The organism is Bacteroides zhangwenhongii, assembly GCF_009193325.2.
GTDB lineage: Bacteria > Bacteroidota > Bacteroidia > Bacteroidales > Bacteroidaceae > Bacteroides > Bacteroides zhangwenhongii.
The window spans coordinates 57,672-114,761 of record NZ_CP059856.1 but is presented as its reverse complement, the minus strand read 5'-3'; the positions used below and the strand labels follow the sequence as shown (position 1 = coordinate 114,761).

60 protein-coding genes and 1 tRNA gene (2 of these 61 running past the window's edge) are annotated in these 57,090 nt (G+C 45.8%); 45 read left to right on the top strand and 16 right to left on the bottom strand.

The window, feature by feature from the left end:
- The 7 genes from GD630_RS00510 to GD630_RS00480 form a co-directional block, all read left to right on the top strand.
- A protein-coding gene (locus GD630_RS00510) for a TonB-dependent receptor (protein WP_143865218.1) crosses the window boundary here: on the top strand, positions 1-2,739 show its 3' portion. The gene continues 657 nt to the left of window position 1, outside the view; 2,739 of the gene's 3,396 nt are visible here — the last part of the coding sequence; the start codon falls outside the window, past its left edge; its stop codon occupies positions 2,737-2,739.
- A 31-nt stretch (positions 2,740-2,770) separates the two neighbouring features.
- Complete coding sequence (locus GD630_RS00505; protein WP_143865217.1) at positions 2,771-4,702, top strand: RagB/SusD family nutrient uptake outer membrane protein; 1,932 nt, start codon at positions 2,771-2,773, stop codon at positions 4,700-4,702.
- Between the two features lie 18 nt (positions 4,703-4,720).
- Entirely contained in the window at positions 4,721-6,238 is a 1,518-nt protein-coding gene (locus tag GD630_RS00500; protein ID WP_143865216.1) for a DUF1735 domain-containing protein, read from the top strand.
- 91 nt (positions 6,239-6,329) lie between these two features.
- Positions 6,330-8,369, top strand: a complete 2,040-nt coding sequence (locus GD630_RS00495; protein WP_394368244.1) for a glucosidase family protein — start codon at positions 6,330-6,332, stop codon at positions 8,367-8,369.
- A 27-nt stretch (positions 8,370-8,396) separates the two neighbouring features.
- On the top strand, positions 8,397-9,866 hold the full coding sequence (locus GD630_RS00490; RefSeq protein WP_143865215.1) for an endo-alpha-N-acetylgalactosaminidase family protein: 1,470 nt from the start codon (positions 8,397-8,399) through the stop codon (positions 9,864-9,866).
- A gap of 31 nt (positions 9,867-9,897) precedes the next feature.
- Positions 9,898-12,006, top strand: coding sequence for a glutaminase family protein (locus tag GD630_RS00485; RefSeq protein WP_143865214.1), 2,109 nt, complete (start codon positions 9,898-9,900; stop codon positions 12,004-12,006).
- A gap of 22 nt (positions 12,007-12,028) precedes the next feature.
- Positions 12,029-14,035 carry a glycoside hydrolase family 97 protein gene (locus tag GD630_RS00480; protein WP_143865213.1) on the top strand — a complete coding sequence of 669 codons (2,007 nt, stop codon included), beginning with the start codon at positions 12,029-12,031 and terminating at the stop codon, positions 14,033-14,035.
- 77 nt (positions 14,036-14,112) lie between these two features.
- Here the strand turns inward: GD630_RS00480 and GD630_RS00475 are convergent, their stop codons facing one another.
- The 4 genes from GD630_RS00475 to hemW all read right to left on the bottom strand — a co-directional run bounded on the left by GD630_RS00475 (position 14,113) and on the right by hemW (position 16,824).
- Positions 14,113-14,469, bottom strand: coding sequence for a hypothetical protein (locus tag GD630_RS00475; RefSeq protein WP_004299310.1), 357 nt, complete (start codon positions 14,467-14,469; stop codon positions 14,113-14,115).
- Between the two features lie 292 nt (positions 14,470-14,761).
- On the bottom strand, positions 14,762-15,370 hold the full coding sequence (locus GD630_RS00470) for a lysine exporter LysO family protein (RefSeq protein WP_004299314.1): 609 nt from the start codon (positions 15,368-15,370) through the stop codon (positions 14,762-14,764).
- Complete coding sequence (locus GD630_RS00465; protein WP_007767081.1) at positions 15,367-15,654, bottom strand: LysO family transporter; 288 nt, start codon at positions 15,652-15,654, stop codon at positions 15,367-15,369. Before GD630_RS00465 ends, GD630_RS00470 begins: the two co-directional genes overlap by 4 nt.
- A gap of 36 nt (positions 15,655-15,690) precedes the next feature.
- Entirely contained in the window at positions 15,691-16,824 is a 1,134-nt protein-coding gene (gene hemW / locus GD630_RS00460) for a radical SAM family heme chaperone HemW (RefSeq protein ID WP_143865211.1), read from the bottom strand.
- 260 nt (positions 16,825-17,084) lie between these two features.
- Between hemW and GD630_RS00455 the strand changes: the two genes are divergently transcribed.
- The 3 genes from GD630_RS00455 to rprY all read left to right on the top strand — a co-directional run bounded on the left by GD630_RS00455 (position 17,085) and on the right by rprY (position 21,766).
- Positions 17,085-19,241 (top strand): elongation factor G, encoded by a 2,157-nt coding sequence (locus GD630_RS00455; protein WP_143865210.1) that lies wholly within the window; start codon positions 17,085-17,087, stop codon positions 19,239-19,241.
- A 265-nt stretch (positions 19,242-19,506) separates the two neighbouring features.
- Positions 19,507-21,063: a sensor histidine kinase gene (locus tag GD630_RS00450; protein WP_007757830.1), complete on the top strand. Its 1,557-nt coding sequence runs from the start codon at positions 19,507-19,509 to the stop codon at positions 21,061-21,063.
- Position 21,064: 1 nt separating this feature from the next.
- Entirely contained in the window at positions 21,065-21,766 is a 702-nt protein-coding gene (rprY, locus tag GD630_RS00445) for a response regulator transcription factor RprY (protein WP_007757824.1), read from the top strand.
- 79 nt (positions 21,767-21,845) lie between these two features.
- Here rprY and GD630_RS00440 read toward each other — a convergent pair whose 3' ends face one another.
- Positions 21,846-22,022, bottom strand: coding sequence for a hypothetical protein (locus GD630_RS00440; protein ID WP_007767078.1), 177 nt, complete (start codon positions 22,020-22,022; stop codon positions 21,846-21,848).
- Between the two features lie 140 nt (positions 22,023-22,162).
- Positions 22,163-22,609, bottom strand: a complete 447-nt coding sequence (locus GD630_RS00435) for a MarR family winged helix-turn-helix transcriptional regulator (RefSeq protein ID WP_007751940.1) — start codon at positions 22,607-22,609, stop codon at positions 22,163-22,165.
- Between the two features lie 161 nt (positions 22,610-22,770).
- Between GD630_RS00435 and rpsF the strand changes: the two genes are divergently transcribed.
- Genes rpsF through rplI form a run of 3 tightly spaced genes read left to right on the top strand, consistent with a single transcriptional unit; the run spans position 22,771 to position 23,848 of the window.
- Positions 22,771-23,115: a 30S ribosomal protein S6 gene (gene rpsF / locus GD630_RS00430; protein ID WP_005678718.1), complete on the top strand. Its 345-nt coding sequence runs from the start codon at positions 22,771-22,773 to the stop codon at positions 23,113-23,115.
- A gap of 2 nt (positions 23,116-23,117) precedes the next feature.
- Positions 23,118-23,390 carry a 30S ribosomal protein S18 gene (gene rpsR, locus GD630_RS00425; RefSeq protein WP_004307964.1) on the top strand — a complete coding sequence of 91 codons (273 nt, stop codon included), beginning with the start codon at positions 23,118-23,120 and terminating at the stop codon, positions 23,388-23,390.
- Between the two features lie 14 nt (positions 23,391-23,404).
- Entirely contained in the window at positions 23,405-23,848 is a 444-nt protein-coding gene (gene rplI / locus GD630_RS00420; protein ID WP_143865209.1) for a 50S ribosomal protein L9, read from the top strand.
- 163 nt (positions 23,849-24,011) lie between these two features.
- Here rplI and GD630_RS00415 read toward each other — a convergent pair whose 3' ends face one another.
- Both GD630_RS00415 and GD630_RS00410 read right to left on the bottom strand, forming a co-directional pair.
- Positions 24,012-24,233: a hypothetical protein gene (locus GD630_RS00415; protein ID WP_007767056.1), complete on the bottom strand. Its 222-nt coding sequence runs from the start codon at positions 24,231-24,233 to the stop codon at positions 24,012-24,014.
- Between the two features lie 159 nt (positions 24,234-24,392).
- The gene (locus GD630_RS00410; protein ID WP_143865208.1) at positions 24,393-26,066 is read right to left on the bottom strand and encodes a long-chain fatty acid--CoA ligase; all 1,674 of its coding nucleotides are present in this window, start codon (positions 26,064-26,066) and stop codon (positions 24,393-24,395) included.
- A 552-nt stretch (positions 26,067-26,618) separates the two neighbouring features.
- On the opposite strand from GD630_RS00410, the gene GD630_RS00405 reads away from it, so the two are divergent.
- Entirely contained in the window at positions 26,619-26,837 is a 219-nt protein-coding gene (locus GD630_RS00405) for a hypothetical protein (protein WP_238482950.1), read from the top strand.
- A gap of 344 nt (positions 26,838-27,181) precedes the next feature.
- A complete protein-coding gene (locus GD630_RS00400; protein ID WP_004327294.1) occupies positions 27,182-27,394 on the top strand; it encodes a hypothetical protein in 213 nt (70 codons plus the stop codon).
- A gap of 399 nt (positions 27,395-27,793) precedes the next feature.
- Here the strand turns inward: GD630_RS00400 and GD630_RS00395 are convergent, their stop codons facing one another.
- Entirely contained in the window at positions 27,794-28,213 is a 420-nt protein-coding gene (locus GD630_RS00395) for a helix-turn-helix domain-containing protein (protein WP_007750751.1), read from the bottom strand.
- A gap of 135 nt (positions 28,214-28,348) precedes the next feature.
- On the opposite strand from GD630_RS00395, the gene GD630_RS00390 reads away from it, so the two are divergent.
- From GD630_RS00390 to GD630_RS00310, 17 genes are all read left to right on the top strand, one after another.
- Positions 28,349-28,540 carry a hypothetical protein gene (locus GD630_RS00390; protein ID WP_007750749.1) on the top strand — a complete coding sequence of 64 codons (192 nt, stop codon included), beginning with the start codon at positions 28,349-28,351 and terminating at the stop codon, positions 28,538-28,540.
- 10 nt (positions 28,541-28,550) lie between these two features.
- Positions 28,551-28,633: transfer RNA gene (locus tag GD630_RS00385), tRNA-OTHER, on the top strand.
- A 26-nt stretch (positions 28,634-28,659) separates the two neighbouring features.
- Positions 28,660-28,860, top strand: coding sequence for a hypothetical protein (locus tag GD630_RS00380; protein WP_004327297.1), 201 nt, complete (start codon positions 28,660-28,662; stop codon positions 28,858-28,860).
- Positions 28,850-29,071 carry a hypothetical protein gene (locus GD630_RS00375; RefSeq protein ID WP_005932418.1) on the top strand — a complete coding sequence of 74 codons (222 nt, stop codon included), beginning with the start codon at positions 28,850-28,852 and terminating at the stop codon, positions 29,069-29,071. The genes GD630_RS00380 and GD630_RS00375 overlap by 11 nt, the downstream gene beginning before the upstream one ends.
- Before the next feature lie 15 nt (positions 29,072-29,086).
- On the top strand, positions 29,087-31,126 hold the full coding sequence (locus GD630_RS00370) for a hypothetical protein (protein WP_007750743.1): 2,040 nt from the start codon (positions 29,087-29,089) through the stop codon (positions 31,124-31,126).
- A gap of 35 nt (positions 31,127-31,161) precedes the next feature.
- A complete protein-coding gene (locus GD630_RS00365; protein ID WP_004325643.1) occupies positions 31,162-32,031 on the top strand; it encodes an AAA family ATPase in 870 nt (289 codons plus the stop codon).
- Positions 32,028-32,426 carry a hypothetical protein gene (locus GD630_RS00360; protein ID WP_007750741.1) on the top strand — a complete coding sequence of 133 codons (399 nt, stop codon included), beginning with the start codon at positions 32,028-32,030 and terminating at the stop codon, positions 32,424-32,426. The genes GD630_RS00365 and GD630_RS00360 overlap by 4 nt, the downstream gene beginning before the upstream one ends.
- Positions 32,427-32,428: 2 nt before the next feature.
- Positions 32,429-33,106, top strand: a complete 678-nt coding sequence (locus tag GD630_RS00355; protein WP_007750739.1) for a hypothetical protein — start codon at positions 32,429-32,431, stop codon at positions 33,104-33,106.
- Positions 33,103-33,339, top strand: coding sequence for a hypothetical protein (locus tag GD630_RS00350; protein ID WP_007750737.1), 237 nt, complete (start codon positions 33,103-33,105; stop codon positions 33,337-33,339). Before GD630_RS00355 ends, GD630_RS00350 begins: the two co-directional genes overlap by 4 nt.
- A 3-nt stretch (positions 33,340-33,342) precedes the next feature.
- On the top strand, positions 33,343-34,248 hold the full coding sequence (locus tag GD630_RS00345; RefSeq protein ID WP_117596980.1) for a hypothetical protein: 906 nt from the start codon (positions 33,343-33,345) through the stop codon (positions 34,246-34,248).
- Between the two features lie 19 nt (positions 34,249-34,267).
- Entirely contained in the window at positions 34,268-34,573 is a 306-nt protein-coding gene (locus tag GD630_RS00340; protein ID WP_007750730.1) for a hypothetical protein, read from the top strand.
- A gap of 20 nt (positions 34,574-34,593) precedes the next feature.
- On the top strand, positions 34,594-35,106 hold the full coding sequence (locus GD630_RS00335; protein WP_004325654.1) for a hypothetical protein: 513 nt from the start codon (positions 34,594-34,596) through the stop codon (positions 35,104-35,106).
- A 20-nt stretch (positions 35,107-35,126) separates the two neighbouring features.
- On the top strand, positions 35,127-35,336 hold the full coding sequence (locus GD630_RS00330) for a hypothetical protein (protein ID WP_227238811.1): 210 nt from the start codon (positions 35,127-35,129) through the stop codon (positions 35,334-35,336).
- Between the two features lie 185 nt (positions 35,337-35,521).
- On the top strand, positions 35,522-35,965 hold the full coding sequence (locus GD630_RS00325) for a hypothetical protein (RefSeq protein ID WP_007750725.1): 444 nt from the start codon (positions 35,522-35,524) through the stop codon (positions 35,963-35,965).
- 21 nt (positions 35,966-35,986) lie between these two features.
- Positions 35,987-36,637 carry a DUF3164 family protein gene (locus tag GD630_RS00320; protein ID WP_007750724.1) on the top strand — a complete coding sequence of 217 codons (651 nt, stop codon included), beginning with the start codon at positions 35,987-35,989 and terminating at the stop codon, positions 36,635-36,637.
- 2 nt (positions 36,638-36,639) lie between these two features.
- Positions 36,640-36,855, top strand: coding sequence for a hypothetical protein (locus tag GD630_RS00315; RefSeq protein ID WP_007750723.1), 216 nt, complete (start codon positions 36,640-36,642; stop codon positions 36,853-36,855).
- A 109-nt stretch (positions 36,856-36,964) separates the two neighbouring features.
- Positions 36,965-37,234, top strand: coding sequence for a hypothetical protein (locus GD630_RS00310; protein WP_007750722.1), 270 nt, complete (start codon positions 36,965-36,967; stop codon positions 37,232-37,234).
- Here GD630_RS00310 and GD630_RS00305 read toward each other — a convergent pair.
- Both GD630_RS00305 and GD630_RS00300 read right to left on the bottom strand, forming a co-directional pair.
- Positions 37,221-37,694, bottom strand: a complete 474-nt coding sequence (locus GD630_RS00305) for a hypothetical protein (RefSeq protein WP_005943954.1) — start codon at positions 37,692-37,694, stop codon at positions 37,221-37,223. The two genes, GD630_RS00310 and GD630_RS00305, sit on opposite strands and share 14 nt — an antisense overlap.
- A 4-nt stretch (positions 37,695-37,698) precedes the next feature.
- Positions 37,699-38,331 (bottom strand): hypothetical protein, encoded by a 633-nt coding sequence (locus GD630_RS00300; protein ID WP_007750721.1) that lies wholly within the window; start codon positions 38,329-38,331, stop codon positions 37,699-37,701.
- Positions 38,332-38,418: 87 nt separating this feature from the next.
- On the opposite strand from GD630_RS00300, the gene GD630_RS00295 reads away from it, so the two are divergent.
- A complete protein-coding gene (locus GD630_RS00295; RefSeq protein ID WP_225683884.1) occupies positions 38,419-38,634 on the top strand; it encodes a hypothetical protein in 216 nt (71 codons plus the stop codon).
- Here GD630_RS00295 and GD630_RS00290 read toward each other — a convergent pair.
- The 5 genes from GD630_RS00290 to GD630_RS00270 are packed head-to-tail and all read right to left on the bottom strand — an operon-like array spanning position 38,617 to position 43,900.
- Positions 38,617-40,032, bottom strand: a complete 1,416-nt coding sequence (locus GD630_RS00290; RefSeq protein ID WP_032839411.1) for a toxin glutamine deamidase domain-containing protein — start codon at positions 40,030-40,032, stop codon at positions 38,617-38,619. The two genes, GD630_RS00295 and GD630_RS00290, sit on opposite strands and share 18 nt — an antisense overlap.
- A 17-nt stretch (positions 40,033-40,049) precedes the next feature.
- Positions 40,050-41,438: a phage portal protein family protein gene (locus GD630_RS00285; RefSeq protein ID WP_005943942.1), complete on the bottom strand. Its 1,389-nt coding sequence runs from the start codon at positions 41,436-41,438 to the stop codon at positions 40,050-40,052.
- Between the two features lies 1 nt (position 41,439).
- Positions 41,440-41,865, bottom strand: coding sequence for a phage protein Gp36 family protein (locus GD630_RS00280; protein ID WP_005943940.1), 426 nt, complete (start codon positions 41,863-41,865; stop codon positions 41,440-41,442).
- 18 nt (positions 41,866-41,883) lie between these two features.
- Positions 41,884-43,452 (bottom strand): hypothetical protein, encoded by a 1,569-nt coding sequence (locus GD630_RS00275; RefSeq protein ID WP_005943938.1) that lies wholly within the window; start codon positions 43,450-43,452, stop codon positions 41,884-41,886.
- 1 nt (position 43,453) lies between these two features.
- Complete coding sequence (locus tag GD630_RS00270; RefSeq protein WP_118410099.1) at positions 43,454-43,900, bottom strand: DDE transposase family protein; 447 nt, start codon at positions 43,898-43,900, stop codon at positions 43,454-43,456.
- A 198-nt stretch (positions 43,901-44,098) separates the two neighbouring features.
- Here GD630_RS00270 and GD630_RS00265 point away from each other — a divergent pair, with 198 nt between their 5' ends.
- The 12 genes in view from GD630_RS00265 to GD630_RS00210 are tightly spaced (at most 46 nt apart) and all read left to right on the top strand, a layout consistent with a single transcriptional unit that may run on beyond the window.
- Positions 44,099-45,136, top strand: a complete 1,038-nt coding sequence (locus GD630_RS00265; RefSeq protein ID WP_005943936.1) for a head maturation protease, ClpP-related — start codon at positions 44,099-44,101, stop codon at positions 45,134-45,136.
- Between the two features lie 10 nt (positions 45,137-45,146).
- Positions 45,147-46,370, top strand: a complete 1,224-nt coding sequence (locus GD630_RS00260; protein ID WP_143865207.1) for a BACON domain-containing protein — start codon at positions 45,147-45,149, stop codon at positions 46,368-46,370.
- Positions 46,370-46,834: an N-acetylmuramoyl-L-alanine amidase gene (locus GD630_RS00255; RefSeq protein WP_004327421.1), complete on the top strand. Its 465-nt coding sequence runs from the start codon at positions 46,370-46,372 to the stop codon at positions 46,832-46,834. Before GD630_RS00260 ends, GD630_RS00255 begins: the two co-directional genes overlap by 1 nt.
- Positions 46,835-46,846: 12 nt before the next feature.
- Complete coding sequence (locus tag GD630_RS00250; RefSeq protein ID WP_004327422.1) at positions 46,847-47,233, top strand: hypothetical protein; 387 nt, start codon at positions 46,847-46,849, stop codon at positions 47,231-47,233.
- A gap of 27 nt (positions 47,234-47,260) precedes the next feature.
- Positions 47,261-47,740 (top strand): hypothetical protein, encoded by a 480-nt coding sequence (locus GD630_RS00245; RefSeq protein WP_005846354.1) that lies wholly within the window; start codon positions 47,261-47,263, stop codon positions 47,738-47,740.
- Positions 47,706-48,029, top strand: coding sequence for a hypothetical protein (locus GD630_RS00240; protein ID WP_025066778.1), 324 nt, complete (start codon positions 47,706-47,708; stop codon positions 48,027-48,029). The genes GD630_RS00245 and GD630_RS00240 overlap by 35 nt, the downstream gene beginning before the upstream one ends.
- 11 nt (positions 48,030-48,040) lie before the next feature.
- A complete protein-coding gene (locus GD630_RS00235; RefSeq protein WP_005943929.1) occupies positions 48,041-48,601 on the top strand; it encodes a hypothetical protein in 561 nt (186 codons plus the stop codon).
- Between the two features lie 3 nt (positions 48,602-48,604).
- Positions 48,605-49,096, top strand: a complete 492-nt coding sequence (locus GD630_RS00230; protein WP_004327425.1) for a hypothetical protein — start codon at positions 48,605-48,607, stop codon at positions 49,094-49,096.
- Positions 49,097-49,134: 38 nt separating this feature from the next.
- A complete protein-coding gene (locus GD630_RS00225) occupies positions 49,135-49,335 on the top strand; it encodes a hypothetical protein (RefSeq protein WP_007750682.1) in 201 nt (66 codons plus the stop codon).
- A complete protein-coding gene (locus tag GD630_RS00220) occupies positions 49,336-53,727 on the top strand; it encodes a tape measure protein (RefSeq protein ID WP_118410100.1) in 4,392 nt (1,463 codons plus the stop codon). It begins immediately after the preceding gene.
- A gap of 1 nt (position 53,728) precedes the next feature.
- The gene (locus tag GD630_RS00215) at positions 53,729-54,193 is read left to right on the top strand and encodes a hypothetical protein (RefSeq protein WP_004326780.1); all 465 of its coding nucleotides are present in this window, start codon (positions 53,729-53,731) and stop codon (positions 54,191-54,193) included.
- A gap of 46 nt (positions 54,194-54,239) precedes the next feature.
- Positions 54,240-57,090, top strand: the 5' portion of a protein-coding gene (locus tag GD630_RS00210) for a hypothetical protein (protein ID WP_143865206.1). Its footprint extends 884 nt past the window's final position; only the first 2,851 of its 3,735 coding nucleotides appear in the window; its start codon is at positions 54,240-54,242; its stop codon lies beyond the right edge, outside the window.

The window sequence follows — 57,090 nt, the reverse complement described above, 5'->3', positions numbered from 1 at the left end:
ACTCAAAAAAAAGTGTCTGTGACAGGCTCTATCGCTACTGTAAAAGGATTGGAACTACGAGCTCCCAGCTCTTCTTTAACGAGTAATTTTGCAGGAAAATTGGCAGGAGTTATTTCGTCCACTACTAGTGGAGAACCAGGTTCTGTATCTGAATTTTATATTCGCGGAGTTGGAACTTTTGGTGGACGGGCTACTCCGTTAATTCTTATGGATGATGTGGAAATATCGGCAGGTGATTTGGATCGTATTCCTGCTGAATCAATCGAAAGTTTCTCAATTTTAAAGGATGCTTCTGCCACTGCTATTTATGGTGCACGTGGTGCAAATGGAGTGATGCTGATTACTACTAAAAAGGGGATGGAGAATACTCGTACAAGAATTAATGTAACAGTAGAGAATTCTTTTGTAAAGCCGATGAATCGGGTGGAGTATGTAGATGGTCCTACGTGGATGAATTTGTATAATGAAGCTTTGACTACACGTACTCCATCAGCTACTCCAAAATATTCTGATGAAGTTATAGAGTATACCCGGAATGGGATAAATCCCTATGTTTATCCGAATGTAGATTGGTATGGTCTGATGTTTAAGGATTTTAATATGAATCAACGTGCGAATATCAATATGCAGGGTGGTGGTTCTAAAGTAACTTATTACATGGGAATTCAGGCAAATCATGATACAGGTTTACTGGATGTACCGAGTACTTATTCTTTTGATAGTAATATCAACGATTGGAATTATATTTTTCAGAATAACATATCTTATAAACCTACTTCTACCACAAAAGTAGATTTGCACCTGAATGCACAGTTTGGAAACCAAAAAGGTCCTGGTATTTCTACCACTGATATTTTTAATGCTGTTTATAATGCCAATCCGGTGGCTTTTCCTGCCACCTATCCGACAGAAGAAGGCGATAACCACATTCGGTTTGGTAATTCGATACTTACTGGGTCAACTGTGAATATAAATCCTTATGCTACTATGATGAGTTCATTTAGCGAGAGTAATTATTCGACTATAAATGCTTCTTTGCGCATCAGTCAGGAGTTTGATTTCATAACTAAAGGGTTGAGTGCAACGGTGCTTGTGAATATGAAGAGCCACAGCAGTTCTTCATACACGAATACACTTGATCCTTATTTTTATAAAGTGATGGATTATACTTGGGATCCTTCTGATCCGGAGTTTTTTTATCTTGAGTTATTACAGAAAGGAACAGATTATATTAAGCAAGGGACAATAAATCGTTATTCTGATAGAACTTTCTATTTTGATGCGCGTGTTAACTATAATCGGCGTTTTGGTGAAGATCACACAGTTTCCGGTATGTTAATGTATATGCAGCGTGAGTATCGTAGTGATGTATTGCCACAGAGAAATCAAGGGTTATCCGGACGTTTTACTTATGACTATCAGAATAAATATTTTGCTGAATTTAATTTTGGCTATAACGGGACGGAACGTTTGGCCAGTGGACACCGATTTGAGTTTTTTCCTGCAATGTCGTTAGGTTGGGTAGTGAGCAATGAGAGCTTCTGGGAACCCCTTTCAACAGCTGTTACTCACTTGAAAATTCGCGGTTCTTATGGGCTTGTAGGAAGTGATGAAACAGGACTTTCGGCTGGTGCCGCTCATTTTTTGTATATTAATAATGTTAATATCGATGGAAGCGGAATATTCTCTACCGGTCCTTATGATGGAGTTTATATATCTAAAAGAGGTCCGGGGATAGAAGGATATGCAGTGGAGAATGCTTCGTGGGAACGTGCTAAAAAATTTGATATTGGAGTTGATTTGAATCTTTTTGATCAGGTGAGCATCACTTTCGATTATTTCCATGATCGGCGTGACCGTATTTTGCAGAAGCGTGGCTCATGGCCGGTTATTATGGGATATGCTCATGCTACTCCATGGAGTAATATCGGGAAAGTTGATAATAAAGGCTTTGAATTAAGTGTGAACTGGAAGAAAGAAATAATAAAGGATATGTTTGTGGATTTACGTGGTAATTTTACATATACACAAAATAAATATGTGTATAATGATGAACCGGATTATCCTTATGTATGGCAAACGAAAACAGGTAAGCCTCTATCTTGCACATATGGTTATATTGCAGATGGGTTGTTTAAGGATGAGGATGATATACGTAATAGTCCTTCACAAAAGAATTTGGGGAGTACAGTAATGCCTGGTGATATAAAATACAGGGACGTGAATGGAGATGGTACTATTACAACCGAAGATCAGATTATGTTATCACGCTACGGGGGAATACCCCGCATCCAATATGGGTTTGGTCTGAACTGGACATATAAGAACATTGATTTCGGTGTTTTCTTCAATGGTTCCGCCAAACGTACACTGATGATAGACAACATTGCTCCGTTCTGTTCGGATGTAGGGAACCAGGACAGGAATCTGATGAAATTTATAGCTGATAATTATTGGTCGGAAGCTAATCCTAATCAAGAAGCTGCTTATCCCAGATTGGGGGTCAATAATTCTCAAATAGCTAATAATATGAAGCCTAGTAGTTTTTGGATGCGTAATGGTAATTTTTTACGTTTCAAAACGTTGGAGTTAGGATATTCTTTTCCGTTCTGTCGTATCTATCTTAGTGGAGATAATTTGGCAGTATGGAGTCCATTTAAACTTTGGGATCCAGAATTATCTTATAGTGCTTATCCACTACAGCGTGCTATTAATATTGGTGCTCAGTTTACTTTTTAATCAGTTAGAAATACTTAAAAAAATATAGACTATGAAGATCATTCAACACATGTTATATTGGGCAAAAATAATATTGCCGGTCTGTTGCTTTACAGCTTGTAATTATTTGGATGTGGTACCTCCTGAAACAGCTGATTTTGATGATACGATGCGTGATAAGGATGATGCTATCGGTTTTCTTTATTCATGCTATTCTGGCACAAATTATAGTGCACCCTGTAATAATTTAGGGGCATTGGAGAGTTCTACGGATGAATTTGTGAGTCCATTGTTGTGGGGGTATCTGGGGCAACAAGTTAGTTGGGACCAACTTTCGTCTACTTATGTTTCAAACTGGGGACCGGCGGCCTTACCTTGGAGTTCTTGTTATGATTATCTAGGGCATTGTCATTTGTTTTTAAAGACATTGGATGAACTGAATCCGGTTGGTGTTTCTCAAAATGACAGGCAGCGTTGGAAAGCTGAAATTTTATTTTTACAGGCATATTATCATTTCCGTTTGTTGGAAGCGTATGGACCTATTCCTATAATTGAACATTATTATTCGCAGAATACACCTAAGTCAGAGTTTCCCGGACGTTCTCATTTTGATTATTGTGTCGATAAAATAGTTGGTTGGTTAGATGAAGCTGCTAAGGTTTTGCCTGCAACAGTAGATGTTAATGACTTAGGCCGTGCCACTTCTGTTGCTAGTAAAGCTTTGAAGGCTAGGGTACTTTTATATGCCGCTTCTCCTTTATGGAATGGTGGTTTCCCTTTTACGGGATGGAAAAATACAAACTATGAAACACCGGGGTATGGAAAGGAGCTAGTGAGTTTGATGTATAGTCGTGATAAATGGGTACGCGCCAAGACAGCATGTCAGGAGGCATTAGATCTGGCATTGGGTGAAGGGGGGAGATCTTTGTTTGATCTTCTTACTTCAGAGAGTCTTCGGAACATGCATCAATTGAATTTGCCTAATATTCCGGGGGTAAGTGATGATTTTAAGAAAAGAGTTATGCAAATGCGTTATATGATGTGTTCTGCAGAAACAGAAGGAAATCGGGAAGTGATTTGGGGAATAGTAACAGATAGATTAAGTACTAATGCGATAGAAGCTGTTCCTCATTGGGTGGTAACAAAGAATGACGGTTCTGCTTGGGGAGGTGTGTGTGCAATGTCTCCATTACTTTATGCTGTGGAGCACTTTTATACAGCTGATGGAAAACTTCCGGAAAATGATTCGCAGTTGCCGAAAGATAGTTGGTTCGAGTCTGCCGGATATACAGGTAGAGAGGATATTATAAAATTGAATACCAAACGTGAACCTCGTTTTTATGCATGGCTATCGTTTGATGGTGATGAATTTGGACAAAAGATATGTGATGGTTCGCCTCTGATTGTACAAGTGAGAAATTCGTTAAAGCAGGGATATAATCCAAGCAAGTTTAATCGCGATAATTGTACTACCGGATATTTCCTTAAGAAATGGGCAGCTCCTAATTTGACATTTCGGAAGGATGGTGGATATAATTATCGTTCAGTACCTACTCCTTTCATTCGGTTGTCAGAGTTATATTTAAGTTTGGCTGAATGCCATGCTGCTTTAGGTGAGCAACAGTCTGCGTTGGATAATTTGAATGAGGTCCGGGAACGTGCAGGTGTTTCTGCAATAGGAGCAAAAGATTTAAATGAAATGTCGTTGATGGATTGGATACGCAATGAACGTTTTGTTGAATTGTTTGCCGAAGGTCACCGTTATTACGATGCACGTCGCTGGATGATTGCTCCACAACTATTTAAGGCTGGAGTACGCGAAGGATTGAATGCAATAGAAAAGGAGAATCCTACTTTTGAAGAGTTTAACCGACGGACAAAAGTGGATCAGCCATTTCAATGGGATGATCGTATGTATTTGCTTCCTGTCAATGCTAGTGAAATTTATAATAACCCGCATTTGATACAAGCTCCTAAATATTAATTTGAAAAATGCTGAAATATGAAAAAATATATTCTGAATATCTGTCTGCTAGGATGCCTGGGGCTACTTATATCTTGTAATGATCTGGATGGAAAGTATGACGAACTGGTTCCGGATGAATATCATAAGATCTTATCAATAAAGGAAACAGGCTCACAAGAGGTTATAATGTCTGTGGAAGAAGAGGTATACGAGTATCAGTTGACAGTAATAAAAGGTGGTTTACGCAAGGATCTGGAGGCAAATGCTTCCTTGGAAGTGCTTACACAGAATGAAGTAGATGTAGAGTATAATGATAAACAGGGGACTAATTATCAGGTCTTGTCTAAGGACATGTATATGATAGTAGATGAGTCTGTATCTATTTCTGGAGATGAAACAGGAAAAACCATTAATGTTACTTTTAAGCCCAAGAAAATCTATGGTGCTGTTAAAGAGGGAGGAGATGGTATGGAATATGTGTTACCGGTTCGTTTAGTTAGTGCCAGCGATTCAGTTAATGCTGATAAGAATAGGGTACTACTTCGATGCAATGTATCTCCTGTAGTTGTATCGTTTGGGGAGAGTAGGGAACAATTGATATTAAACAGTGCTGAAATATCTCATATAGTGCCGGTTAGTATTGTGAAAAAGGGTGCTTTGGCTACTGATGTACAGTTGGAGTTGATTTCTCAATCTGATTTGGATGAAAAATATAGTATTCCTGAAGGAATAGCATATAAAGTTTTGGAATCTGATATGTATGAATTGCCGAATAAACTTATTTCAATGGGTGCATCTGCAACAAATGTGGTTGCTAATATAACTTTTTATCCGGATAAAATTTATGAAGCTAAAAAGAATAATAGTGGAGTGATTTATGTATTGCCTGTCAGATTACTAGCTCTTTCTGAAACAGCTAATACAGATAAAGATGAAATGCTGTTGATTTGTGGTTTCCACACTTATACAAATACGGAAGTGACAGACAAATCGAAGTGGAAGGTTGCTTATGGAACATTAACTTATGAACCGTGGGGACATGCTTATTCTTATCTGTTCGATAGTAATACTTCTAATAATTTCGGTTGGATGGGATATGTAAATGATAGTCATGGCGGGAATTATGGAAATCCGTATATTGTAATTGATCTTGGGGATCCTTATTTCATTGCGCAATTAGGTGTGTTCTCTAAATGGGATGTAAGAGCAGGTGGTGTTAATTTCTATATTACTACTGATGATATAAATGTTTCCTTATCTGATAATGACTGGAATATACTTTCAGGGTATCAAGGAGAAGGGGATGAATATCGAGGACTACATAATCGTCTGAAAGAGTATGACGCTACTGTCAACTGGATAAAGGTTGCTTCTATAAATATTCCGGAGGATGGTCTGTATTGGGGAGAAATACCGAATGATATGCTTGATAATCAGTTGCGAACTCAATATGTGAAGATGGAGGTTATTCCAAGTGGTAATGCTGACCGTACGGCAATTTGGGAGTTTTCTATGAAGAAAGTGACTTCTGTTGACGGACAACCAATTGACTAAGACAATTTCCCATCATCGTATGAAATGATGATTACGATGATGGGATTTATAAATATTACATTTTATGTTCTTGCATTTAAATATACAAAGGATGAAAATTGCTAAACTGGTTATTTTATTTGTGGGGTTATTACCATTCTGTGAAATGGATGGGCAGTCTCGTTGGCAGATTCAATCGGATCAATCGATAAAATGGAGTATAGGACAAAATATTCCCCATTATGATCATATAGAAATGGGGGGGGGAAAGGTCGCTACCGTGCTTCGTTATGGTGTGAATACTGATGGTGCTTTTTCTTTGGAACGTTCGGTGATATGGCCTATGTTGCGTACAGTTCCTAATGATACTCATGCTAGCTTGACTCGTCGTTTTTCTGTTGACTTTTTAGCTATGTTACAGGTAAATGGATTAACCTTGAATAATGAGCAGGTAAAGTCAATACAATTGGATGGAAAGTTGACGGTAGTCAGTGAGTTTACAATCGGACATACAAGAGGGACCAAGGCAGGTGGAGAACTTGTTCCTGCAATAGAATTAACTCGTGTTTTCTTTCCTTCTGTTGACAAGCCGATGTTGTGCGAACGATACACTGTTAAGAATATAGGAAATGAAAAGGTGGAAGTATTGCTTCCTCATTCTCGTGTTGTGTATCAGACAAGGCCGGATCAGGGAGTGGATGGAAGTTATACATTAGTAGCTTCTACTGTTGTAGGTAAAGAGGAGGCTTTTCTACTTGGAAGTGGTGAATCCATCACTTTTGGGGCGTCGGTTCAGGCTTATAAAAGAGGTCAGACAGAACTATTGCCGGATGTAGAGGCAGAGCTTCGTTCACGAGATAGCTTTATAGAGCAGGTATGGAATAGCCTGGAATTTTGTTCTCCTGACACAATTTTGAATACAGCTTTTGCTTTTGCTAAAATCCGTGCATCGGAAAGCATTTATCGTACAAGTGGTGGATTAATGCATGGACCGGGTGGTGAAGCTTATTATGCAGCAATTTGGGCAAACGATCAGGCGGAATATGTTAATCCTTTTTTCCCTTTTCTTGGGTATAAAATAGGTAATGAGGCAGCTATCAATTCTTATCGGCATTTCGCTCGTTTTATGAATCCAGAATACAATCCGATTCCGAGTTCAATAATAGCAGAAGGAAAGGATATCTGGCATGGTGCCGGTGACCGTGGAGATGCGGCGATGATTGCTTATGGTGCAGCACGTTTTGCTTTGGAATTAGGAGATACTGATGTTGCAAATGAATTGTGGCCTCTGATAGAATGGTGTCTGATGTATTGTAAACGAAAACTTAATGCTGAAGGTGTGGTAATTTCAGATACTGATGAGATGGAGAATCGCTTTCCGGCAGGAAATGCAAATCTTAATACATCTACTTTATACTATGACGCTCTTCTTTCTGCCAGCTATTTAAGTAAAGAACTAGGAAAATCTGTATCACTATCTAATGGCTATCGGAAAGAGGCAGAGATATTAAGAAAGAATATAGCTCATTATTTTGAAGCGAATATAGAAGGGTATGAAACATATTGTTATTATAAAGGTAACGATGTGCTTCGTTCTTGGATATGTGTGCCATTAGTAGCTGGTATTTTCGATCGTAAAGAGGGGACTATTAATGCATTACTTTCTCCAAATTTATGGACAGAGAATGGTTTATTATCACAAACGGGAACCTCTACTTATTGGGATCGTCCTGCTTTGTATGCTTTAAGAGGTATTTATGCTGCTGGTGAGCGTGAGAAAGCCACCCGGTATTTGCAACGTTATTCCGTGCAACGATTATTAGGCGATCATGTACCTTATCCGATCGAAGCCTGGCCGGAAGGTAATCAGCGTCATTTGTCAGCAGAAAGCGGTCTTTATTGCCGAATAATTACGGAAGGTATATTTGGTATCCGGCCAATGGGGCTACATGCATTTATGTTGACTCCCCAACTTCCGGCCGAATGGAATTTTATGGAACTCAAAAATGTGTATGCTTTTGGTACAAAGCCTTTTAATATTCGTGTTATTCGGAATGGTGACAGGATCAAGACAGTAATAGAGAGGGAAGGAAAGGTCTGGAAATCATATTCTTCAATGGTTGGAAAATCCATCCAGGTGCGATTAAAATAATATAATAACCATCTAATAAATAATATCATGAGAAATTTTAGTTATCGTCTATGTCTTATATATTTCTTGCTGTTTGTAATGGTATCAACAGTTAGTAGTGCTTGTAGTAATGAAGAGCGAACTTCAGTAATAAAGAATGAGGAAGATGAAGAATTTATTGATAATATTTCGGGAGAGAAATATGACTATACAAAGACTGGAAAACCGGAACGTCCCTATATGCTTTCTTATCATACTTCTATGTTGATGAAAATGTTTCTTGCACAACCTGATCCTCAAGGAGGTACTATCAAGAAATTGGACTATAATGATGTCTTAGAAAATGTGAAGAAAATAGATAATTTAACGCGTGGCATTACGAAAGTAGTATATTTGGTAGGCTGGCAGTTTAATGGACATGATGACAAATACCCTGCCTTTAATGTGTTTAATGAAGCATTAAAAAGACCGGAGGATAAGACTGCTCGTGATAGCTATCTTTGGTTGAAAAAGGAAGCTGCCAAGTATAATACGATAATTTCTGTTCATATCAATTTGACAGATGCTTATACGAATAGTCCTTTGTGGCATACGTATGTGAAAAAGGATTTACTTTGTAGGAATGCGGATGGTACTTTCTTACAATGGGGATCTTATAATAATATGCCAAACTTTCAAGTATGCCTGATTAATGAATGGAAGAAAGGATATACTAAGAAACGTATAGATGAAGTGATAGAGCTGTTGGACTTAACTTCTTCAAAGACGGTACATATTGATGCATTTGAGCCTCGCGAAAGTCCTTTTCATGGATATTCGAAAGAAATGACGACCGAGATTATGAGGAAGGTTTTTCGTTATTGGAGGGATAAAGGGATAGATGTAACAAGTGAGTTTTATAAGGGTTATCAACGCACTGATGCTTTTTATGGTTTACAACCGGCAGCATGGTATAGCGATCTGACTCCTGAAGAACGTTGTACAATTAGTCCGGCATTGGCTTGCGGCGGACGTAGTGGTTTGTATGGGACCATATGGGATACAGCTTTTTTATTTGGTGATAATATGCATGGTGAAGAAATAATAAGTACAAATACGAATTTTACGGAATTTAAAAAGCAATTTTGTATAACTACTTTGCAATGGGCTTACTTGAACCAACATAAAGTAGAAAGTTATAATGCTGATACTAAAACTGTAATCTATTCCGATGGATTAGTTGTAAACGGACAAAATAAAACGCTTATAAAAGACGGAAACCTAGTACGTCGGGATAATAATTTGTTTATCCCTGTAACATGGATAAAAGACCACAAGCAGATTATCGCTTTTTCAGAGAAAGGATACTCTTCTATGAAATGGACGTTGCCTTCTAGTTGGAATGGAATAAAACAGGTGACAATATATCCTGTAACGGAAAATGGATTAGGGGAAGCTCAAGTTCTAGCGGTTAGCAATGGACAGATTACTTTAGCACTGAATGCAAACGAAATGTATTCAATACAACCTGTGGAATAAATAGAATTATCATTTAATATTTGAACTCTATATGAAAATTATAAAATCTCGGATTCTTTCGGGAATAGTAATGATTTTGTTATTGTTAGGTTGCAATAATAAAGAAGTACACTGTGTTGATAAGAATGAGTTGCGCGCTCCTGCTTATCCTTTAGTAACGATAGACCCTTACACTAATGCTTGGTCCTTCGGGGATAATTTGTATGATTCTTCTTTGAAACATTGGACAGGACAAGATTTTCCTTTGATAGGTGTTGTCAAAGTGGATGGAGTACCGTATCGTTTTATGGGGATAGAGGATTATGATTCGATGATGAGTACGAATGGTGATGCTCCGGGTTTGTCCACTGAAGGAGATAGTATATCTTATTTTACACAGACAGCTCGCCAACTCTCTGTTGATGTACAGCCGACAAGGACAATTTATCAGTTTGTTTGTGGCCCGGTTCAATTAGATTTGACCTTTATTGCCCCTCTTTTGATGGATGATCTTGAACTTGTGGCCCGTCCGGTAAATTATCTTTCTTATGAAATGAAAACTGATGATGGTCAAATGCACAATGTAGAACTTTATATAGAAGTGTCTCCACATTGGGCTATGAATCTGCCAAACCAGTCGTCTGTTTCAGAGACTTTTACTAAAGATGGTTTTGTTTTTCTTAAAAGTGGTACGAAACAACAGAATATACTTGGGACGAAGGGAGATGATGTTCGTATTGACTGGGGATATTTCTATTTAGGCACCGATAGGCATAATACTTTTGCTGCTGTTGGAAACCGTAATACACTCCGTGAAAATTTTTTAAAGGGAAATACTGACTTTTATGCTAGTGCGGCTAATACTAAAGGAGAAAATCAACGAATGGCTTTAGTTTGTTCTTTGGGAACTATTAGAAAGTCAGAGGGGCGTTTTTTAATTGGATATGATGATATATTTTCAATTCAGTATTTTGGGGAGAACTTGCGCCCTTACTGGAATCGGAAGGGAACAGAAACAATTCTATCTCAATTCCATAAGGCGAATTCGGATTATGAGAAATTAATAAAGAAATGCATAGCTTTCGATTATCAATTAATGAAAGAGGCAACTGAAGCAGGAGGACGTAGATATGCAGAGCTTTGTGCCTTGGCATATCGTCAGGCAATTTCGGCACATAAATTGGTAGAGGCTCCTAATGGAGATTTACTGTTCCTTTCAAAAGAAAATTCCAGTAATGGATCTATTGGCACAGTGGATATTACTTATCCTTCAGCTCCTTTGTTTCTGCTTTATAATCCGGAACTAGTTAAGGGTATGTTGAATCCTATCTTCTATTATAGCGAGAGTGGTAGATGGACTAAACCGTTTGCTGCTCATGATGTCGGAACTTATCCACTTGCTAATGGTGAGACATATGTTGGAGAAATGCCCATAGAAGAATCTGGTAATATCTTAATTTTAACTGCGTCGATTGCCGCTGTAGAGGGAAATACTGATTATGCCCGAAGACATTGGAAAACATTAACAGCGTGGGCAGATTATTTACTTCATAACGGCCTTGATCCTGCGAACCAACTCTGTACAGATGATTTTGCCGGGCATTTGGCTCATAATGCAAATCTTTCTATAAAAGCAATTTTAGGGGTAGCTTCTTATGGTTATCTGGCTGGTAAGCTAGGCTATAAGGAACAAAGTGAAAGCTATATACAAAAAGCAAAAGAAATGGCTCTGGAATGGGTAAAGATGGCTGATGATGGTGATCATTATAAATTGGCATTTGACAAACCGGGAACATGGAGTCAAAAGTATAATTTGGTGTGGGATAAACTGATGGATTGGCATATATTTCCAGATAAAGTAATACAGACAGAAATACCTTATTATCTTTCAGTACAGAATAAATACGGTCTACCATTGGATAACCGTGAAACTTATACCAAAACTGACTGGATTATGTGGACGGCTACTTTGGCTTCGGATATGGAAACATTCGAAAAATTTGTTGATCCTGTTTATTTGTTTATGACTACAACTCCAGATCGTGTACCGATGACTGACTGGATGTATACGGATCGACCCGAAGTGAAAGTATTCCGTGCACGTTCGGTAGTTGGTGGCTATTATATGAAAATGCTGGAGAGACGTTTAAAAGGTGAATAAAATAAATAATTCGATTGATAAAATGAAAATCAAGTATCAACTGTTGTTATATATTTTGTTGTTACCTGTAGTAAGCTGGGGACAAAAAGTGTTATATGTGCAGTCGCCAGATAGGAAAATTGAACTTCAGGTTATGATAGGTCAAGAATTGGAGATCGCTATTATTCGGAATGGGACAACAGTACTTCAACCGTCTGCGATTGGTATGGATGTCCGTTTTATAGGAATATTAGGAGAAAATCCAAAACTAAAAAGTGTAAGCCGACGTTCAGTGACGGAAAAATTATCATCTCCTATATATATAAAAGATGAGGTTGATAATATTTATAATGAATTGACTGCTAGTTTTAGAGGTAATTATTCGGTTGTTTTCCGTTGTTATAATCAGGGAGTTGCTTATCGTTTTGTAACTGATTTCAAGGAGAGGGAGATTGTTATTAATAATGAGAAGGCTGTTTTTCATTTCCCATCAGGAACTAAAGGGTATGCTGCTTACAGTAATTATGGAGATGATAACGACTTGTCTAGTCAGTATTTAAATTCTTTTGAGAATACTTATGATAATCAATTGTTGTCTCAACTGAATAGTAGACGGTTGATTTTCTATCCTTTTTTAGTGGAACTACCGGATAAATTTGAAAAGATATGTATTACGGAAAGTGACCTGCGCGATTATCCTGGTATGTTTCTGCAAAGTAGTCCTGATAGCTTTTCAATGAAAGGTGTTTGGGCACCTTTACCAGAGAAAACAGTGCAGGGAGGGCATAATCAACTACAGCAAATAGTGGTGAAACGTTATGATTATATTGCCCACACTAATGGAAAGCGTACATTTCCTTGGAGAATATTTACGATAGCTGAACAGGATAGGGAATTGTTGGATAATGATTTGGTTTACTTGTTGGCTACACCTTCCGTACTAAAAGATATTTCATGGATTAAGCCTGGTAAGGTCGCTTGGGATTGGTGGAACGATTGGAATATCTCCAAAGTGGATTTTCGAGCAGGAATTAATAATGAGACATACAAATATTATATTGATTTTGCTGCTATAAATCAGATTAAGTATGTAATTTTGGATGAAGGTTGGGCAGTAAACCAGCAAGCGGATATGTTGCAGGTTATTCCTGAAATTGATTTGACAGAGTTAGTCTCTTATGCTAAAAGTAAGAATGTAGATATTATTTTATGGGCTGGTTATTGGGCATTTCACCGGGATATGGAAAAAGTGGTGAAGCACTATGCAGAAATGGGAGTGAAAGGTTTTAAAGTTGACTTTCTGGATAGGGATGATCAGGATATGATTCGATTTATGTGGGAAGCAGCGGAATTATGTTCCAGATATCACATGATTCTTAACTATCATGGTGCTTGTAAACCTTTTGGTATTCAACGGACTTATCCGAATGTGATGAATTTTGAAGGGGTACATGGATTGGAGCAAATGAAATGGAGACCAATAGAATGTGATCAGGTTACTTATGATTTGCAATTTCCGTTTATACGAATGATGGCAGGACCTGTGGATTATACACAAGGAGCTATGCAGAATGCTGTTCGGGGAAGTTTTTATCCGGTTTATAGTAACCCAATGAGTCAAGGTACGCGATGTCGTCAAATGGCGGAGTATGTAGTCTTTAATTCTCCTTTGAATATGTTATGTGATTCACCTACCCGGTACATGAAAGAACAAGAATGCACTGATTTTATATCATCTGTTCCTACAGTTTGGGATGAGACGCGCTCGTTGGACTGCAAACTTTCTCATTATATTCACATTGCTCGTCGTAAAGGAGATGTATGGTATGTAGGGGGGATGAATGATTGGTCGATTCGTGAGACTCTGGTTGATTTATCTTTTTTGCCGAATGCAGATTATTATGTAGAAATCTTTTATGATGGTTTAAATTCGGATAGAAATGCTTCCGACTATCGTAAAGTAATAAAAAAGTTACCAGTTGATAGGAAGCTTAAAATTGTAATGTATCCGGGGGGCGGATATGCGATAAAGATAAAACCATGTGAATAGATGAGGATAAAGAGGAATAAAAAAAGTGGAAGCCCAAACTGGCTTCCACCCTCTCTCTCTTTTGCATATTACTCATTTTACTTATTCAGTTCAATACCTTTATTCTGTAAAGTGATGTTCATCAATGCAGCATACTTGGCATACTGTTCAGCACTAAGAGTCTTTCTCATCAGCTTCAAGTTACCATAAACAGCGTTACGCAATTTAGCTTCTTTATCTTTCTTTGCTGTTGTGGCTCTTGACATCTGTTCGGAGAAATAATCGCAGATGTTTGCAACCTCTTCACTCTGAACTGAATTCAAGTTCAAATATTTACCTAATTTACTAACATTGATGTTACCTTCCCATTTTGCAGTTGTAGGTTGATTTCCGGCTGCAAATGTTGTAGCAGCAAGGCAGAGCGCTGCCACTAATGTTAATCCTAAACGTTTCATAATACCTACTTTTTTAATTGTTATACCTAAAAATTATTCCTAAAAACAAATCTAATACCTATTGAAAATTAGTCTAAGCGCTTAGTTTTTTCTTTTTACCTATGCAAATATAAGAATATGTTTTATAGCATAAAAATAAAGAAAAGGAAAAGATTCTATTTAGCCTCATTTCTTGATGTAAGTCAAGAGATGATATGCTTTTTGATACAAAAACGGTTCTTTATGAAATATATTTGTAATACGTGTGCGAAAACGATAGTGGAAATAATCTGCTTTTTAGGATTTATTCCTATTAAAATGATATTGAACAAAGGAACGTGACTAGGAAAGGAACACTGAAATCAACAACAAAACCATGGAAAATGGAAATGATTACAAATTCTTTTCCCGAATATCGGGTAATAATAGGAAGAGTGGTATCCATTGTAGTGGCTCCACCAACAGAAATAGGGGCTAGCTTTCCGAAATACTTCACTAATAATGGCGCACACAGCAAAGCGATGATTTCACGCATGATATTGGAAAGTAACGCAATAGTTCCCAATTCGGGACCCTTGTATTCGGTAATGAAAATGCTGGAAAGTGAATAATAGCCAAATCCGGCTCCGACTGCCATACAGTCTAAAGGACCTCGTTGGCTCATAAAGGCTCCTGCTACGGCGCAGCCTGCTAATGTGCCAATGATCGTCATGATGGGAAGGAATACAAGCCGCGGATTTAGGGAGCGAAAACTCTTCAATGTATTCGGATCGTTGCCGATACTGATGCCTACGCAGAACATGAGTCCGCAGAGGGCATAGTAACTGAGCTTGCTGTCGGTGAAGTCGTATGGAATGAGATGATAAACTCCGCAGAGGGTACCGATAATGAAGAAAGAGATGATAATCAGACTGCCTTTCATGCTTCTGTCTCCTTTCTTTTATTCCTTATATATAATAGGTACCATAGCCCCCATGCGCATAAAATGCTTCCTATGACAGCTGCAAGAGTAATGATTGCAGCTTCAATTCCGAGTGTGTGTAATCCTTTAACAATGGCTTCATTTCCGCCGACATCTATTCCTAGCAGGAATAGCAGTACCCATATAAGGAGCGTAATAATTTTGTGTATCCATGTCAACCGTTTGCTGCGTAGAAGGTAGCCGATAAGCATTCCTGTCAGCATGATTCCGATGATAATAAACATAGTTCGTACGTATTTTTGGTTGCAAAGATAAATCTTTTAATTATCTACCCAAAGCAAATCGCTCATGATGCTGTCGGAAATGAATATCCCTTTACGGGTCAGTCGCAGTGCTCCATTATGTTCTTCCAATTTCCCATTATCCAAATAAGGTGCAGCCATTCTTCGGCAATATTCCCACATCTCGTTACCGAACATCTGTTTCAACTTTTCTATCGGAGCTCCCCATGTGGTACGTATTGTAGTGATGATAAATTCATTGTAGCGGGTTGTTTGGTCCAGATATTCGATTTCAAAGGCACGTTGGTGCTCCTCTATACCTTTTATATATGCATCGATAGAAGATATGTTCCATTCTCTTGTTGCTCCGTCAAAAGAATGCGCTGATGGTCCGCAACCCAGATAAGGTATACCTTTCCAGTAAGATGTGTTATGGCGGGAATATTTGTCGGGTCGGCAGAAATTGGAGATTTCATAATGCTCAAATCCCGCTTTCTGCAGTTCCTCTATCAATAAGGTGAAAAACTCCAGGCTGGAATCTTCGTCCACTTCGGATATCCGGTGCTGTTTTAACATCTTATATATAAGTGTATCTTCTTCGTAAATCAAGTGGTAGGCAGAGATGTGTTCCACATTTAGGGCGATAGCCTGTCGGAGGTCATTTTCCCAACGCTCTTTTGTTTCGCCCGGCAGTCCGTATATAAGGTCAATACTGATATTACGGAATCCTGCCTCCCGGCATCTGCTGACGGCTTCAATGGCAGCACGGGCATTGTGGCGTCGTTTTAGTAATTTGAGCGTATTGTCATCGAAAGTCTGTATCCCCATGCTTAGACGGTTGAACGGGAGAGAAGAAAGCATCCCTAGATATTCGGATGTCAGGTCGTCGGGATTGGCTTCCAAAGTGATTTCCTGGCAATGGTTCAGTCCATAATGTGTCCGGATGGTTTCAAATATCAGTTCAAAATCTTCCTTTTCCAATTGCGACGGTGTCCCGCCGCCGAAATAAACGGTTTCTATATCTTCTCTTTTCAGATATTCTTTCCGCATTTCCAACTCCCGGCAGAGTGCTTGTACGTAGCGTGATTTCAGTTCATTGCGTGTAGTTGAGTAAAAATCGCAATAGATGCAACGAGTCTTGCAGAAAGGGATGTGGAGATAAATACCTGCCATAGCTATGTCGTTTGGATTTTGTGGCTGTAAAAGTAAGATTATTATCTGATATATCAAAAGACTGTTTACCAAATAACTGAATAGCGTTAGAATTCCATTTATACTCAAGTAAAAAGGTTCATGATAAAGATGTGTTACATAACATTGTTTAGTAACACCACCGTAAGTGTTGCTTTTCCCCCAATTAATCCCTAATTTGCGCATCACAAATTAATGGTATGTGAGAAACATACTGAGTAATTACTAAAATCTTATATATTATGAAAGTATATCAGACTAATGAAATCAAGAACATTGCCTTGTTAGGAAGTTCTGGCTCTGGGAAAACCACTCTCGTGGAAGCGATGCTTTTCGAGAGTGGTGTTATAAAACGTCGCGGATCTGTTGCCGCCAAAAACACTGTTAGTGATTATTTCCCTGTTGAACAAGAGTATGGTTACTCCGTTTTCTCCACCGTTCTCCATGTAGAATGGAATAATAAAAAACTTAATATTATTGACTGTCCGGGTTCGGACGACTTTGTAGGCAGTACAGTAACTGCATTAAATGTGACCGACACTGCAATTATTCTTCTCAATGGCCAATACGGCGTCGAAGTCGGTACACAAAATCACTTCCGATATACAGAAAAACTGAATAAACCTGTTATTTTTCTAGTCAACCAGCTTGATAATGAAAAATGCGACTATGATAATATCCTCGAACAATTGAAAGAGGCTTACGGTTCTAAGGTTGTTCCCATCCAATACCCTATCAGTACAGGACCGGGCTTTAATGCTTTGATTGATGTGCTGTTGATGAAGAAATATTCGTGGAAGCCCGAAGGAGGCGCTCCGACGATTGAAGATATTCCGGCAGAAGAAATGGATAAGGCTATGGAAATGCACAAAGCATTGGTCGAGGCTGCTGCTGAAAATGATGAAGGACTGATGGAAAAATTCTTTGAACAAGAATCTCTTTCGGAGGATGAAATGCGCGAAGGTATCCGTAAGGGATTGATAGCCAGAGGTATGTTCCCTGTATTTTGTGTCTGTGGAGGTAAGGATATGGGCGTTCGCCGCTTGATGGAATTCTTGGGCAACGTTGTTCCTTTTGTCTCTGAAATGCCGAAAGTTCAGAACACGGAAGGCAAGGAGGTAGCTCCGGATGCCAACGGACCGGAATCTCTTTATTTCTTCAAGACCAGTGTGGAGCCGCATATCGGTGAGGTTTCCTATTTTAAAGTAATGAGCGGTAAAGTTCATGAGGGAGACGATCTTCTGAATGCTGATCGTGGCTCGAAAGAACGTATTGCGCAGATTTATGTGGTAGCCGGTGGTAACCGCATAAAAGTGGAGGAACTTCAGGCGGGTGATATCGGTGCCGCTGTGAAACTGAAAGATGTGAAAACCGGTAATACATTGAATGGTAAAGATTGCGATTATAAATTTAACTTTATCAAATATCCGAACTCAAAATATTCTCGTGCCATCAGACCGGTGAATGAAGCGGATGTGGAAAAGATGATGACTATCTTGAACCGTATGCGTGAGGAAGATCCGACTTGGGTTATCGAACAGTCTAAAGAACTGAAACAGACATTAGTGCATGGGCAGGGCGAGTTTCATCTCCGTACGTTGAAATGGCGCCTGGAAAACAATGAAAAACTCCAGGTGAAATACGAGGAACCGAAGATTCCGTATCGTGAAACTATCACGAAAGCTGCGCGTGCCGACTATCGTCACAAGAAACAATCGGGTGGTGCCGGTCAGTTTGGTGAGGTTCATCTGATTGTAGAACCCTATAAAGAAGGTATGCCTGTGCCCGATACGTATAAATTCAACGGACAGGAGTTCAAGATTAATGTGAAAGGTACGGAAGAAGTTCCATTGGAATGGGGAGGTAAACTGGTGTTTATCAACAGTATCGTCGGTGGTTCTATCGATGCACGTTTCTTGCCTGCCATAATGAAGGGAATCATGTCCCGTATGGAACAAGGACCGTTGACAGGTTCGTATGCCCGTGATGTACGTGTGATTGTGTACGATGGAAAGATGCACCCGGTGGATTCTAATGAAATTTCTTTCATGCTTGCCGGACGTAATGCCTTTAGTGAAGCCTTTAAGAATGCAGGTCCGAAGATTCTGGAACCCATTTATGATGTGGAAGTATTTGTGCCGTCTGACAGAATGGGCGATGTGATGGGGGATCTTCAGGGACGTCGTGCCATGATTATGGGTATGAGTAGTGAGAAAGGCTTTGAGAAACTGGTTGCAAAAGTACCTCTGAAAGAAATGTCGTCTTACTCTACAGCTCTTAGCTCGCTGACCGGCGGACGTGCTTCGTTTATCATGAAGTTCTCTAGTTATGAGCTTGTTCCGACGGATGTTCAGGATAAGTTGATTAAGGATTTTGAAGCTAAGCAGACAGAAGAATAACGTGTAATTCTCTTAATACTGTTAAAACCGTCATCTTTTTTAAGTAAAAGGTGGCGGTTTTTGTTTAACTATGATTAATAAAGATGGAAAAACGCAAGGAAAAGATTTAATTTTTTATTAAATTTGCAAACCAAAGTGGGGACTTTATTGTTGTAGTAATCAAAATACAACCTAAATGGCTCTATACGGTTAATTTCCGGGAAGTTCCGGTTAAATCAAGTTAATGCATTAGGAGTGTTAATTAGGGAGTGTTAATTTTGTTGCTATGAAGAAGTCAACAATTTGGATATTAGGTATTGTAATGGGGCTTTCATTCCTCAGTTTACTGTATTTACAGGTCAGTTATATTGAGGAAATGATGAAAACCCGGAAGGAACAGTTTGATATGGCTGTGCGCAATAGTCTGGATCAGGTTTCTAAGGATGTGGAATATGCGGAAACGCAACGTTGGTTGATTGAGGATATTTCTGAAGCGGAAAGAAAAGCGTTGATTGAGAACAATCCTTCGCTGCAACAGAATAATATGGTTCAGCAGACGCAACGTTTTACGATGAAGTCTAAAGATGGAAAGGTTTATACGGATTTTGAATTGAAGGTGATGACTACCAAACCATCCGAACTTCCGAAAGCTATGATCTCTCCTTATAGAGGATCAAAAACGATTCCGGAGACTTCGCGTTCACTGATTGAGGCTATCAAGAACCGATATATGTATCAACGTGAGCTACTTAATGAAGTGGTCTGGCAGATGATTTATCGGGCAAGTGACAAGTCGATCGGAGATAGAGTACGGTTTGGTGATTTAAACGGTTACTTGAAATCGAATCTGTATAATAATAATATAGACCTGCCTTTTCACTTTACGGTGATTGACAAGGATGGAAAGGAAGTCTATCGTTGTGCGGATTATGATCCGAAGGGAAATGATGAAGTGTACCAGCAGGCCTTGTTTAAAAATGATCCGCCTGCGAAGATGAGTGTACTGAACGTACATTTTCCGGGAAGAAGAGATTATCTTTTTGATTCGATCAGTTTCATGATTCCGTCGTTGATATTTACAATGGTGTTGTTGGTGACATTCATTTTTACGATTTATATCGTGTTCCGTCAGAAGAAATTGACGGAGATGAAGAACGACTTTATCAATAATATGACGCATGAGTTTAAGACTCCGATCTCCACCATTTCGCTGGCGGCGCAGATGTTGAAAGATCCGGCGGTTGGAAAATCTCCGCAGATGTTCCAGCATATATCGGGGGTTATAAATGATGAAACCAAACGCCTGCGTTTTCAAGTGGAAAAGGTGCTCCAAATGTCGATGTTCGACCGGCAGAAGGCAACTTTGAAGATGAAGGAAATCGATGCGAACGAACTGATAACGGGAGTTGTCAATACCTTTGCCTTGAAAGTGGAACGGTATAATGGAAAGATAACATCGAACCTTGAGGCGACCGATCCTGTTATATTTGCAGACGAGATGCATATTACGAATGTCATCTTTAATCTGATGGATAATGCGGTGAAGTATAAAAAGCCGGATGAGGATTTGGAATTGAACGTGAGAACATGGAATGAATCAGGTAAACTGATGATTTCGATACAGGATAATGGTATTGGTATCAAGAAGGAAAACCTGAAAAAGATATTTGAAAAGTTCTATCGTGTGCATACGGGTAATCTGCACGATGTGAAGGGCTTTGGACTGGGATTGGCTTATGTGAAGAAAATTATTGTCGATCATAAGGGAACCATCCGGGCTGAAAGTGACCTGAATGTAGGAACTAAATTTATTATTGCATTACCTTTATTAAAAAATAATTGATATGGACGAGAAACTGCGTATTTTATTATGCGAGGATGACGAAAATCTTGGCATGCTTTTAAGAGAATATTTACAGGCAAAAGGTTATTCTGCTGAGTTATATCCTGATGGAGACGCCGGTTATAAGGCTTTCTTGAAGAATAAATATGACTTGTGCGTGTTTGACGTAATGATGCCTAAGAAAGATGGCTTCACATTGGCACAGGATGTCCGTGCAGCGAACGCTGAGATTCCTATTATTTTCCTGACAGCAAAAACGCTGAAGGAAGATATTCTGGAAGGATTTAAGATTGGTGCGGATGATTATATCACCAAGCCGTTTAGTATGGAAGAACTGACATTCAGAATTGAAGCGATCTTGAGACGTGTTCGCGGAAAGAAGAACAAAGAAAGTAATATCTATAAGATTGGTAAGTTTACTTTTGATACCCAGAAGCAGATTCTGGCAACGGAGGGTAAGCAGACTAAGTTGACTACAAAAGAATCTGAGTTACTTGGCTTACTTTGCGCACATGCAAATGAAATCTTGCAGCGTGACTTTGCTTTGAAGACTATCTGGATTGATGATAATTATTTCAATGCCCGCAGTATGGATGTGTATATTACGAAACTGCGTAAACATTTGAAAGAAGATGATTCTATCGAGATTATCAATATTCACGGAAAAGGCTACAAGCTGATTACGCCGGAAGTTGAATCTTAATGCGATTTACTTCTTGATAATTGAAATAAAAAATCCCGGAAACATTCGTTTCCGGGATTTTTTATTGATTTCTGTGAGATTAATCAGCGATCTTCTTATTGATAACAATATAAGAAATGAGTCCCAGTACTACTAATACTACTGAGCTGCCCAATATGGCATTGTTGTTTACATTGCCTGTAAAGGAACAAGCCAGCAGGATGACTACTCCGACCAAGATTAAAATCAATCCCAAGTTCTTTAATAAGCCTTTCATGTGTGTGTATTTTAATAGATTATTATATTCCAGTCACAAATTAAAGCATAATTCTTTAACGAGCGAAATTATTTAAATAAAAAATCCATTATAAAGATAGGATTTAGTGGATTTTATGATTTAAACGGTTGTTTCTCTGTTTAATCTTTCGTGTTGAAGAATACCTTTTTCAATACTTCCTGTCCGATACTCAATTCGTCGAGAGTAATGCCGTGAAGCGCCTCTTTCAAAGTCTGTCCGGCAATAATGCGCGCTTTTTCTTCCAGCTCTTTGCCGTCTTTGGTCAGATGAATCAGATTGGTGCGGCGGTCTCTCTTGTCCGAGATACGGACAACAAGGTGCTGCCGTTCCATATTATCTATCAAACGGGTCATACTGGGTTTGTCTTTAAAAGTTGCATTGCACAACTCTTGTTGTGTAACACCGTCTTTTTCCCATAAGAAAATGAGTACCGTCCATTGCTCCGGGCTGATTTCTAAACCGTTCTGGCGGAAGTTACGGTATAGTTTCCGGTTAATTGCCGCAGAAACTTTACCATTTAATATGGCGAATATAAGCCGGATGTCGAAGTTAAATTGCTCTATCATGAAATTATTGTTTAAACAACTTTGCAAAGTTAGTTACTTCCGGGATAAATCCTATCTTCTTGATACAAAAAAAGATTAAATGTTTGCAGTTCAAAATAAATTGCCTAACTTTGCACCCGCATTTTTAAATCAAATAATTTATTTATTTAATTAAACGAAGTATGAATCAATACGAAACCGTTTTCATTTTAACTCCCGTTTTATCTGATGTTCAGATGAAGGAAGCGGTAGAGAAATTCAAAGGTATTCTTCAAGCTGAAGGTGCTGAGATTATCAATGAAGAAAACTGGGGACTGAAGAAATTGGCTTATCCAATTCAGAAGAAGTCTACAGGTTTCTATCAGCTGATTGAGTTCAATGCAGATCCTACTGTAATTGACAAGTTGGAAGTAAACTTCCGTCGTGATGAACGCGTTATCCGTTTCTTGACTTTCAAGATGGATAAGTATGCTGCTGAATATGCTGCAAAAAGAAGAAGTGTTAAATCAAACAAAAAGGAGGATTAATCATGGCACAACAAGTTCAATCAGAAATCAGATACTTAACTCCGCCGTCAGTAGACGTTAAGAAGAAAAAATATTGCCGTTTCAAAAAAAGCGGTATTAAGTACATCGACTACAAAGATCCTGAATTTTTGAAGAAATTCTTGAATGAACAAGGTAAAATCCTTCCGCGTCGTATCACAGGTACTTCTTTGAAGTTCCAACGTCGTATCGCGCAGGCTGTGAAGAGAGCTCGTCACTTGGCATTACTGCCTTATGTAACTGACATGATGAAATAAGAAGGAGGAAAAGTATGGAAATTATTTTAAAAGAAGACGTAGTAAACTTGGGTTATAAGAACGATATCGTAAACGTGAAATCCGGATACGGTCGTAATTATCTGATCCCGACTGGAAAAGCTGTCATCGCTTCTCCTTCTGCAAAAAAAATGTTGGCTGAAGAACTGAAACAACGTGCTCACAAGCTTGAAAAAATCAGAAAAGATGCTGAAGCTGTTGCTGCTAACTTGGAAGGCGTTACTTTGACTATTGCAACTAAAGTTAGCTCAACAGGTACTATCTTTGGTTCTGTTGGTAACATTCAGATTGCTGAAGCATTGGCTAAATTGGGCCATGAAATCGACAGAAAGATTATCGTTGTGAAAGACGCAGTGAAAGAAGTTGGTAACTATAAAGCTATTGTTAAGCTTCACAAGGAAGTTTCTGTAGAAATTCCTTTCGAAGTAGTTGCTGAATAAATATAATAGCTATTACATTATAGTGAAGGCGGTTTATCTTGAATGGGTAAACCGCCTTTATTCTTTGTTGTAATCCGAAATCATTTGTAATATAAGAACATAAAAAAAGTCTGTGCATGCTTTCGCATGTCAGACTTTCAATTCTCTCTAGCTTGTAACTGAATTATTCAGCTACTACAGTTTCAGTTGCTTCTACTGCTACGCTATCAACAGTTGTTGTGTCAGCTGCTGCTGCTTCTTCAGCTGCTGCTGCTTCTACTGCTGCGATTGAGTCAGCGATACGGATAGAATCTGCTGTTGCTTTTGCTGCGTCAGCTGCTTTGTTACCACAAGATGCGAATGATACTGCTACGATAGCTACTGCCATCAAAACTAATTTTTTCATTTTCTTTGCTTTTTAAAAACGTAATACAATCAATTGCTTTATTAAAACGCTGCAAAGGTATGTACTTTTTCGATATGTTGTTCTCGAAAAGCCAACTTTTTTTATATATTTTTTTGTAACTGCCCGCTTTCCCTTTCTTTCCCTATGTTTTAGAACATGTTAATCGACAGCTATACTGTTATATAGGTATCTTTTAATGCTCCTTTTCGGTGTTTTTTCAAATTCAGTAGGATAGAGTTGTATCTTGCTTATCTTTTCGTAAGCGGCTACATTGTTGTTCAAGTTCTTAAGGTTCTCATCCATGATAGTTTTCAGATTATCCGGATTGTTCAGTCCGAGAGAATCCAATGCCTCATAGTCAGCATAGACGAGTGCTACCAATTTCTTGTTACGTTCGATAACGATACTTTCCAAAATAAAAGGAAGGTTATTTAGTTTCGTTTCCAGCTCTTCCGGGAAAATGTTCTGCCCACTTGAACTTAAAATCATTGTTTTAAGTCGTCCGCGAATGAAAATGTTACCGTTGGCATCCATTGTTCCGAGGTCACCGGTACGTAACCAGCCGTCTTCAGTGAATACTTCCCGTGTCGCTTCCGGATTCTTGTAGTATCCTGTCATTGTATTTTCTCCGCGTACCTGTATTTCCCCTATTTCGGCTTCCGGGTTTTCTTTGTAGATACGAGCTTCCATGATGTCCAGAATCTTTCCGGAGGAACCTAGTACAAATTCATTCCAAGGTGCATAGCTGATAAGAGGTCCACACTCGGTCATTCCATAACCAATGGTAAAGGGAAACTTAATCTTGTAGAAGAACTCTTCCACCTCTTTATCCATAGCTGCTCCACCGATAATGATTTCCTTGAACCGTCCACCCAATGCGTCAATCAGTCTTTTGCGGATTTGATTGTAAATCTGATTATCGAGCAGAGGAATGTTCAGTGCCCACTTCATTCCTTTTTTATTGATAAGAGGCTGAATAATATTTTTATATATCTTTTCGATGACTAGGGGAACAGTGATAATCAGATTAGGTTTCACTTCCTCAAAAGCCTTCATGATAATTTTGGGAGAAGGAGTTTTTCCGAGTAAGGTGACATGAGTACCGACTGCTGTTGCTGTCAGAAAGTCGAATGCGCAACCATACGCATGAGCAAGCGGAAGAAATGAGAGCACTTTGTCTCCTTTTTTAAGTAACTCAGTCCGAATACCGAAAGTGACATTTCCGGCAAGGTTATTGCCTGTCAGCATTACGCCTTTGCTGAAGCCGGTAGTACCTGAGGTGTAATTCAGCAACATAATCTTGTCATTAGAGAGGGTGGTGTACTGAATATCCTCGCGGGTAAATCCCTTAGGATAAGCAGAATGCATTTCTTTGTCGAGGTTCTTTAGGAACTTTTGTATGGTTTCTCCGTCGCGCTGATACAGACAACGATAATCAGTCAATGAGAACACTCCCCGCAGCCCTATAAGTTTTTCCTCTTCCAGATTTTCCCAGATATTGTCACTGGTAAACAGAAAGACAGATTCGGAGTGATTGACGATATGATGGACATCATTGGGGGTAAAGTCTTGCAGGATAGGGACAATAATTGCTCCATAAGTGATTGTAGCCATATAAGCAATGCACCAATGAGCATTATTTTTGCCGATAACCGATATTTTATCTCCTCTGCGAAGACTACAATGCTTGAATAACAGATGTAAACGGGCGATTTCTTCGGCTACTTGGCCATAAGTATATTGGGTATTTTCTCCATAATCTGTATAGCAAGGCAGATCCCAATTCTCACGAAAACTATTTTCGTACAGTTTAATGAAATTCTCTTTAATCATTGCACGTTTTTTAGTGAATTGTGCAAAAATAGGAATAAACTTTCGTATCCAAAAGTGTTTTACTAATAATAATGTGTAACTTTGCACTCCGAAGTTACGAAAAGAGTGTAATTTATTGGAAATGAGCGTAGGTTAATTGCTCTTGATAGTAATAGGTTACGATTTAGTTAGTTATCTACTGCATTATCCTTCTGCGCGTTGCGTAACCTTCAAAGAACTCTTCGTATGCAAAAGTAGCTATTTAATTCGAGATTTTGATATAAACTCCCGTTTTTTATCCCCTCATTCATAAGAATTTTCCGTAAAAGCGGTATTGTCCGTCGGCACACCATTGCCCAAAACGAGTTTGGAACAAACGTGTGCCGACTACCGCATAGCTGGAGAAAAGGGCATTGCCTCACGCCTAAACGATGTTTAGACAGATGAAGCAATGCCCCTTTCTTTTGCGCCTATGCCAAGAGGTGCTTTTACGGGTTTTCAAATGATTTTTCTTTTTTCGCTGTCTCTTTTGCCGGAAGCGGAAAGTGAATGCAGAGTGTGTCAGCCTGCCCCATGAATGAAACAGGCGCCCACACACAGCCGGACAAACCGGGAAGAATGATTGTTGCCACCCGGCTGAACAAGTTCCGTCGGATCGGAAACAATCATACTTCCTTTGTTGTGGTTTGCCCTTTTCACGCTTCCGGTGATGTCTTTTTCCTTTTGGTGATTCTTTTTTTAAGGGGGGAGAAACGATGCGTGTCAAAGTTCGGTCGGTCTGAAAATATCTGATTGCTTTGGTTTTCAAAGCGTTAGAACGGGGTAGGAGTGAGCTGGGTGGAAAAACGAAGCGTTTACATCGCTTTACATCGAGCTTACATTTGAACCTTGTTTGAACGCCGTTCAAATGAATCTCTTTACATTAGGAGTGGGGTAGGGGAGAATTCAGGCAGTATGGTATTATTTTACTCCGATTCTTTGCCCAGGCCATACTTCCATATACAAAGATAACCAAATGGTGTAATTTATGCAAGTGGAGTAGGGGAGCGCTTCGCTTCTCTCCTATTTTTATTCATTGAAATTATTCCATATAGCTGATATTTGGTATATTTGCAGTGAAATAAATACCGTATATCATGAGTAAAGTTATCCATGTACATTTGATTTTTGAGAAAAAGAACATCTACTTTGGTAGTATATCGGCCATTTTTGAAACTCTGACGGAGAAACAGGTCGGAATCACTAAGAGTAGTCTTTTACATGCTGGACTGGTTGATGACATTGCCAAATACACGAAACGTGCAATGATTATTCAGTCTCGCTTGATAACATGTACCAGAAAGGGATAAAATGCCTTAGAACGCAATTAAAAGCCGCAAAAGCGGCTTTTTTTGCCCTTATAAGTGTCAAACTATGATGGAAAGCTGTATTTATCCGTTTGAACGCTTTGAACGTCTTAAAAAGTGGAAAGGTTATTCACTTGCTTATTCATTTGGTTATTCATTTAAGCTATTACAAAAACGAAATGTTTTGATTGCTTATTCATTTGGTTATTCATTTTTGTGCCTATTTTATTCTAATAAAACGGGGAAATATCTTTTTTTTATTTGGTATTCATCGGTTTTTATAATATTGTAGGGGGTAAATTGTATATAGATAATATTTATTTACTCCCCTGTATTTTTATATATTCTGCTGTAAAATAGTGATTTAACTGTTTTTACCTCCCTTTCCCCATAAAACACGTTTTAGATGGCATTGGCAACCGTAGAATCGCTTGCATCCGAAACACGCCCCGACTTGTCCTGTTTAAGTTGTGTAATTGTCTGTTTGAGCATCCCTATTTCCTCTGCCATTTCTCGAATGGTGGAGTCTTTTTCCCTTAAAACATCCAGAAGCTCCCTAAAATTATTGTTAGCTGTTTCTGGAGGAGCTGTTTCCGTTACTACTGGTGTAATTTTTTCGGCTTCTATATCTTTTAAAAGAAAGTCGTCGATTGATATTCTAAAAAACTTAGATATTTCACATAACAAACTCAATTTAGGTTCTGTATTACCCAGTTCATAGTTTGACATTGTACCTTTTTTGATGCCCAGAAACTCAAATTCATCTAATTTAAGTCCCCTACTTTCCCTTAAATATCTAAGATTCTTAGAAAAAATACTCATAAATCTAAATTATTTGGATTAATACTTTGCTGTCTAAGAAACTTAGACTATATTTGCCACGTGATTAAAGTTTAAACACGCCCCAAAGCTACAAAAAAGGCTTGAGGTAACAATGAGAATTTGAAAAGAAGCAAAATGGAAGCAAAATTTAAAAAGGGACAAAGTGTGAGAATCACCAAGAGAAATGGTGAGATCATTGATGGTATAGTTCGTGACTGGGATTATAACATTTGTACGTTCGTGCGGGAATATAATATCGATTATATGAAAAATGGTCAGGTTTGGACTGTAATATGTGTTCCGGAGGATGCGATAAAGAAGCTTTAATAATTTTCTCGGGCAGTTAGTTCAGCTGGTAGAACAAACTAAACTCCTATAATGGAGAGGTTATGGTCCGCGGTTCGAATCCGCGACTGCCCACTACGATAATTTAAATATTAGATAGTATGAAAGAACGAATAGTTGTAGAATACGGTGAGGTGAATAAAATTGCCGAACTGATGGGCTGTACAAACGTGATGGTGAGTCATGCGCTTGCCTTCCGTAAGAACAGCAAACTGGCCCGTTCCATTCGTAAGCTCGCCATTGAGCGCGGTGGATCCAAAGTAGGTGGTAATCCTCAAAATACAAGTAGCCATGAAAAATGATTTGATGACATTGTTCAGCGACCAGCTACACTGGTTTGCTCGTCTGAAACGAAAACAGCGCTTTTGCGTGCTTTACTTCTGTATGAGTTTCGGGATCCTGCTCTCTATTTTTTTTATTAATCCGCTGCTGGAACTTCTCGTAGTGTTGAATTTCGGGATCTCCGTGCGGCTGCTGAAGAAGCATGTCCCTTTGAATGATTTAGAGGATTGATAATCAAGCTGGGAGATGGAATACTTTGATAATATATTGTGTGTAACTTACAAAGAGTTGCTGGATATAATGCCCAAAGGCACTTTGAATAGCCAGCTGTCCCGAGAAAAACTGGATGTCGTTTCCCGTGGCGGTGGTGAAAATAATCCGGCTCTGTATGCCTATTCCTCCCTTCCCGAAAAGTATAAACGACGTTGGGTTCTTCTCAAAGGAGAACCTGAACAGCAAATGAGACAGGAAATGATTCGTAACATAGTGAAGAAAGACGAGAAGGCCGAGCGCTTTTTTGAGGAGTACCGCTACGACAAGAACGGTGAGATAGTCGCTCTTCCCGTGGATGTGAAGAAGGAATACACCTGGAATGCTTCGGTACTGAACGCGCTGATGGAAGAGTTCAAACGCTTGAGTTCATCCAATAACAAGCTGACCGGTTTCCGCCGTAACCTTTGGGAACTTCTGCTTGTCACGAGTGAGGAATGGCGTCCGGTGTACGGGCACAGCCTTCCGGGCAGTGTGGGGCGTTTGAAAGCCCTGATAAACAAGTTCCGTCCCGACAACTACGGTGTGCTTGTGAGCGGTAAATACGGCAACAGCAACACGCTGAAGATCGAGGAGGACGGCGGGCGTTACCTTGTTGCATTGAAACGCAGCCGCGTTCCGGTTTATACTGACATGGAGATCTTCGAGGAGTACAACCGTGTCGCTCCGGAACGTGGCTGGAAGCCCCTGAAGAGTCCCCGCAGCCTCCGCGAATGGTTCAACAGCCCGCGTGTCGAACCTCTGTGGTACGATGCCGTTTATGGGGAAATGAAGGCACACCAGCGTTATGACCGCAAGCACCGGACCATCCTTCCGAGCCGTCGTGACAGCCTCTGGTATGGCGACGGCACGAAGCTGAACCTCTACTATCGTGACGAGAACGGAAACAAGTGTACTACAAGCGTGTACGAGGTGGTGGATGCCTATAGTGAAGTTCTGCTCGGTTATTACATCAGCGACAATGAGGACTATATCGCCCAGTATCATGCTTTCCGCATGGCTATCCAAACGAGCCGGTACAAACCCTACGAGATCGTGTGCGACAACCAGGGCGGTCATAAGAAGAACGCGGCGCTGGGTCTTTTCTCGAAGATCAGCCGTATCCACCGCCCGACAGCTCCGTATAATGGCGAATCTAAGACGATTGAGAACATTTTCTACCGCTTCCAGAGCCAGGTATTGAAGAAACGTTTCGGTTTCACCGGGCAGAATATTACGGCAAAGAGAGATACAAGCCGTCCGAATTTGGAATTCATCAACGCGAACATCGACTCCCTTCCCACATTGGAGGAACTGAAGGAACAGTATGCCGCCGCCCGTGAGCAGTGGAACTCAATGAAGCACCCGGCTACTGGCATCCCCCGTATTGAGATGTACAATACCAGCGTGAACGAGGCCACCGATCCGGTCAGCGTTCCTGATATGGTGGAGATGTTCTGGTACACAACCGATAAACCGTCGCTGTTCACCGCCAGCGGTATCGAGATCACGGTACAGGGAAAGAAATACCCTTACGAGGTTTTCTCCGCTCCCGGTGAGCCTGACCTGGAATGGCGCCGGCGTAATACCTACAAGAAGTTCTATGTCCAGTACGATCCCTATGACATGAGCAGCGTACGGTTGCTTTACAAGGACAAGGGCGGTGCGATGCGTTTCGAGTGTGTGGCCTCGTTCCCGCTGATGATCCACCGTGCCCAGCAGGAGCAGACGGAAGCCGAAAAACGTTTCATCCGCACCCAGCAGGAGGCCGTCGTCAATGAACGTATAAACCGTCAGGTCGTCGCCAAAGATATCGAGTATGAGCATGGTGTCGCACCGGAACAGAACGGTTTGCGTACTCCTGACCTGAAAGGTCTCGGAAAGGAGGCGCAACACCAGATTGACCGCCGCACGAGAAAATACAGCCAGCCGCCCCGTCCTTCCATAGGCCGTGACATGAAAGTCATCAGCAACGTGACATGGGACAGCTTTGAGAAGAAGGAAGTGAGCATCCGCAAGGTGGTCGGGAAATTATAAGGAACAGATTTATAACAAGATAAAAAATATTGATTATGGAAATTACAATGAAAGAGAAGAACGCCATCAGTGAGAGCCTCCGGGCTTACGTGGCGAAGTATCCGAGCCAGACGAAGGCCGCGGGTAGTCTGAAGGGAGTCAGTGTGGGTACTGTGAGCAATATCCTGAACGGGCGTTATGAGAATATCAGTGACGAGATGTTCCGTAATGTCGCCTCGCAGGTCGGTGGTGTAAGCGCTACCGGCTGGCAGATCGTGGAGACCGGCGCTTACCAGGAGATCACGGCTGTGCTCTCCGATGCGCAGCGCTGGCGCAATGTCACATGGGTGACCGGTGAGGCTGGTTGTGGCAAGAGTACCACCGCCCGTGTTTACCTTCATGAGCATAAGGAGGTTTTCTATATTCTCTGCTCCGAGGACATGAAGAAAGGTGACTTTGTCCGCGAGATAGCCCGCACGGTCGGGATCCGGACTGAAGGGTATAATATCCGTGAGGTGTGGGGACTTATTTTGGATGATATCATCCAGATGGACGCGCCCCTGCTGGTGTTCGACGAGGCGGACAAGCTGACCGAACCGGTGTTCCACTACTTCATCAGCCTGTACAACAAACTGGAGGAGAAATGCGGCGTCGTGTTTTTGAGTACCGATTATATTGCCAAACGCATCAGCAATGGTCTGCGATACCAGAAGCCTGGCTACAAGGAGTTCTACAGCCGTATCGGACGGAAATTTTATGAGCTAGAGCCTACGGACGTGAACGACGTGTTTGCGATCTGTTCCGCCAACGGTGTGACTGACAAGAAAGACATCGATAAGGTGATAAAGGAGGCTTCGACATGTGACTTTGATTTGCGGCGTGTGAGGAAGTCCATTCACAAGGTGAAACGCATGGTGGGGGAATGACTCCCGTTCAAATACCGTTCAAACGTAATTTTAAGGATATGGAAAACAAATTTGAATACTTAAAGATCGACGGTCGCGAGCAGCTTCCTGCTCCCTGGAGCGATTACCCAGTCTTGAGGGAATACGAGACGGTGACCGTTTACCGGAATGGTCGCGACTATCTGGACGCCCTTGTGGGACAGCAGGACGGCTGGTGGGTTGCTGGCGTTCACATGGAGGTGGGCGGTTTCGGCGGCGGTTTCAACCCGGGACGTAAATGGGGACAGTTTGCTACCCGTGAGAATGCCCTTCTGTGGGCACTCGGCAGGATGCTCTGCCACGAGAAACTGCGGGGTGCCGCACGGCAGGCCGTGCTTGATCAAATAGACAATATCCGACAACTAAAACTGTTCTGACCATGGAAGAAGAGAAAAAGGATAATAAAAAAGCGGGCATGAGACGTGCCTTGAATGTCAGGGACATCCTGAACAAGAAGTATGACGTATTCCCTTTTGAGGGGAAATGGAAGGATGCCTTCGACACTCCGGAAGTCCGGGGCTGCTGGTTCGTGTGGGGCAACAGCGGTAACGGCAAGACCTCTTTCGTGATGCAGCTCTGTAAGGAACTTTGCAAGTATGACCGTGTGGCGTTCAACTCCCTGGAGGAAGGAACTTCTCTGACTGTCCAAAATAACCTGCGGCGCTTTGGTATGGCCGAGGTAAGCCGCCATTTGGCGTTCATCAAGGAGGACATCCCCACCTTGAAGATCAGGCTCCGGCGTCATAAGAGTTTCAACATCGTGATCATTGACAGTTTCCAATACACGCAGATGACGTATCGTGACTATATCCAGCTGAAGGAGGAGTTTCCGGACAAGCTGTTTGTTTTCATCAGCCATGCCCGCGGCAAGAATCCTAAAGGTGATGCGGCCACGAGCGTGATGTATGATGCCGACCTGAAGATATGGGTAGAGGGCTACGTCGCCTTCAGTAAGGGACGTTATCAGGGGGCCACTGGTGAATACACAATCTGGGAGAAGGGTGCCTATGACTATTGGAATGTGACGGGACCGAAACAGAAAGGAGGCCAGGCATGAGCAGGATAAAGAAACAGCTGGCGATTTGTCCTCCCGCCTATATGTGTAAGGGGCCTAACCGTGAGAACTTCGTCAGTACCGGTCACAAGTGTGGTTACTGCAAGGGTAATGGCTGGTTCTGGGGAACGGAAGAGGGCAGCCGCGAGGACGTGCATGTGTCCTGCCCGGTGTGTGGCGGTAGCGGTGAGCTGGATGCGATTATAACAGTGGACTGGAAACCTTCAAGCAAGTAAGCCATGAGAAAGGAGTATTACAACTACGTTGTGAAGCTGCCCGTTCTGCTTCATGAACTGTTCCGCGGGAAAGTTGCCGACTATCATTTTTCCGACATGACGGTAGTGATGAACCACCTGGTAAAGTCCTATATCCGCATGACGGACGGTGGCAGGGTTTCTACTGCCACCCGGCGTATCCTTCTCTGCATGGACCGTATTCCGGACATGTCGTTCTTCTTCCGCCGCCAGGAGAAGGCGGTGCTGTTCTTCGAGATGGATCCGGCCGTTGCCGACAGCCTACAGCGTGCCATCGTTTCCGGGGGCTGGGGCAACCGCCAGCGTCTTGCCGTCCGCCTGGTATGCGCTTTCTGCTGCGGTGCCGGTGTGACGTTGAACAACCTTTCGATGGAGCTTGCCGCCGGAGAGGTGTTCCGCCGTCCGGAAGGTTATCTCATACATACCTACGTGAGCAATTACCAGTACGTGTTCCTGAAGGAGACGGCCGCTGCCCAGCGCATGAGCGTGGAGGGTATGCTGACGGCCGCCGCTGAACTGCTGGTGGGAACGGATGACGAAGGTTCCGGATACCATATTCCGGAGAGTCTCGGCCGTATTGCTGACCGCGTGCTCGAGGTGAGGGGCAGCACGCTGAAGGACTTCCGCCGGCAGTGTCTGGTGAGCATCCGCACGAACACTATCGGTTCGGACCGTATCGCCGCCTTCATGGAAAAGCACGGCATCGCCTCCGCCCGTGAGTTCCTGCGTCGCGTGGTCCTCTTCTTTCTGGAGGCACGGTATCTGATTTACCGTAAGGAGGTAGAACTTGATGAGGATGACCTTCCGGAGGAGGAAGAGACGGATTGGGAGGAAACTATGTACAGCCAGTATCAAAAAAGAGATTTCGCGATTTCAACATATAATTATTAACCATTAAAATTTAACTGAAATGATTACAGAAAAACAGAAAGAGGCAGTAAAGGAACTCTGCCAATACGTGGATAACTTTTGTAAGGAAAATAATCTTAGTGCCTTTATGAGCGTTGCGGCCAGTGAGGACCATCCGGACGGGCTTGAGCAGATAGCCGGCTCAATCATTACCGGCAAGACTGAACATATTGTCGGCTCTATTTCTGGGGTTGTCAAAGCGAATAAGAATGTCTATATACTGCTTTCCATGGGGCTTATGCAGGCCTATACGAGAAAGGCTGACATTAATACTATTCCGTTCGATGAAAATTTGAATATGAACTGATGAATGCAGCATAAACAGCTATGAGTGAAAATAACAACAAGCAGAAACGTAAACGTGTCTGTCCGCATTGCGGCCGAAAGTTGTGGATGCGTGAGTTCTATCCGTTGAAGAATGGGGGACGGAGTTCCTGGTGTCATGAATGTGTGCTGGCGTACAAGCGTGAACAGTACCGCAAGCACCGGAAGGTTGCTGACGGTACTTTCATGCACCGGACACTGGGACGGCTCGTCGAGCATAAGGGATATTCCACCCGTATCTTTTGGAACGGCAATATGCTTTCCATCATGCGTCGCCACTATCACAATACCCTCAACCGGGAGCTGGCTGAAATGCTCGGTGTTTCCGAACGCAGCGTCACCCGGAAGGCCCGAGAAATGGGACTGGAAAAGGACAAAGGTTTTGTAGCCTCCCTTAGCCGGGAACATTTGTTGCTGGCAAACGCGAGAAGCAAGGAACTGGGATATCCAGGCGGCTTCACCAAGGGGATGAAGTTTCGGGGAAACCAGTACACCGGGAGAATAAGAGTTGAATAACATACAGCACGGTCAATATTATGAGTAAAAAAATGGTAATTGTGGTCACCGCCGTTGGTGTCCGTAAAGTAGTGGAAAAATGGCTCTGTGAGAATATGACTTGCGAGCTGGTTGTGTCACGTAACGCACGCCATGAGTGTTGTGTGGAAGTCATCTATGATAGCGGAAACCCTTCGGTCTTGCGTACCCTTTTGCAGGCTGCCGTGGGTGAAATAATAGAGTTGTGCTGATGTGGTATGAATAGTTTGAGTTAATGAAAATCTGAATAGAATGGGCATACTTGAATTTTTCGACCAGTATAAGTGTACAAAAAATGAAAAAGAGCATCTTCTTGATTATTTGTGTACTATCAGAGTAAAGAGAGTGATTAAGGAAATTAATGACCTTAAAATAAACAAAAAAAAACAGCATAGCCATGCAGATAGACATCAACAGCCGCAAGCAGTTAAATAAACCCGAGAATTATGCGGTGTTTTATAGTCTTTTGAACCGCCTTCCGACATCTGACCGCGATGCTTTGAAGGAAAGCGTAGTTTCCCAGTACACGGACGGACGTACCACGAGTCTGCGCGACATGACACTGAAGGAATACAGTGCGGCCATAGCCGGGATGCGTAAGCTGGTGCCGCCCACTCACCAGGAAGAACTCCGGAAGATTCTCCGTCAGAAGCGTTCCGCGGTACTGCACCAGATGCAGCTGCTGGGCATCAATACGGCCGACTGGGACAAGGTGAACGCTTTCTGCCTGGACAGCCGTATCGCTGGTATGGAGTTCCGTGAACTTGACTGTGAGGCGTTGGACACGTTGCAGGTGAAGCTGCGCGCCATCCGCCGCAAACGTGAGAATAAACAACAGTAATAACCATTTAATTTTTTAGTTATGGACTTGAAAGAACAATTAAAAAGCCTGTCCGTCCAGGACAGAAAGGAGCTTTTGAAACAGCTCCAGCAGGAAGAGAAGGAAAACAAGCGCAACCGTCGCGACGCCTACGAGGGGCTTCGTGCGCAGTTCATGCTTGAAGTGAAGAACAAGCTGTTTCCAGTCGTGGATGACGTGAAAGCCTTCCGTGACTGGGTGGAGAAGGAAGCCGCCTCTTTCCGCGACCTGATGCGCGACTATGGCCAGCTCCGCAAGGATGATCAGGCAAGTTTTACCATCGTAGACGGTGACATGAAGCTGGAAGTGAGGAGTAACAAGGTGAAGAGCTTCGACGAGCGTGCCAACCTCGCCGCTGAGCGTCTGGTGGATTACCTGAAGCGTTACGCCATGAGCCGGGAACTCGGTACCGATGATCCGATGTACCAGCTCGGTATGACCATGATCGAGCGTAACCGCCAGGGTGATCTGGACTACAAGTCGGTGAGCAAGCTGTACGAGCTGGAGGATCGTTTCGACAGTGAATACACGGAGATTATGGACCTCTTCCGTGAGAGCAACGTGGTGTACAAGACCGCGGTGAACTACTATTTCCATAAACGTGACGAGAACGGTGTCTGGCGCCGTATCGAGCCCTCATTCTGCCGGTTGTAGTTATGGAAAAGACGAAGAACATCGCGCCGCACGTCATGGCCTGCAAGCGCTGTGAAGGCAAGGGACGTATCTTTTACCTGGACCAGGGAGGAGCTCCTTTATCCGCAAAATGTCCGGTCTGTAATGGCAGCGGACGGGTGAAGGTGCAGAGCAAGGTGATCACCCGCGTCGAACCGTTTGTCCCGGGTGAAGATGACACAGAACTGATGACCATGTGATTTTGTTCACACTCTAAACAGAAAAACGCCGCATTCATATACGATGCGGCGTTTTTTTATCTATAATGACCGGTTAAATGCCTAATTTTGCAGCAAGTATCCCACAATTATGGCCAAAGGACGAGACAAGAACCTGATAGAACTCCGTGATGAAGCCCTGTGCCGCCGTTACTATTACTGGACGGAGGTGCAGCGCCTGCGCTTTGATGACGCCCTGAAAGTGTTGTCCCGGCAGGAATTTTTCATTTCCGAGGAACGTATCATGTCCATTATCCGGCGCAAGTGCCGGGAGCTGAAGGACCTGGAGGTGAAGCCCGTTCCGAAAGTGAAGAAGCCCCGCCTGACAGCCGTCCAGCTCTCGCTCTTTACGGGAGAATAAACCTTGCCGCGCCTTCCTGCATGGCCGACTCGTCATGCAGCGTGAAGGAATAAACCGTCTCGTACACCTTGATGTTTCCCGGCAGCGAATAGTCCCGGCTCTTTACCCTGACCAGCGGGCTGGTCTCTTCCGTGCACTGGAACTCCTGCAAGGCCTTGTACAGCTCTTTGGCCTTCAGCTGCCGTTCCCTTACCTTGTTATAGGTTCCGGAGGTGTAGTGGGTGTCATCGTAGCAGTCAATGGCCAGTCGTATGGTGATGAGTGACTCGCTTTTCTGTACCCCGTAACCGAGATCATTCCAGTCCGATTCGGCGTTCCCGACGAGCACGCAGGGGAAGGTTACCGGATAGTGGTCCTCCTCCGCCCCGGCTTCAAGCTGTCCATAGTCCTCGTCAATGTATGACAGTTCAGGCATCTTTTCGGCGATGCGTTCCATGATCGCGATAAAAATTTCTTCCATGTTGTTATAAGTTTAAAATATTTCTGATTTCATTCTCCATTTTCCGGTCTATCTTTTCGGACAGTTCCCGGCTTTCTCCGATAAACTGGCGTTGCGGTATTTTTATCCGGAGCTTTTTCTTTTTGGTCAGCGCCAGCCTTTTCCATTTCAGCGCTTCCTGATTTTCCTGTGGTTCATTGTTTGCGGCAGAACCCTTCTTTTTGCCTTTTCTTTTGCCCGTGGCGGCTTTTTTAGCCTTGCCTGAAGCCTGGTAATACTTTGCCCATGCAAAACGCCGCATTTGGGGCGTAACAGTCGGATGAACTTCTCCTCCCCAGTTATTGACTGGCGCATAGACGAGTTCGTTTGCCACCCTCACCCGGTATTCTCCCGGCATGTATTTGACGGAGCTGAAGAGATGGTTCCTTCCGGAGAGCAGCGTCCCGTAGTTCCCTGCCGCATCGGTCCGTCCCGAGGACAGCCTTTTCGCTTTCGGCCACGGGTGTAATCCTCCGTTTACGAAACCTTCCCGGCGGAAGTTGTCCTGGAAATGGTCTTTTGCCATTCGTCCAGCGATAACCGGCATCTTCCGTTTCATTAGCCCATCCAGTTCTTTCCGTTTGGCTTTTATCAGTTTTGAATATTCTTTTATGTCCATGAATGACTGAATTAAAAAATAATTTTATACTTTTGCAGCAAGGCGTTTTTTATGTGCCTTTTTTGCGTTATGGAAATACCTAAACAAGTGTCGGAATTAGCAAACAGTAGCGGTTACAACTCCGTTGTCTTATCAGCCAGTTCCCCTGAAGGAAGCATCTATTCCGTGGGCTGTGTTGACGGGGATGGTTTTGAGTTGCCTGTCGGTCTTCCCGCCTTTATTCTGTTCGACGGCCAGTCCTGCCGTCTGGTGGACGGTGAGGAGGGGCTGGCACTTTCTTCCCGTTTATTTGGTGATGAATAGTCCCATGATTTTGGGATTTACCAGTTTGTTGTCTATTCTTATCACTCCCACACGGCCCGCTTTCATGCTCTGTATGTAATTGCTTGCATCATCCTTTCCGGTTTGCGGGTCGAAGAACCTTGTCTTTCCTTCAGTCACCTCCGCGCAGAACACGTGTGCGGAGCCGCCTTTCCAGGCACAATATATCTCGTATATTCCATCCTCTCTGAATTTTTCCCTGAAGTATTCCTTCAGTCGGTTTGCATTCATTACTTGATATCCCTTTCTGACCTGCCATTTATAGGTATAGTCATAATCCGGCTTTGTTCCGTCCCGGTTCAGGAAACGTTCTTCCCATGTGATACCTTGTTTTGCCATTTCATTGTATGCGCTTTGTCTGATGTTGGGTTTTGCCTCGATGTCAAACCCCAACCTTCTGAGCATGTGTGTCACGGTGCAGGTCTGGCAATTCACGCGGTATCCTTCCTCTTTTCCGAATTTCGGGTTCTCCTTTCCCTTGTTCGCCTGTTCGTATGTCATCGGCTTGCCTTTGGTAACGCCGAGTGCCTTTTCTATCTTGAGATTGTTGCGGGCGATGTCGGTTTTTTCCTCCAGCGTCAGGTTGTCCGGCATTTCGGCTATCATTTCGTTGATGCGCCTGGTCAGTGCGTCCACGGCTTTTTTTGCTCCCGGATGCGCTTCAGTAACGTAGGGGTGTTTGTCTGAAAACAGTTTGCCGTCTTTTCCCGGATTGTTTTCCAGACCGTCATGTGCCTTGTTCTGCCCGTTTTCGTCCGGTACCGCTGTCGGCGCTTCATCCGTTGATGAGAGCGTGCACTTGCAGTTCCATCTGTCCCCGGGCCTGTGCACGTTCCAGAACGGATCATCTATTGGACGTATGGTCCCCCAGAAAATCCTGTGGTCGCTTCCCGGATGTATGGATGTGGAAGGCATCCATTTGAGATTCGGCAATACGTCCTTTTCCCTTTCGAACTGCCTCCAGTCCGCGGCCTGGTGTGCCCGTATGACGGCCGTGTCGTATTCTGTACGCAGCCAATGGACCATCTGATGGTCGGCTATGGGCATGGCTTCCTTTACCCACTGTTCAAACGGCTTTAAACTTCCGTTTTTGTCCAGCAGCAGCGCTGCCATGTCGTTCTGTGCCCTGTGTACCTTGAAAGCTGCGAACACGGCGTTGTTCATTCGGATTTCCCGGTAGAAGTCATAATCCGGATCGTCGGGCTTTCGTGTCCCAAACCCCTTGTCCGCTGCCTCGTTTATTGTTTTCCATGTGGCTTCGAACAGGTTCTCCTCGATTTCCGTCAGGGGGTGGAAGTCTTTACTATAGATGTTCTTCAGGGCTTTCTTCAGTACCTCTTCATCGAACGAGAATAAAGTTTCCACCTGTTTGTCCTCCATTCTGTAGAGGTCGTTCATCACCATTCTAAAGCTGCCCCGTCTCTCCCCGGGGCTTTCCCGAAAAAACGTTTCAGCCAGTTGTACGCGTTTTTAAGGGCATTTTTCTTTTCTTTGGGTGTTCCTTTACCGTGCTTTTCCAGTTCCGGTTCTTCTTCCGGATCCGGTTTATCCTCTTCCGTCTTTTCAGTCTCTCGGGCCTTCGCCGCCTCGATTTCCGCCGCTTTCTCCTCCTGGCGTTTCTTCAGTTCGTCATAGTTTGCCGGTTTCTCGATCCCGAATTCCTCGTAGAGATAGTCGTCACCCACCGGCAGGTTGAAGTTCGTGCGCAGTTGTGTGAGGATGGACATCTTTTTCTCCGGTTCGATAAGCTTCTTTTCCGGATAGCAGAACTCCCCGCCTGTGGTGTCTATTCCGAGCATTGCGAATATGTCGGCCATGTCATAGTTGAGCACGTCGAGGATGTCCTGCCTGTCGGAGAGCGTCACTTTCTCCTCCACATCCTTGTGTACGGTTCCCAGTGCCTGTGTGCCCTTGTCGGAGGCTTCGGTGGTGAGCGTGTTTCCGAGGAACAGCTTTGAGATTTCGTTGTTGCAGCGCTCGCAGAGCTTGTCGTAGAGGTCCGCGCTCCCTGTCTTGTTCGCGGCTTCCACGAGCTTGAGCACCGTATCCTCCGCGTGCACGAAAACCGACAGGCTTCCGGTGCTGTCCGCATCGTTCAGCGCCCTCTGCCGTGCCTCGTCGTCATCCGTGGGATACGTGTACTCCCTGATGGGCGCTCCGAACACTTCCGCGAACTGTGCCCAGTCCGCCACGTCGTTACGTTTGTATATCACCCAGATAGCTGCTTTCACCAGCAGCCCGGGATCGTCGGGTGAACCGATGAACAACAGGTCCGGGTACTCGTCCCAGGACGTCCCGGTGGTGTCCGTCTGGTGCCGCAGTATGAGCCTGCGCACGGGATCGACGTGTTTGCGCGGTATCAGGTCGTAGTTCACCCATTCCCCCTTTCGGTAGAACTGCACGAGTGAGAACCCCCAGAATTTGGCGTCCAGGATGTCCCCTATGAACTTCCGGAACCATGGGGACCTGATCTGCTTGTTCACCTTCTCGTCCGGTTTCCCGTTCCTGCGGAATTCTATGGAAGATGCCAGTGCGGCATTCTTCCGTTTCTCTATGACACTTGTCAGGTGCGTGTCCATGAGTATGTCGCTGAACAGGTCGTACAGCCTGAAGCGTCTGGAGTAGTCCACATTCTCGAAAGCCCTTACCGCGAGCATGTAGTCCGCTATGTCTATACCGAACCTTCTGGGCTGTGTCAGTATGATGGTTGCGGGTCCTTTCTGCCCGGGCCTCGGCAGGTTCCCGCTTTGGGTTATCTTTCCGGCCCCTTTCTTTCTTTTGCTCATATTACCAATGGTTTACACGTTTACGGTTGCTTTTGATAAGGAAATTTGATTTTGCCGTCCTCGTCTCTTCGGACAGCAGGGGCAGGCCGTCCACCGATATCTCCTCGGCCGCCACGGCTTTCAGCCATTCGACCGCCCTTTCGTGGCGTTCCTTCCGCAGCGGTGACAGGTTCCTCGGGTTATGTATGCAGAAGATGTGGTACACGGCTATGTCGATGGCCATCATCAGGACAAGCTGGTTGCGTTTGTCACCGGTTGCCGTGAATATTTTGTCACAGTCGTAACGTCTGGAAAGGTAGCAGCGCATCTCGGCGACGGCGCGGTCCTCACATATCTCCACGACAGCGTCATCCTCCCTTGTCAGTGCGTCCAGAATCTCTCGGTGTATGCTCGCGTCGTAGTCTGAAAGTTCGATAAATTTGCTCATAATGATAGGTATTGAAGTTTACACTCTGTACTTGTTTTGTGACCGCGTGCTTTTCCTTGTGACAATGACGGGCTTTTCCGACTGTCTGGCCTTGCGGTCTATAATTCTGTTTCCCCCCTCCACGCAGTCGGGTCCGTCTGCCGGATAGGTCAGTTGGAGGTTGAACAGCTTGAACTGTTCCGCCATCCGTTTCATGTGCGGGTTGTCCTTTTCGGCCTCGTTGAGTACCAGGTTCCCCTCCCGGTTGAGCGGTTCCAGGTTCGCCTCGATACGTGTGGCCTTGTCGGTTTTCTTCTCCTCGTCCCCGGTGATGTACAGTGATATTTTCCTTTCCCTGCGTATCCGCCGCACGATGGGCTGGAATACCTGCTGGAAAAAAGGATCCTGTAATTTGTTGTTCTCCATGTAACAGTACACGGTGGTTTTTCCACCCACAAACTCCAGCAGCTTGATGTACCACTCTACAAATTCCGCGTTCAGCCCCCTGTCCAGGAACGTTTTTATCAGATAGAGCCTTCCCGCGAGTTTCCCGAGCAGGCACACCGTTTTGGTGGAACTTTTTTTCGTCTTGTTCTCTCCCGGTGCGGGGTCCCCGTATATCACCAGGAACTTGAACCTGGAAAGTGCCGGCACTTTCCCGTAGGTGATTTCCGCGAACACGCCGCCGTCCACCACCGGGTTGTTGAAGAACTCTTTCTGTGCCGCCGCCGCGCTCACCAGTGAAAGGAAGAGGTCTATATCCTCCTCGGAGTTCTTTTCGGGCCATACGGATAGCCCGTCCTTTCCCCGGATGTTGATGATATCCACGTGCCCGATTCCTTTCGCCTTCAGTTCGGTGCCCTTTTCGATGGCCCTTTTGATGCAGCAGTCCAGCGCGATGATGTTCCCGTTGAACAGGATGCGGTAGTTTCCCGATACGGACATGGTCGGTATCAGCGCCTCCTCCAGCCATTTCCATTTGGTTTTGATGCGTTCCGGGTTTCGACACTCCTCGTCGGTGTCTATATCGTCCACCAGGATGAAGTCCGGGCGGAAGTTCTTGTTACGTGTACCGCGCGGTGACTGCCCGGCTCCAATGGCGCGGAAGGAGCACCCGCACATGCAGGTGAATTCCCCGGTTTCCCACGCTCCCGGTTTTTTCTGCTGTCCGTAGTCCTGTATGATCCGCTGGTTCTCCTCGAAGTTCGCCATGAACGGCAGCAGTAGCCTTTCCGCATTGTCAGCCGAGTTGGAGATCAGCAGCACGTTGCGTATCTTTTTTGTCAGTGCCAGTTTGGATATCTCCATCATGGAGCGTGCGGATTTCGCCAGCTCGCGTGACCAGGCCCTTACCTCGTACCAGCGGTTGTTCCTCATCAGCCGCCCGGTGGCTTTCCTGTGGAAGGCGGCGGACTCGCAGGTGCAATACATGGCGAAGTAGTATTTGAACCACTCCTCGTCGTTCTTCTCCAGCCTTTCCCGCCTCTGCCTGATTTCCGTTTCCGTGTCCGTGGGGTTGATGTCCGAATGTTCTCGCACGGATGCCACCAGCTCGTTCCAGCTGTCCAGCGCGAGCCTGTCCTGTGTTGTGAGTATTTTCTTTGCCATGTCAGGATAATTTTGATTTGACAAACGCGTCCAGAAGCGGGGTGATCTCCTTCGCCTGCGTGGAATCGTAGGTCCGCACCCATTTGAGCAGGTCGGAGAACACGGAGATGATGTCCGCCAGCCCCACTTCTGTTTCCAGTTTCTTGATGGCGTTCGACAGTTTGGAAATGGTGTCCGCTTCCGCGGTGTTCGGGAACCGTTCCCCTTCCGGTTTTCCCATGATGGCGTTGTTGAGTTCCGCCAGCTGCCGGTACAGGTTCTTCAGCTGCTCCTCCCGTGTGATGGTTATGGAAGCCTTCAACTGCTCCCAGTTTCCTTTGCCTATCCAGTTGTTCACAGTCACCCGTGAAACCCCCACACGCTCGGCTATTTCCGCCTGCGTAAGCGTCTCGCGGGTGTAGAGCGTTTTCGCCCATGCCTTTTTCTGCTCGTTTGTAAGTTCGGCCATATTACCTCCTTTTTTTACGTGCAAAATTGATAAGGAAAAGGAGCGAAAAAAAACGCGCTCCGCATGATGACATTTTAAAGCGTCATGGCAATCCTTTAAAGTCTCCATGATGAAAACGCGGTTTGAAAAAGGCCTTTAATCCCCCTAATTTCGCACCGTAAACTTTTGCAGGGAAGGACCTGCCAAAACGATAGTGACATGAGTAGATTTTTCAATATGATACCCGGAACCGATGCCTGTTGCATCCTTCTTTACGGTGACATCGGTGAGTACGATGATAACGTGCGCAGCGGTGATATTGCCCGTGAACTTCTGGAAGCGGAAGCCCTGACCGGGAAGGTGGACGTGCGTATCAACAGCAACGGCGGTGAGGTTTATTCGGGCATCGCCATTTTCAATGCCTTGAAGAACAGCAAGGCCGACATTACCATCTACGTGGACGGCATCGCCGCCAGCATGGCCTCCGTCATCGCCCTTTGCGGCAAGCCCGTCCGGATGAGCCGTTATGCCCGTCTGATGCTTCACAGTGTCCAGGGCGGCTGTTACGGCAACAAGGATGAGATGAAGGACTGCATCCGTGAGATCGAGGCGCTTGAGGATACCCTTTGCGAGATGTATGCCACCCGTATGGGCAAGGACAAGGAGGAAATCCGCGCGATGTATTTTGACGGCAAGGATCACTGGCTGCGTGCCGACGAGGCGCTGGCGCTGGGGCTTATCGACGGTATTTATGACGCTGACCCGGTACCGGAGGACAGTACCCCCGAACAGGTATTTCAAATATTCAATAACCGGCTGCACAAGCCACAAAACGAGAATAGCATGAATTTAGACGAACTCAAGAGACGTCCGCGGTTCAAGAACTGTGCGACGGATGACGATTTCCTGCGTGAAATCGGACTGCTGGAAACAGAGGCTGGCAAAGTCCCGGCCCTTGATGCCGAGGTCACCCGCCTGAAGGGCGAACTGAAGGTGTTCCAGGACAAGGCGGATGCGGATGACGCTGCCGCGCGTAAGAAACTGCTTGATGATGCGGAACAGGACGGCCGTATCGATGCCGCCACCCGCCCCATCTATGAGAACCTTCTGGCAAAAGACCGGGAGAACGGGGAAAAGGCATTGGAGAAGCTTTTCCCAAAACGTAGTGTCATGACTGACCTTCGTGTGAATCCGACGGGTGAAAGCCCCTGGAACAAGCGCATGAGCGAGATTAAGGACAAGTTGAACCATAAATAAAACATTTGCCATGGCAATAGTAGTAAGAAACACGAATTACAACGGCGAGGTACTGGAGAAAATACTGGTCCTGGCCACCACCGGGAATGACCTTGTAGAAAAAGGTCTGATCATGGTGATCCCCGGTGTGGAGAAAAAAATCAGCCTGCCGCGTATCAAGACCGGCAAGATGCTCCAGAAGCGTAAGGAGAACCCGACTTTGGAAGACTCGAAAGGCAATTTCAATTACTCGGAGAAATCACTGGATCCGGAGGACTTCATGGCGTTCACGACTTTCAATCCCCGCGCCTTCGAGCATGTTTGGCGCAGGTGGCAGCCGAAGGGCAACCTCGTGTTTGCCGAACTTCCCCCCGAAGCGCAGAACACGCTTCTGGATGAACTTAGCAAGAGTGTGAAGTTCGAGCTGGGCTGGCATTACCTGAACGGCGAGTTCGGTTCGGACGACGACCACCTTTTCAACGGTATCCTGACCCAGGCGGCTAAAGATCCGGATGTGATCGTGGTTCCGGCTCCTTCCGATACTTCCATGATCGGCAAGTTGAAGGCTGTCCGCAAGGCTATTCCAAAAGCCCTGCGTGAGAATCCGAACCTGCGTATCCTGATGAGTATTGACGACTTCGACAAGTACGATGACGAGCTGACCGAACGCGAGTACAAGAACACGAGCGAGACGGACATCAACAAGAAGCGTTACAAGGGTATCACCATCGAGACGCTGAATTCCTGGCCTGATGGCCTTATCGTAGCCACGCTCTGCTCGATGAGCGCTGACGGCAACCTTTTTGCCGGTGTGAACCTCCAGGACGACGAGGAGGTGATCCAGATTGACAAGTGGATGAACTCCAGCGAGCTGTACTTCTTCAAGCTGCTGATGAAGGCCGACACGGAAATCGCCTTCGGCGAGGAGTTCGTGGTGCTTGACACCCGTGAGACTCCGGTGTTCAAGGCAGTGGAACGCAGCATTTCTGCCGATCCGGCCGCTCTTTCCTTCAAGGCCGCCGGTGAGAGCAAGGAGGTGAAGGTCACTGCCTCCGGTGATTACAGCGTGGTTTCCATTCCTGCCGGTTTCACGGCAGTCGGTACCGATGGCTCTCTGACGGTCACCGCCGGTGTGAACAGTAGCGGCAAGGCGGTATCCGGCACACTTGTACTGGGCCTGGACGCCGATCCGGAGAAGAAGGTGGAGATAGCACTGTCCCAGGCGGCCGTTGATGAAGAGGAAGGCGGTGAGTGATGGGAAAGCTGAAGTATCTTGTCATCCATTGCACGGCCACTCCTGAAGGGCGTGAGGTAAGCGGTGCGGAGATTCGCGCCTGGCATACGAACCCCGTCTCAAAGGGCGGCCGCGGCTGGAAGCAGGTCGGATATACCGACCTGTTCCATCTGAACGGCGGAGTGGAACGCCTGGTGAACAATAACGAGGACGCGAATGTGGACCCGTGGGAAGTGACCAACGGCGTGGCCGGTTACAATTCCGTGAGCCGCCATATCGTCTATGCCGGCGGGTGTGCAAAGGATGGTAAAACGCCTGCAGACACCCGTACCTCCTGGCAAAAAAAGGCGCTTGAGAAGTACGTGAAGGATTTCCACCGTCGTTTTCCCGATGTGAGAATCGTCGGTCACAATGAACTGGCGGCCAAAGCCTGCCCCAGTTTTGATGTACAGAGATGGCTTAAACAAATAGGTATAACTCAATAAATCAACAACAACATGAAAAGATTTCTTTTATTCTTTGTGCTGATACTCGGATTCGTGTCAGCAACTTTTGCCCAGACCGGTACAGTACCGGAAGTCGATTATAGCGCGATGATCACCACCTTTGCCGGTTTTGTCGGTGGCGTGGTGTTGCTCACGGAAGGGATCAAGGCTCTGTTTCCAAAAATGCAGGGCTTGGCGACACAGATTGTCAGCTGGTGTGTGGGCATTGTGGCCGCCATGCTTTTATGGTGGCTGGATGCGGGCTTTGTCGCTGATGCCACGTGGTATATCGCGTTGTGTTATGGGTTCGGTGCGTCCCTTGTGTCCAATGGTGTTGCCGATACGGGCTTTGTCCAGTGGCTCATCGGACTGTTTGCGGGTAAGGATGCCGGCAAATAGGCTTTGACCTGAAAGACCAGTGTGCGTATGGACTTCAGTGCAGTCATGAATCTGGTGCTGGGCGGTGGTCTGGTAGCCACGATAATAGCCATCATCACCCTGAAATCAACGGTCAGGGAAGCGAGGGCGAAAGCGGAGAAGGCTACCGCCGAAGCCGAGACGGTACGGATTGACAACACCGAACATGCCACCCGTATCCTGATCGAGAATATTGTAGAACCCTTAAAAGAGGAACTGAATGAAAACAGGAAAGCTTTGCAGGCGACCCGGCGTGAAATGGCACGTCTCCGGAAAGCCATTGATACTGCCAACAGTTGCAGGCATCATGATGATTGTCCTGTTCTTTACGGGATGCGCGAGTACTCGAAAGAGCAGGACGGAGGTGAACCGGAACAGCAGCCTGTCGTCAAGCGCCGACAACGTGTCAAACGTGAGGCGGGGGCTGTTGATGGCGGGGATTCCGAAATCGGCGGTGAGCCTGACGATCCCTCCGGACAGCCTCCGTAAACTTCCCTCCGGTTCGTCCTACCATTCCAGGAACGGGCAGGCGGGCCTGACGGTGAAGAGCGATGCGGCCGGCAATATCATAGCGGAGGCATCCTGCGACAGCCTCCAGCGGCTGGTACTGTGTTATGAGGAGGAACTGACCCGTATCCGTAATGAGACACATGAGGACTCATTCACAGTTGAAACGGAATTTGAACGTCGCTTTAGTCCCGTTAAAATAGCGCTGGCCGCTTTTATAACCGGATGTGTTGCCGGCATAGTATTAACTTTCAAAATCAAGAAACAATGAATAAGAATTTCATGTACGGCGTCGGTGCCGTGAAATACAAGGACTTTGTGGTGGGTTACATAGAGAAGAATTCGTTTGACATGGGCGGGCAGAAACCCGAATCCGCCAAAATCGAGGCGGAGCAGGTGCCGGGAACCCCGGTGCTTATCATTCCCCAGTCGAATGGCAGCATCGCCCCCACGTTCAACGTTATCCAGCTGAACTACGAAAACCTGCATAGCTTGCTGGGTGGTACCATGCACTACAAGGAAGAGGACTCGGAAAAGAAAACCCCGATTGGTTGGACGGCCCCGACGGCAGCCGTGTTGCTGACCGGTCCGTGGGAAATAGCCCTTGTTTCGGGGCAGAGCATCCTGATTCCCAATGGCACGCTACTTTCCAATCTCGGCGGCAAGCTGACCCTGACAGAAACGGCGAAAATCGAATGCACGCTGGAAGTGGCCATGCCGGAAGACGGCTCCCAGCCCTATGGCGTATTCAATACGGATTCTATCCCGGAAGAGTGGAAACAGTATAAACTGCCTTCTGCTGAATCTGCCGCTGCTGCTTCCACTAACCCGGCCGAGGAGTAGCGTATGGACGAAGCTGTCATCAAGCAGATCCAGCGTGAGGGTGCGGACGCGCTGCTGGATATCGGTGTGAGCGTCCCGCTGAAAGCGTTTCATATCCCTTTCAGGAAATCCCCGCTGGAGCTGCGCGTGACCATGAGGCGGCCTTATATGTCCGGTCAGATTCTTTTTGCCCGGACATATTTGTCGATGGGGATCACCAGTGAGGAGATGTGGGGGTTCAGCAAGGAGGAGGAAATGCAGTTTCTGGCCTCTCACGGCAAGGCGGTGAGCCGTATGGTGGCCTATACCCTTTGTCGTGGTCCTTTCAGCCGCCGCGTGCTTTTGCGCCCGGTGGCATGGCTCATAAGGAACTTCATGGAACAGCGTTATCTGGTGGGTGCGATCAAGCGTTTTGTCAGCCTGATGGGTACCGACCCTTTTATACCTATTATCAGATCAGCCGAGCGGACGAATCCGATGAGCTTGAGACTGAGCCAAAGAAAGAAGGGGAGTTAAAGAGCCGTTATGAAGGCTCCCATAGCCCTTTCGGTTTTGTGTGGCAGATTGCCAGTGCCACCGGCTGGAGCGTGGACTATATACTGAACAAGGTGAATTACCAGACCCTGATCATGATGCTTAGTGACGCTCCCCGGTATATCCGTGACAAGTCTGGATCTTCCGGTCCTGCGGATGAGCGGAGCGCCGAGGATGAAGCGGATGGAATAGTAGGATTTTTTCAAAGCAAGCTAAAATAGATGAAACCGGTACAAATAGAATTCCTTATGGTGGACCATTTGAGCGCCCGTCTTGACAAGGCCGTGGGCAAGATCGAGCGGATGTCCCAGCAGGCATCGTCCGCCAACAGACAGATCCGGGAACTTGACAGGAGCGGTTCCCTGTTGAACAACACCGTCGGCAAGCTGGCAGCCGCCTTTACTATCAAGGAGCTGGTGTCGAACATCACCAAGGTACGCGGCGAGTTCCAGCAGCTGGAGGTGTCGTTTCAGACCATGCTCGGCAGTGCGGAGAAGGCCGACACCCTGATGCAGCAGTTGGTACATACGGCCGCGACCACTCCTTTCGGCCTGGAGGATGTCGCGCAGGGTGCCAAGCAGCTTCTTGCCTACGGGTTTGAAGCGGAGAAAGTGAACGAGACGCTGATCCGCTTGGGTGACATCGCTGCCGGACTTTCCATCCCTTTGAACGATCTGGTCTATCTTTACGGCACCACCATGTCCCAGGGACGGCTTTATACACAGGACCTGAACCAGTTCACCGGCCGGGGCATCCCTATGATCGCCGAACTGGCCAAGCAGTTCGGCGTGGCTGAAAGCAAGGTGAAGGAGCTTGTGGAGGAAGGCAAGGTCGGTTTTCCCGAAGTGCAGAAGGTCATAGAGAGCCTGACGGACGAGGGCGGAAAATTCGGTGGTCTGATGGAGGCACAATCCAAAACGATAACCGGACAGATCTCCAATATAGAGGATGCCGTTTCAATGATGTTCAATGAAATCGGGCAGCAGTCGGAAGGTGTCATCAACACCACGCTTTCCGGTGTTTCCTACATGGTGGAGCATTACGAACGTTTCGGCCGTATCCTGCTCGGGCTTGTCGGCACGTATGGTGTGTACCGGACCGCCGTCATGACAGTCACGGCCGTGAAAGGCTGGGCGGTGGCTGCGGAGGCGTTGCATTACAACTGGCTCCTGCTGGTTGAGAAAGCGCAGAAGATGCTCAACCGGACCATGCTTTCCAATCCCTATGTGCTGGTTGCGACCCTGCTTGCCGGTGTTGCCGTGGCACTGATCTCCATGAAGACGGAAACCGAACGTTTGCAGGAATCCGAGGAAAGGTATCAGCAGCAGAAGCAGAAAACCATAGAGGCCGAGGAAGAGCACAGGCGCAAAATAGAGGAGCTGTGTTCCATTGCCGGGGATGAAGCCGTGTCCACGGATGTCCGGCGTGAGGCGCTAAACAAGCTGGAACAGAAATATCCGGATATATTCTCCAAATACGACACCGAGTATGAGAAACTGAAGAATATCAAGAAAATCAAGGAAGAGATAGCCCGATTGGAAGCCGGTGAGTCCATATCCAATCCCGCCAATGAATTGAAACGTGTGGATGACAGGATAAAAGAACTTGAAGGCAAGACCCGGTTGGCAACCGAATATTACCAGGACAGCTACGGGCGGCAAAGAGCCCGATATGTCCAGAAATCCGCACGTTCAAGGGATGAGGAGGCAGAGCTTCAGAATCTGTACGGAAAACGCAAGAGCCTGAACGGACAAATCCGCAAGGACGAGGTAAATGCCTATTTCGAAAACCTGACCGGTGTGAGTAACGAGACCCTTGCACAGCAGATAAAGCAGCGTAGAACCCTGCTTGCCCGGATGTCTGTCCAGGAGAAGGAATACGGAAAGATTACGCAGGGTGACGAAAATCTTACCGGAACTTATTCCCGTGACGAACTGAAGTATCAGCTGAACAAACTGGTTTCGGAACAAAACCGGCGTAACCTGCCCACGGATTCAAGCACTGACTGGGTGGCTGCGGCAAAAGAGAAATACCAGGACGCGCTCAAGGCTTATAACGCCTTTCTTCAGGAAACGTCCAACAGCCTTTCCCGTGAGGAGTTTGAGAAGAAGGCGAAAGAACTGAAGGATGCCGTCGATACCGCCAAAAAGGAGTACGACAAGGTCAAGCCCGGTGAGGATAAGGATTCCGAGGCCGAACGGAAGAAGGCGGACAAGGCGGAGAAGGAAGCCCAACGCCGCAAACAGGTTTCTGAAAAGCTGGGCCAGGAACTCGTCGGGCTGCAAAGGAAGAATGACGAGGCGGAGATTGAGATGATGACCGAGGGGCTGGAGAAGAAGCTGCGCCAGATAGACAATGAATACCAGGCACGCAAGGATGAAATAGCCAAGCAGGAAGCCGGTTGGAAACGTGACAACGCGAAAGCGGGGCAGTCCGGTTCGCTGTCGGAAGATCAGCAGTCCGAAATAGACAAGGCCCGTGAGTTGAACGAGTCCGGCCGACAGAAAAAAATAGCGGAAGCTTATCGGGAAGAGTTCGGAGTGATGCAGGAATATTTGCAGGCCTACGGCACCTTCCAGCAGAAGAAACTCGCCATCGCGACCGAATATGCGGAAAAGATACAAAAGACGACATCCGGCAGCGAGAAGCTCTCTCTCGGTGTTGAACGTGACAGCAAACTTGCCGGCATCGAAGTGCAGGAACTGAAAGCCCGTATTGACTGGGGTACTGTCTTCGGTGAATTCGGCGGGATGTTTTCCGATATGATAAAGCCTGTATTGGCGGATGCCAGAAAATACATGCTCACTGACGAGTTCCGAAATGCCGACCATGCCAGTCAGGACGCGCTTGTCTCTGCCGTCCAGCAGATGGAGAGGGCTTTGGGCGGTTCCGGCAAGGTCAGTTTCAAGAAACTGGGTGCCGAGGTTACTGCCTACCAGAAAGCCCTTTCAGACCTGAAGGAGGCACAGGCGGTGTATGCGGACACCTATACGGCGCTCATTGCCGCCCAGAAATCATACATTGAGGCGCAACAGTCCGGAACCGAACAGGAGAAGGAGTCCGCCCGGCAAGCCCTGGAAACGGCGCAGGCTAATGCCGATGCCGCGAGTGAGAATATAAACGCCTTGCAGGAAACGGCTGACAGTGCCCGGCAGTCCCTCTCGAATACTGCCTCCGGTCTGAAGACCAGTATGGAGAATGTGAGGGACGGATTGCAGCAGATTGCCTCCGGCAGTATCAGCGGGGCGTATAATGGCCTGATCACACTCGGCAAAGGTGCCAAGGAAGTGGACGGCAAACTGGGCGAGGCTTTCGGAAAGGTTTCCGAAACACTTGAGGATGTGCCTGTTGTCGGCTGGATTGTAAGTATTATAGACCTTTTCAAAGATGGTTTGAGTGTGGTCATCGGTGGCCTGCTCGACGCGGTGTTCAATGCCGTGAGCGGTATTCTTGACGATGTGCTTTCCGGTGATCTTTTTGTGACTATCGGAAAATCGCTGCTTTCCGGTGTGGGCAAGATATTCGACGCATTGACCTGGGGCGGATTTTCCTCCTGGACGACTTCAAGCAATGCCAAAGAGGTCCAGGAAACCATCGACCGGCTGACCGAGCGTAACGAGACCTTGCAGACGGCTATCGAGGACCTGACGGAGGAGATCAAGGCGAGCAAGGGTACAAAGTCCGTGGCCGCCTACCGGGATGCCTACAGGCTCCAGCAGGAGACGAACTCGAACTATCTGGACATGGCCATGTCGCAGGCCGGCTATCACGGTTCGCATCACAGCTGGAATTATTACTGGGGCGGTTTCTCACAGGAACAGATTGACCGTTTGAGCGGTCAGATCGGGCGTAGCTGGAACGGTGACATCTGGAACCTAAGTCCGGAGGAGATGAAGAAGTTGCGCAGTAACGTGGACATGTGGACGCAGATCCAAGATACCGGCAAGGGCGGATATGGAGGTCGTCTGACCGAGAAGCTGGATGACTACATCGACCAGGCGGGCAAGCTGGAGGAACTTACCGACCAGCTGTATGAAGGTCTCACCGGTATTTCCTTTGACAGCATGTACAGCAGTTTCGTGGATAACCTGATGGATATGAAGTATGATGCCGCAGCCGCGGCGGAGGACATATCCGAGTATTTCATGCGTGCGATGCTGTCAAACAAGATCGGTGAGCTGTATTCCGACAAGCTGAAAGGCTGGTGGGAGAAATTCGGCAAGGCGATGGAAGACAATGACCTTACAGAAGCCGAGCGTAAGGCTCTCCAGGACGAGTACATGAAGTATGTCGAGGAAGCCGTCGCTCTTCGTGACAATCTTGCCGCGGCCACCGGGTACGATAACTCGGGCGGTACGAGCCAGAGCGCCAAAACCGGCGGTTTTTCAGCCATGACACAGGACCAGGGTACAAAACTGGACGGCATGTTCACCAGCGGGTTGCAACACTGGTCGAGCATCGATGAGAAGATGGAGAGCGTCATCGACAAGATGAACACCGCCGAGGGGCATCTTGCCCGTATCGAGGAGAACACCGGCACGAGCGCGTCGCACCTTGGCAAAATAGAGGAAGAGATTCGTAAAATCAATCGTGACGGAGTAAAATGCAAATGATATGGAAAAGATATTAGGCGGTCTGGTACTTGTCAACGGTACCGACATCTGGAGCACATACGGGGTGTTCCTCGTTGAGGACAAGCGCGGCGGGATGGATAACCTGACCGCCATCCTGACCCCGAGCAAGACGAAAACGGATACGGCCGTGAATATCCGGGAGGAGGACGGGGAGAAATATTCCTCCGTGCTGACGCCCAGGAATGAGGCCCGTGACGTGACGCTTCATTTCGCCCTGTTTGGCAAAACGCAGGCCGGCTGGCTGAAGAAGTATTTCGAGTTCATCAATTTCCTGAAGAAAGGCCGTGACGGGTGGCTTGAGATTTCCTTTCCCCAACTTGCCCTGACTCTCCGTGTGAAATATACGGATTGCAGCAAGTTCCAGCCTCTGACCTATCTCTGGAAGGAAGGCGTGCACGCCGGCAAGTTCAAGGTGAAGTTCCGGGAACCTGTCCCGGTCATATAAATGTGATTCAAACCCTATTCAAACGACGTTTAAATAAGATACAGACATGCTGACCATCTATGACAGCAACGGCAACAGACGGACCGATATAGAGGCGGGTGACAGCTCCACCCAGGTGAAGGAGGTACAGGGTGACAATGTCCTGACACTCTCTTTCACGCATTACGAATATATCGCCCTGGACGTGAATGACCGGGTGGACTTTGAGGGTGAGCGCTACTGGCTGACCGAACGGTACGCCCCGAAGCAGAAGAGCGGCCAGGAGTGGGTATATGATTTGAAGTTTTACGGCATCGAGAGCCTGGTGAGACGTTTTCTTGTGCTGGAGACCACCGACGGGAACACCGAGCCTGTGTTCACGCTGACAGCGACTCCGCGTGAACACGTGGCCATGATCGTGAAGTGTATCAATGACGGAATGAACCACACCACCGACTGGAAAGTGGGGCGGGTGGACGGTACGGACCTTATCGTCATCGATTACGAGGGGAAGTACTGCAACGAAGCCCTGAAAGAGATAGCCGAAGCGGTCGGCGGGCAGGCTGAATGGTGGGTGGAAGGCCAGACCGTGAACGTGTGCCGGTGTGAGCATGGCGAGGAAATAACGCTGGGCTACGGGAAGGGACTGACCGGAATCGAACGCGACACGACGGGTACCGACAATTTTTATACCCGGTTGTTCCCGGTAGGCAGCACGCGGAACATAGATCCGTCAAAATACGGGCATAGCCGCCTGATGCTTCCGGGGGGCAGGCAATATGTCGAGATACATACGGAGGAGTACGGCATCTATGACCGTTACGAGCAAGACGCCTTCAGCGGCATTTATCCCCGCAGGATCGGGGCTGTCAGCAGTGTGCGCAGCGAAGATGTGAAAGATGACGACGGCAACCCTTTCACGGTCTATTATTTCAGGGACGACAGCCTGAACTTCGATCCGAACGATTACGAGCTGCCCGACGAGACCAAACGTGTATCGTTCCAGGACGGTGACCTTTCCGGACTGGGGCAGGGTGAGGACCACTGTTTCGAGGTGAATTTCAACAGTGCCACCCGTGAGTTCGAGATTATTACGATATGGCCCTATGATGATGACACGCAACTCCCCGGCGGCAAACTTGTCCCGAAATCCGGTGACCGTTATATTCTCTGGAATATCCGTATGCCGGACGAATATTACCCGCTTGCCGAGGAGGAGTTTCTTACGGCGGTGGAACAGTTCAATACCGAACACTGGCAGGATCTTGCCGTTTACAAGGCCCCGACTGACCATGTGTGGATTGAGGAGAACGGTGTTTCCCTGTCCGTAGGCCGCCGTGTGAGACTTGAAAGCGAGGAGTATTTCCCCGAAACCGGTTATCGCAGCAGCCGTATCACGAAAATTACCCGGAAGGTGAACCAACCCGGGGAGATGGACATCGAGATCAGCAATGCCCTGCATAGTGGTGCGTTTGAACGGGTGAATGACAGTATCGGGGAACTGAAAAACTATACGAAGTCAAAGGCGGAGGGTACCGCGCTTCCTGACATTATCCGTAGCTGGGACAAGACACTGCCTACGGACAACAATCTTTTTTCTGCGCGGAGAAGCCAGGCGGAACACATCAGCAAAAAAAAGAATGACCGTGCAAAGGGGAAGATCACCTTCGAAGCGGGAGCCTCTTTCGGACAGGAGGATAATGCGGGTATTGATGACAAGGGCAATGCCGAGTTGCTGACCCTTGTCGTGCGTGAGCTTCTTCGCAGTCCGAAATTCGTGGACGGTCTTTTCGGTGAGGGCTGGCGGCTCTGGATGGAGGACGCTTTGTCCCATCTGACCATCGACAAGCTGACGGTACGCCAGGTCATGGTAGTATTGGAGCTGCTTATCGAGAAGGTACGCAGCGTCGGCGGCCAGCTTTGTGTCAGTGCCGCCAACGGGAAAATAAAGACCGCTGTTCTTGAGGGCGGTTACTGGAGGATCACCTTCGAGCAGGAGAACACTTTCGTGGCCCATGACCTCATGCGCTGCCAGACCTTCAGCGGCGGGAATTTGAAAAGCTATTGGGTTGAGGTGACCGGCGTGGAGGGTGGTTCCATCATCGTGGGCGAGGACGAGTTCGGCGCTTCCCTTCCGGAGGCTGGTGACGAGTGCGTGCTGATGGGCAACACGGAGAATCCGTTGCGCCAGAACCTGATCCTGATCTCCGCCACCGAGGACGGGCAGCCCCGTGTGGACGTGATGGACGTGGTGAAGGCGAAGAACTTCACCGGCTGCCTGCGTGCCCGTCTGGGCAACCTTGACGGTATCAGTGACGACTGGTTCCCTTCAGACAACCAGCCTCACGGTGATGGCCTGTACAGCGACAACGCCTACCTGCGTGGTACGTTCCTTCTGGTAACGGGCGAGGATATCAAGACGAAGTTCGAGATAGTCGAGGGGAAAATCGTCAGTTCCGTCACCGCCCTGCGGAATGACTTCGCCACCGAGCGCGGCTACCTGAATAACCCCGCCTTTGATGACGGCCTTATGAAGTGGAACACGGAGAACGAGACCGTGTTCTTCCTTGTGGGCAACCGGTGGATCTGGGCGAACGGTAACGTCTTGACGAGGAAGGGTGACAGCGCGAGCGTGACCGAGGATGACGGCCGTACGGTTGTCCGGATTCGTAACAAGTACATCCTCCAGAAACGTGAGAACCTGAAAAGTATTCCCTCCATGCCTGAAAATGACAGTGGGGAGAAGGAAGCCGTCCCGGTGTTCCTGACTTTCTTTTACCGCTGTGCCAAGGCCGGCACGCTGCGTGTGGAGTTTGTGGGTGTGGATAAGACAGGCTTTGCCAATTTCAACAGCATGGAGGTGGAGGAAGAACTGTCCGCGACCGACGGGTACGTACAGTACACCTGTAGCGGACTCT

Excerpts from the sequence above, each read along its gene's own strand:
- GD630_RS00375 (WP_005932418.1), top strand. The coding sequence starts at position 28,850 with ATGAAAAATGATTTGATGACATTGTTCAGCGACCAGCTACACTGGTTT.
- hemW (WP_143865211.1), bottom strand. The coding sequence starts at position 16,824 with ATGGCAGGTATTTATCTCCACATCCCTTTCTGCAAGACTCGTTGCATC.
- GD630_RS00330 (WP_227238811.1), top strand. The coding sequence starts at position 35,127 with ATGAGTAAAAAAATGGTAATTGTGGTCACCGCCGTTGGTGTCCGTAAA.
- GD630_RS00245 (WP_005846354.1), top strand. The coding sequence starts at position 47,261 with ATGGACTTCAGTGCAGTCATGAATCTGGTGCTGGGCGGTGGTCTGGTA.
- GD630_RS00465 (WP_007767081.1), bottom strand. The coding sequence starts at position 15,654 with ATGTTTATTATCATCGGAATCATGCTGACAGGAATGCTTATCGGCTAC.
- GD630_RS00290 (WP_032839411.1), bottom strand. The coding sequence starts at position 40,032 with ATGGAGGACAAACAGGTGGAAACTTTATTCTCGTTCGATGAAGAGGTA.
- GD630_RS00365 (WP_004325643.1), top strand. The coding sequence starts at position 31,162 with ATGGAAATTACAATGAAAGAGAAGAACGCCATCAGTGAGAGCCTCCGG.
- GD630_RS00480 (WP_143865213.1), top strand. The coding sequence starts at position 12,029 with ATGAAAATCAAGTATCAACTGTTGTTATATATTTTGTTGTTACCTGTA.
- GD630_RS00400 (WP_004327294.1), top strand. The coding sequence starts at position 27,182 with ATGAGTAAAGTTATCCATGTACATTTGATTTTTGAGAAAAAGAACATC.
- GD630_RS00390 (WP_007750749.1), top strand. The coding sequence starts at position 28,349 with ATGGAAGCAAAATTTAAAAAGGGACAAAGTGTGAGAATCACCAAGAGA.
- GD630_RS00345 (WP_117596980.1), top strand. The coding sequence starts at position 33,343 with ATGAGAAAGGAGTATTACAACTACGTTGTGAAGCTGCCCGTTCTGCTT.
- rpsR (WP_004307964.1), top strand. The coding sequence starts at position 23,118 with ATGGCACAACAAGTTCAATCAGAAATCAGATACTTAACTCCGCCGTCA.
- rplI (WP_143865209.1), top strand. The coding sequence starts at position 23,405 with ATGGAAATTATTTTAAAAGAAGACGTAGTAAACTTGGGTTATAAGAAC.
- GD630_RS00320 (WP_007750724.1), top strand. The coding sequence starts at position 35,987 with ATGGACTTGAAAGAACAATTAAAAAGCCTGTCCGTCCAGGACAGAAAG.
- GD630_RS00340 (WP_007750730.1), top strand. The coding sequence starts at position 34,268 with ATGATTACAGAAAAACAGAAAGAGGCAGTAAAGGAACTCTGCCAATAC.
- GD630_RS00415 (WP_007767056.1), bottom strand. The coding sequence starts at position 24,233 with ATGAAAAAATTAGTTTTGATGGCAGTAGCTATCGTAGCAGTATCATTC.
- GD630_RS00495 (WP_394368244.1), top strand. The coding sequence starts at position 6,330 with ATGAAAATTGCTAAACTGGTTATTTTATTTGTGGGGTTATTACCATTC.
- GD630_RS00455 (WP_143865210.1), top strand. The coding sequence starts at position 17,085 with ATGAAAGTATATCAGACTAATGAAATCAAGAACATTGCCTTGTTAGGA.
- GD630_RS00410 (WP_143865208.1), bottom strand. The coding sequence starts at position 26,066 with ATGATTAAAGAGAATTTCATTAAACTGTACGAAAATAGTTTTCGTGAG.
- GD630_RS00215 (WP_004326780.1), top strand. The coding sequence starts at position 53,729 with ATGGAAAAGATATTAGGCGGTCTGGTACTTGTCAACGGTACCGACATC.
- GD630_RS00405 (WP_238482950.1), top strand. The coding sequence starts at position 26,619 with ATGAATGAAACAGGCGCCCACACACAGCCGGACAAACCGGGAAGAATG.
- GD630_RS00440 (WP_007767078.1), bottom strand. The coding sequence starts at position 22,022 with ATGAAAGGCTTATTAAAGAACTTGGGATTGATTTTAATCTTGGTCGGA.
- GD630_RS00300 (WP_007750721.1), bottom strand. The coding sequence starts at position 38,331 with ATGGACATAAAAGAATATTCAAAACTGATAAAAGCCAAACGGAAAGAA.
- GD630_RS00475 (WP_004299310.1), bottom strand. The coding sequence starts at position 14,469 with ATGAAACGTTTAGGATTAACATTAGTGGCAGCGCTCTGCCTTGCTGCT.
- GD630_RS00255 (WP_004327421.1), top strand. The coding sequence starts at position 46,370 with ATGGGAAAGCTGAAGTATCTTGTCATCCATTGCACGGCCACTCCTGAA.
- GD630_RS00490 (WP_143865215.1), top strand. The coding sequence starts at position 8,397 with ATGAGAAATTTTAGTTATCGTCTATGTCTTATATATTTCTTGCTGTTT.
- GD630_RS00230 (WP_004327425.1), top strand. The coding sequence starts at position 48,605 with ATGGACGAAGCTGTCATCAAGCAGATCCAGCGTGAGGGTGCGGACGCG.
- GD630_RS00435 (WP_007751940.1), bottom strand. The coding sequence starts at position 22,609 with ATGATAGAGCAATTTAACTTCGACATCCGGCTTATATTCGCCATATTA.
- GD630_RS00395 (WP_007750751.1), bottom strand. The coding sequence starts at position 28,213 with ATGAGTATTTTTTCTAAGAATCTTAGATATTTAAGGGAAAGTAGGGGA.
- GD630_RS00275 (WP_005943938.1), bottom strand. The coding sequence starts at position 43,452 with ATGGCAAAGAAAATACTCACAACACAGGACAGGCTCGCGCTGGACAGC.
- GD630_RS00370 (WP_007750743.1), top strand. The coding sequence starts at position 29,087 with ATGGAATACTTTGATAATATATTGTGTGTAACTTACAAAGAGTTGCTG.
- GD630_RS00305 (WP_005943954.1), bottom strand. The coding sequence starts at position 37,694 with ATGGAAGAAATTTTTATCGCGATCATGGAACGCATCGCCGAAAAGATG.
- GD630_RS00260 (WP_143865207.1), top strand. The coding sequence starts at position 45,147 with ATGGCAATAGTAGTAAGAAACACGAATTACAACGGCGAGGTACTGGAG.
- GD630_RS00315 (WP_007750723.1), top strand. The coding sequence starts at position 36,640 with ATGGAAAAGACGAAGAACATCGCGCCGCACGTCATGGCCTGCAAGCGC.
- GD630_RS00280 (WP_005943940.1), bottom strand. The coding sequence starts at position 41,865 with ATGAGCAAATTTATCGAACTTTCAGACTACGACGCGAGCATACACCGA.
- rpsF (WP_005678718.1), top strand. The coding sequence starts at position 22,771 with ATGAATCAATACGAAACCGTTTTCATTTTAACTCCCGTTTTATCTGAT.
- GD630_RS00310 (WP_007750722.1), top strand. The coding sequence starts at position 36,965 with ATGGCCAAAGGACGAGACAAGAACCTGATAGAACTCCGTGATGAAGCC.
- GD630_RS00485 (WP_143865214.1), top strand. The coding sequence starts at position 9,898 with ATGAAAATTATAAAATCTCGGATTCTTTCGGGAATAGTAATGATTTTG.
- GD630_RS00450 (WP_007757830.1), top strand. The coding sequence starts at position 19,507 with ATGAAGAAGTCAACAATTTGGATATTAGGTATTGTAATGGGGCTTTCA.
- GD630_RS00325 (WP_007750725.1), top strand. The coding sequence starts at position 35,522 with ATGCAGATAGACATCAACAGCCGCAAGCAGTTAAATAAACCCGAGAAT.
- GD630_RS00470 (WP_004299314.1), bottom strand. The coding sequence starts at position 15,370 with ATGAAAGGCAGTCTGATTATCATCTCTTTCTTCATTATCGGTACCCTC.
- GD630_RS00360 (WP_007750741.1), top strand. The coding sequence starts at position 32,028 with ATGACTCCCGTTCAAATACCGTTCAAACGTAATTTTAAGGATATGGAA.
- GD630_RS00250 (WP_004327422.1), top strand. The coding sequence starts at position 46,847 with ATGAAAAGATTTCTTTTATTCTTTGTGCTGATACTCGGATTCGTGTCA.
- GD630_RS00220 (WP_118410100.1), top strand. The coding sequence starts at position 49,336 with ATGAAACCGGTACAAATAGAATTCCTTATGGTGGACCATTTGAGCGCC.
- GD630_RS00270 (WP_118410099.1), bottom strand. The coding sequence starts at position 43,900 with ATGGCCGAACTTACAAACGAGCAGAAAAAGGCATGGGCGAAAACGCTC.
- GD630_RS00505 (WP_143865217.1), top strand. The coding sequence starts at position 2,771 with ATGAAGATCATTCAACACATGTTATATTGGGCAAAAATAATATTGCCG.
- GD630_RS00235 (WP_005943929.1), top strand. The coding sequence starts at position 48,041 with ATGTACGGCGTCGGTGCCGTGAAATACAAGGACTTTGTGGTGGGTTAC.
- GD630_RS00265 (WP_005943936.1), top strand. The coding sequence starts at position 44,099 with ATGAGTAGATTTTTCAATATGATACCCGGAACCGATGCCTGTTGCATC.
- GD630_RS00500 (WP_143865216.1), top strand. The coding sequence starts at position 4,721 with ATGAAAAAATATATTCTGAATATCTGTCTGCTAGGATGCCTGGGGCTA.
- GD630_RS00285 (WP_005943942.1), bottom strand. The coding sequence starts at position 41,438 with ATGAGCAAAAGAAAGAAAGGGGCCGGAAAGATAACCCAAAGCGGGAAC.
- rprY (WP_007757824.1), top strand. The coding sequence starts at position 21,065 with ATGGACGAGAAACTGCGTATTTTATTATGCGAGGATGACGAAAATCTT.
- GD630_RS00355 (WP_007750739.1), top strand. The coding sequence starts at position 32,429 with ATGGAAGAAGAGAAAAAGGATAATAAAAAAGCGGGCATGAGACGTGCC.
- GD630_RS00335 (WP_004325654.1), top strand. The coding sequence starts at position 34,594 with ATGAGTGAAAATAACAACAAGCAGAAACGTAAACGTGTCTGTCCGCAT.
- GD630_RS00350 (WP_007750737.1), top strand. The coding sequence starts at position 33,103 with ATGAGCAGGATAAAGAAACAGCTGGCGATTTGTCCTCCCGCCTATATG.
- GD630_RS00380 (WP_004327297.1), top strand. The coding sequence starts at position 28,660 with ATGAAAGAACGAATAGTTGTAGAATACGGTGAGGTGAATAAAATTGCC.